Here is a 57,211-nt window from a genome sequence, read left to right as displayed (position 1 = left end):
TACACGCCGCCGGAGTCCTCGACCTGCCGGGCTAGCGACTCCGACTCCGAGGCGCCGGAGATGATGCCGAGCTGGTCGCGCAGCCACTGCACGGCCGAGCCCGTGACGGCGATCGAGCCCTCGAGCGCGTACACGGGCTTGGCGTCGCCCAGCTGGTAGCAGACCGTCGTCAGCAGGCCGGCCTTGGAGCGGACGAGCTCCTCGCCGGTGTTGAGCAGCATGAAGTTGCCCGTGCCGTACGTGTTCTTCGCCTCGCCGACGCCGAAGCACACCTGGCCGACGGTCGCCGCCTGCTGGTCGCCGAGGTCACCGGTGAGGCGCACCTCGCCGCCGAGCGGGCCGTTGGTGAGCGTGGTGCCGTAGCCCTCCGGGTCCGAGGACGGCCGGATCTCCGGCAGCATCGACCGGGGGATGTCGAAGAAGCCGAGCAGCTCGTCGTCCCAGTCGAGGGTCTCGAGGTTCATGAGCATCGTGCGGCTCGCGTTCGTCACGTCGGTGACGTGCCGGCCGCCGTCGGTGCCGCCCGTGAGGTTCCACGTGAGCCACGTGTCGGTGTTGCCGAAGACCGCGTCGCCGCGCTCCGCGGCCTCGCGGACGCCGTCGACGTTCTCGAGGATCCACTGCACCTTGCCGGCGGAGAAGTACGTGGCCGGCGGCAGACCGGCCTTCTGGCGGATGACGTCGCCCTTGCCCTCGCGCTCGAGCTTCGAGGCGATGCGGTCGGTGCGGGTGTCCTGCCAGACGATGGCGTTGTAGTACGGGCGACCCGTCTTGCGGTCCCACACGACCGCGGTCTCGCGCTGGTTCGTGATGCCCATCGCGGCGAGGTCCGACGGCTGCAGCCCCGCCTTGTTGAGCGCGGTCCGGATGACCGAGGAGGTGCGCTCCCAGATCTCCACCGGGTTGTGCTCGACCCAGCCCGCCTGCGGGAGGATCTGCTCGTGCTCGAGCTGGTACTTGCCACGCTCGTTGCCGCCGTGGTCGAAGATCATGAAACGGGTGCTGGTCGTGCCCTGGTCAACTGCTCCGACGAAGTCGGCCATGAGATGTCCTTCCGTTCGAGAGGTCGTTCGGTTGGTCGTTCGGTGGGTGGGCGGTACCCGCAGGTCGGCCCGGGCGCCGGGTCAGACGCCCATCGGCATGAAGTAGAGGTTCGCGGCGACGCCGGCGAGCGCCCCGCCGATCAGGGGCCCGACGACGGGGACCCACGCGTAGCCCCAGTTGCTCGAGCCCTTGCCCTTCATGGGCAGCACCGCGTGGGCGATGCGCGGCCCGAGGTCGCGGGCCGGGTTGATGGCATAGCCCGTCGGGCCACCGAGGGAGGCACCGATGCCGACGACGAGGAGCGCGACGGCCAGCGGGCCGAGCTCGGCGGGTGTCTGGCCGAACATGAGGATGATGAAGACGAGCACGAAGGTGCCGATCACCTCGGTGACGACGTTCCACACCGGGGTGCGCAGCTCCGGGCCGGTGGAGAAGACGCCGAGCTGGGCGGCCGGGTCCTCCGTGGCGTCGAACTGCTTGCGGTAGGCGAGCCAGCACAGCACCGCGCCGAGGAAGGCGCCGACCATCTGCCCGAGGAAGTACAGGATGGTCGTCCCCACGTCGACGGGGATGCCGGGGGCGTACTCCTCGGCCCGGTTAAACAGCAGGCCGACCGTCACGGCGGGGTTGATGTGGGCGCCCGAGGCGAAAGCGGCGTAGACGCCCGCGAAGACGGCGAGGCCCCACCCGAAGTTGACGAGGAGGAAGCCGCCGCCGTTGCCCTTGGTGCGGGCGAGGGCGACGTTGGCGACGACGCCGCAGCCGAGCAGCAGCAGGAAGGCGGTGCCGACCACCTCAGAGAGGAACAACGCCCCGTACGAGATCTCCATGCAGAGCTCCTTCGCTCCAGTCCCGACCGCGACGTCGGGAGGCCGTGCCGACGGCTCTTCTCGCCGTCTGCGTGGCCGTGACGCTAGGGAGCCCCGCGAGCAGTGCCAAGGACCCCCGTTCGACATTGTCGAACGTTGCCCTTCCCCTCCGCCTGACGGCGCTCCTACGGTGGCGACGTGCCGGGGGCCATCCAGTCGGTCGAGCGGGCGGCCGCGCTGCTGCGGCTGCTCGCGACCGGGGCGCGCCCGTTGTCGCTGCACGAGGTCTCGGGGTCCTTGGGGCTGCCTAAGGGCACGGCGCACGGGCTGCTCCGCACCCTCGTCGACGTCGGTTTCGTCGAGCAGGACCGGCACACCGGGCACTACTCCGTGGACGGCGGGCTCGAGCGGCTCAGCTCGCACCGCACCGACGGCAACGTGCTCCGCTCGCTGGCGATGAACTGGGCGGACAGTCTCGCCGCGCACGCCGGGGAGGCCGTCCGGGTCGGCATGCTGGTGGGCGGCGCGGTCGAGGTCGTGCACCACGTCTTCCGGCCCGACGACTCGCCGCAGGAGCTGCAGACGGGTCGCCGGCTGCCCGTGCACGCGACGGCGATCGGCAAGGTGCTGCTCGCCGCGCACCCCGTGCTCGTCGGCGTCGTGGGGACCCAGGAGGCCGCGGCGTTCACCTCGCGCACGGTGACGGAGCCGGGCGCGCTGCTGCGGGTGGTGCAGGCCGTGCGAGCGGCCGGGTGGGCGTGCGAGGTCGGCGAGCACGAGCCGGGTCGGGCGGAGGTGGCCGCCCCGGTCCGCGACCCCGGCGGTCTCGTCATCGGGGCGGTGTCCGTCGTGGGGGACGTCGAGCGGCTGTGCGACGGGCGGCTGCAGGTGCGTCGCGGCTTCGTGGACCAGGTCGTCGACTGCGCGCACAACGTCTCCGCCGAGATGCGGCACTGAGCGGGTGCGCACGTGAGTCGACGAGCGACGTGAGCGACCCCCTCGTCGCGGCCATCGACCAGGGCACGACGTCGACGCGCTGCATCCTCTTCGACCAGGCGGGCCGGCTCGTGTCGGTCGCGCAGCGCGAGCACCACCAGCACCACCCGCGTCCCGGGTGGGCGGAGCACGACGCCCGCGAGATCTGGCGCAACGTGCAGCGCGTCGTGCCCGAGGCGCTGCACCGTGCCGGAGCGGGCGCGCGCGACGTCGTGGCGCTCGGCATCGCCAACCAGCGGGAGACGGTCGTGCTGTGGGACCCGCGGACCGGTGAGCCGCACGGGCACGCCGTCACGTGGCAGGACCTGCGGACCGCGGAGCTCGTCGAGTCGCTGGCCGCCGCCGGGGGGCGCGATCGGGTGCGGGAGCTGTGCGGGCTGCCGCTGGCGACGTACTTCTCGGCGCCGCGCGTGCGGTGGCTGCTCGACGCCGAGCCCGGGCTGCGGGAGCGTGCCGCGGCGGGCGAGCTGCTGCTCGGCACGATGGAGAGCTGGCTGGTGTGGAACCTCACCGGCGGACCGGACGGCGGCGTCCACGTCACCGACGTGACGAACGCGAGCCGCACCATGTTCATGGACATCCGCACGCTGCAGTGGTCGGAGGAGCTGTGCGAGTTCTTCGGCGTGCCGGCGGCGATGCTGCCCGAGATCCGGTCCAACTCCGAGGTGTACGGCGAGATGCGGACGGTACTGCCGGGCGTCCGCATCGCCGGTGCGCTCGGTGACCAGCAGGCGGCGCTGTTCGGGCAGACGTGCTTCTCCCCCGGCGAGGCCAAGTGCACGTACGGGACGGGCAGCTTCGTGCTGCTCAACACCGGGCACGCCCCGGTCGCGTCGACGCACGGGCTGCTGCCGACGGTCGCGTACCGCATCGGCGACGAGCCGGCGGTCTACGCCCTCGAGGGCGCGATCGCGGTGACGGGCTCTCTCGTGCAGTGGTTCCGCGACAACCTCGGTCTCATCGCCAGCGCGCCGGAGATCGAGACGCTCGCGCAGACCGTGGACGACAACGGCGGCTGCTACATCGTCCCCGCGTTCTCGGGGCTCTTCGCCCCGTGGTGGCGCGCGGAGGCCCGCGGGGTCGTGGTGGGGCTGACGTCGTACGTGACGCGCGGGCACCTGGCACGCGCGGTGCTCGAGGCGACCGCCTGGCAGACGCGGGACGTCGTGGACGCGATGGACGCCGACTCCGGCGTCGCGCTGCGGGCCATGAAGGTGGACGGCGGCATGACGAGCAACAACCTCCTCATGCAGACCGTGGCGGACGTGCTCGCGGTGCCGGTCGTGCGGCCGATGGTGAGCGAGACGGTGTCCCTGGGTGCCGCGTACGCCGCTGGTCTCGCCGTGGGCTACTGGCCCGACCTCGAGGGGCTGCGCCGCAACTGGCACCGGGCGGCGGAGTGGCAGCCGACCATGGCGGAGTCACGGCGCCGGCGGGAGCACGAGGACTGGAAGCGAGCGGTAGAGCACTCCTTCGGCTGGGCGCGGTCCGGCGAGGGCTGACCCGGTCGGCGTGGTGTCGCCGGGCGCCGTCACGGGCGGGCGTGGGGAGGACGGGATTCGGACGGTCCGGCGTGGCCAGCGCGGCCAACCTGGCCGACCTGGCCGACCTGGCCGACCTGGCCGACCTGGCCGACCTGGCCGACCTGGCCGGCGTCACGGTCCTGCGTGGCGGGCCCACGGCGGCTCGTCGGCAGCGTCGGGTCCGGTGTCCAGCTCCACGTCGCGGAGACCTCGCCCGACCAGTGGGTTGTCCGACGGCCGCTGGTCCGACGGCCGCTGGTCCGACGGCCGCTGGTCCGACGGCCGCTGGTCCGACGGCCGCAGGTCCGACGGCCGCAGGTCCGACGGCCGCTGGTCCGACGGCCGCTGGTCCGACGGCCGCTGGAGGGACCGAGGCTGTGCGGACGGTGGCGACCCCGCGGCCCCCTCCTGGGACGGCGGCCGGGTCGTCGCGGTGGCGCCCGACGGGCTCGTCCACCGCATGACCCCACCGGGCAGCTGCTCGACGCGCCAGCCGCCGCGGTGCTTGAGCCGGTGGTGGAAGCGGCACAGGCACGCGTTGTTGCACAGGGCCGACGGCCCGCGCGGGTGCGGGATCGTGTGGTCGGCGTCGCAGCGGCGCGCGGCGCGGGCACACCCGGGGAAACGGCACGTGACGTCACGCGAGCGGACGGCGCGTGCCAGCCGTGCCGGCAGCTCGTACGGTCCGGGGCCCTCCTCCTGGTGCGTGCGGCACGGACCTGGTGCCTCTGGGTCGGCCCCGGCGCCGGCGTCGTCGCGTGTGCCGGGCGGGACGGGCACGAGCAGGCGCCAACGGGCGTCGGCGAGCAGGTCGCGCGCCTCGTCGACGGAGATCGGTCCGACGCCGACCACCTCGGCCGGCTCGTGGCACCCCCACGGCACGGCATCGCCACCTCGGCCTCCTCCACCCGCCTCGCCCGCACCCTGCGCGGGTTCAGCGGCGAGGCTCGAGAGCGGCAGCGTGAGGTCGACGTGCACCTGGACGCGGGGCGAGGGCCGCTCGCGCAGGTCGTGCGTGCCCGCGAGCCACTCGAGCACGGTGTCGGCGCGCAGGTTGTCGAGCGTGGGCAGCAGCTGTTCCGGGCTCGCTTGCCCCGGCTGACCCGGCGGCGCCGCCTGCTCGCCGCCCTCACGGAGCTCCAGCTCGCGGAGCGCGGCGCGGGCGAGGTCGTGTCGTTCCCTGGCGACGGCGTCGACGCGGGCCCACGCGGCCGCGATGGTCGCGGCGGGACCCGTCACCTGCAGCACCCCCATGGCGTCCTCCACGGCCCAGCTCCGGACGCCACGACGCGCCCGCGCCGCCTCGGCGCGGCGCCTCACGGCGGCCCGGTCGACCCGCATGACGGCGCGTCGCGCGCGACCGGCGACCTGCGGCCGGGTGAAGCTGCACACCACCGCGCCGTCGCGCGCCGGTCCGCCCATCACGACGAGCGGCCGGCCGTGCTCGTCGAGGACATCCGGCAGCTCCACCGGTCCCTCGCCGGCGTCCGGCACGACCCGCGGCAGCAGGTCGGCCTCGAGGACCGCGCAGCCCCCGGCGTCGAGCCCGACGGCCGCCTCGGACACCGCCTCGGCGTGCGAGCGGTCGAGCCGTCCGGCGACGAGGGCGTCGAGCGTGCGCGGGAACCGCGAGGACAGGTCGACCGCGAGCGTTTGCGTGGCCATGGCGCTGCCCTGCGACAGCCCGAGGGCCACGGCGACGTCCGCCGCGGCGAACCGGTCGACCTCCTCCGCTCCGGCCGGCGCGCTGCCGCGCTCGGCCCGGGTGAGCCGCCGACCGCGGCGGGCGGCGACCAGGTCGGCGTGCGCCTCCTGGGCGCGCTGCCGCAGCTCCGCGACGGCGACGAGCAGGAGCCCGTGCGAGGAGGCGATGACCGCCCGGGCGGCGCGGAGCGCCTCGAGGAGGTCGGCGTCCTCCATGTGCTCCGCGCCGACCAGCGCCAGCTCGTCGAGCACGCGGGTCGGGTCGGCGGAGTCGAACACATGTACGACACTAGGTCGAGGGTCCGACACAACGGTCCGACGAATGGGACCGACACGGCCGACCGACACGACGGCCCGCACGACGGCCCACCGGAACGGCGCGAGCGGCACCTGCGGTCAGACCTCCGACGGCACCGGCGGCCCCGGCGGCCCCGGTACCTCCGGCGGCACCGGCGGCCACCGCGGCGCCCCCAGCTCCCTCGACAGCGAGCGGGCCGTCTCCCGGAGCGCCTCGTCGACCTCCGGCGGCGTCGGCCAGCGCGAGCTCGGCACCACCACCGACAGCGCCGCCACGACCGTCCCGGAGCGGTCGGCGACCGGCGCCGCGAGCCCCGCCTCGCCGATCACCGCCTCGTCGAGCTCGCTCGCGACGCCCGCCGCCGCCACCGTCGCGAGCTCCGCCCGCAGCGCGCCCGCGTCCACCACGGTGTCCCCCGTCATGGGCCGGAGCCCCGCGGCCAGCACGCGCTCGGCCTGCGCGGGGTCGTTGGCGAGCAGCACCTTGCCGAGCGCGCACGCGTGCGCCGGCACCGCCATGCCGGTCTCGGGCAGCTGCTGCGACCCGCCCGACGCCGTCACGCGGTGGATGATCATCACCTCGTCGAAGAGCTCGACGCCCAGCCGGACCGCGAGGCCGGTCCGGCGTGCGAGCTCCTCCGCCCACCGCAGCGCCCGCACCCGCACCTCGTGGGTGTCGAGGTAGACGCTCGACAGCTTCACGAGCGCCGGCCCGAGCATGTACCGCACACCGTTCGGCTCGCGCGCGACGAGGCCGTGCGCCGCGAGGCTCGACACGATCCCGTGCACCGTGGAGGGCGGCAGGCCGAGCTCGCCGGCGATCTCGCTGAGGCCGAGGTGCCGCGCGCCCTGCAGGCACAGGAGGACCCGCGCGGCCCGGTCGATGGACTGGATCACCCTTGACCTCCCCGGGCTGCGCCGCCTCGTCACGCCCCTTGGCGGGGCGAGCGTACTTTGATAATGTCGAAAGCACTTCGAGCGCGACCCGGCCCGTCGACGACGACACGGAGGTCCCCCATGAAGAAGCTCATCAACTCCCCCGAGCGGGTGGTGACCGACGCCCTGGCCGGCATGGCCGCCGCGCACCCGGAGCTCACGGTCGACCACGAGAACCGTGTGGTGCTGCGGGCGTCCGGCGCGGTGCAGGGCAAGGTCGGCCTCGTCTCCGGCGGCGGCTCGGGCCACGAGCCGATGCACGGCGGCTTCGTCGGCCTCGGCATGCTCGACGCCGCGTGCGCGGGAGAGGTCTTCACCTCCCCCACGCCCGACCAGATGCAGGCGGCGACGCTCGCGGTCGACGGCGGCGCCGGCGTCCTCCACATCGTGAAGAACTACACCGGCGACGTCATGAACTTCGAGATGGCCGCCGAGCTCGCGGCCGCCGAGGGCGACGTCGAGGTGCGCTCCGTCGTCGTCGACGACGACGTCGCCGTCCAGGACAGCCTGTACACCGCCGGGCGACGCGGCGTCGGCGCGACCGTCCTGCTGGAGAAGGTCGTGGGCGCGGCCGCCGAGGAGCGTCGCGACCTCGCCGCGTGCGAGGAGCTGGCGAAGAAGGTCAACGGCAACGCACGCAGCATGGGCATGGCACTCACCAGCTGCGTGGTGCCCGCGGCGGGGACGCCGACCTTCGAGCTCGCCGACGACGAGTTCGAGCTCGGCATCGGCATCCACGGCGAGCCCGGCCGCGATCGCAGGAAGCTCGGGCCGCTCTCCGAGGTCGCCCAGCTGCTCGTCGAGCCCGTCCTGCACGACCTGCCCGACGCCGACGGCGCGCCCGTCATCGCGTTCGTCAACAGCATGGGAGGCACGCCGCTCATCGAGCTGTACGGCCTGTACGCGGAGGTCGCCGCGATCTGCGAGAAGGCCGGCGTGCAGATCGCACGGAGCCTCGTGGGGCCGTACATCACGTCGCTGGAGATGGCGGGTGCCTCCGTCACCCTCCTGCGGGCCGACGACGACGTGCTGCGGCTGTGGGACGCGCCCGTCAGCACGCCCGGCCTGCGCTGGGGGGTGTGATGTCGGACGCCACGCTCGCGGGGCTGCTCGACTGGCTGCGCCGCTTCGCCGCCGCCGTCGCCGAGGAGGAGACGCACCTCACCGAGCTCGACCAGAAGATCGGTGACGGGGACCACGGCAGCAACATGCGCCGCGGGACCGCCGCCGTGGTCGCCGCGCTCGACGCGGACGCACCCGAGGACGTGAAGGCGGCGTTCACGCAGGCGGGCATGACGCTGGTGAAGACGGTCGGCGGGGCGAGCGGACCGCTGTACGGCACGTTCATGCTGCGTCTCGGCACGACGGCGGGGGCAGTCGACGCGCTCGACGCCGCCGGCCTCGCGGCCGCCCTGCGCGCGGGTCTCGACGGTGTCGTGCAGCGCGGGAGGGCCGAGCGCGGGGACAAGACGATGGTCGACGTCCTCGCCCCGGGCCTGGACGCGCTCGACGAGGCGGTGGCCGCCGGCGCGGACGCCGCTGCCGCGGCCCGCGCCGCCGCCGACGGAGCCCCCGGGCTCCGTGACGCGACGGCGCCGCTCGTCGCCCGGAAGGGACGGGCGAGCTACCTCGGCGAGCGCTCGGCCGGCCACGTGGACCCGGGCTCGGCGTCGACGACACTCCTGCTGCAGACGCTCGCGGACGCGCTCGGGGAGCCGTGAGCGGCGGGGCCCGCGTCGGCCTCGTCGTGGTCTCGCACAGCCTGGCGCTCGCGGACGCGGCGGTGGCGCTCGCCCTGGAGATGGTCTCCGCGGACCCGCCCCCCGTGGCGGTGGCCGCGGGAACACCCGACGGCGGCACGGGAACCGACGCGACGGCGGTGCTCGACGCGGTCGAGCGGGTGGGCGGCCCGGCCGGCGTCCTCGTCGTCATGGACCTCGGCAGCGCCGTGCTGAGCGCGGAGCTCGCCCTCGAGCTCGCCGGCGACCTGCCGTACGAGGTGCGACTGAGCGCGGCGCCCTTCGTCGAGGGGGTCGTCGCCGCCGTCGTGCAGGCGGCCGCCGGGGCGGGCCTCGACGAGGTCGCCGCCGAGGCCGGTGCGGCCGGTGGCGCCAAGGCAGCGCACCTCGGTCCCCAGGAGGCCCCGGACGGTCCGCCCGCCGGCGCGTCACGAGCGGACGACGCCCCGGCCGCCGACGCCTCGGTCGCCCACGAGCGCGACGTGACGGTCGTGAACCCGCACGGCCTGCACGCGCGCCCGGCGGCGGAGCTCGCCCTGCTCGGCCGCGGCTACGACGCCGAGGTGCGGCTCACGAGCCGCACCTCCGGGCGCGGCCCGGTGTCGGCACGGAGCCTCGTCGGTGTGCAGTCGCTCGGCGCCGTGCGCGGGCACGTCGTCACGATCGCCGCGACAGGTCCGGACGCGGCCGCGGCGCTCGACGCCGTCGTGGCGGCGGTCGAGGGCGGCTTCGGCGAGAGCACGGACGGCGCGGTCACGGGCGAGGGCGCGGCGACCACCGACCAGGACACGGCGGTGCCGGACCGTGGCACGGCCGTGGCGGAACGAGGCGCTCGAGGCAGCGACCAGGGCACGGCCGTCCCCCGACCACCGGAGCCCGCGGACGGCGCCGTGCACGGCGCGCTGCACGGCACGCCCGCCGCGCCCGGGCGCGGCTGGGGTCCCGCCTGGCACCTCGACGACGCCCTGCCGGCCCTGCCGGGGCGACCCGACGGCGACCCGGCCGCCGAGCGCCAGCGGCTCGAGGCCGCCGTGGGAGCGGCGGCCGACGACCTGCGGGCCTCGCTGCCGCCGGAGGTCGGCACGCGGGGCGGCGGCGCGGGCCCCGCCCGGGCGGACCGTCACGACGACGACCCCTACGTCGCCGTCGTCCGGGCGCACCTGCTCCTCCTCGAGGACGACGCCCTGCTCGTACCCGCCCGTGAGGCGATCTTGGCGGGCGCCCCCGCGGCCACCGCCTGGCAGCAGGCCGTCGACGCGGCCGCCGACGGCCTCGCCGCGCTCGACGACGACTACCTCGCCGCCCGCGCGGCCGACGTCCGCGCGGTCGGCCGGGCGGTCCGGCGCCGGCTCCAGGGGGTGGCGCACCGGCTCGAGGCACGATCCGGCGTGCTCCTCGCCCGCGACCTGTCCCCCGACGAGGTGCGCTCGCTCGACCCCGCCGTCACCACCGCGGTCGTGACCGCGGCCGGCAGCCCGACCTCGCACGCCACGCTGCTCGCCCGCGCCGCCGGGCTCCCCCTCGTCGTCGCCACCGGCGAGGCGGTCCTCGCCGTGGCCGCCGGCACGACGGTCGCGGTCGACGGCGGCACCGGGCAGGTGCTCGTCGCCCCCGACGACTCCGTGGCGGCCGCCTGGCGCGCCGAGCAGGACGCGGCCGAGCGGCGCGCGGAGGCAGCCCGCGAACGCGCCCGCGGCCCCGCCCGCACGCGCGACGGCGTCCACGTCGAGGTGGCGGGCAACGCCGCCGGCCCGCAGGACGCGGCGGTCGCGGCTGCGCACGGCGCCGACGGAATCGGCCTGCTGCGCACCGAGCTGCTGTTCGGCGGACGAGCGGAGCCCCCCGACGAGGACGAGCAGCTCGCCGCCTACCTGGCCGTCGCGGAGGCGGTGGCGGGGCAGCGCGTCGTCGTCCGCACGCTCGACGTCGGCGGCGACAAGCCCGTCGCGTACGCCGACCAGCCGGTGGAGGCCAACCCGTTCCTCGGGCTGCGCGGGCTCCGGCTGCAGCTGGAGCGCCCGGACCTGCTCCGCCCACAGCTGCGTGCGGTGGTGCGCGCGGCGCAGCGCACACCGCTCGGCGTCATGTTCCCCATGGTCACCACGGTCGCCGAGCTGCGGCGGGCGCGCGCCGCCCTCGCCGACGCCGCGACCGACCTCGGCCTCCCGGGCCTGCCGCCCGGGCTCGAGGTCGGCGTCATGGTCGAGGTGCCGGCGCTCGCGCTGCGCACCCGGCACCTGCGCGGGCTCGTCGACTTCGTGTCGCTCGGCACGAACGACCTCACGCAGTACGCGCTGGCGGCCGAGCGGGGGAACCCGCACGTCGCCGGGCTGTCCGACGCGCTCGACCCGGCCGTCCTCGCCCTCGTCGCCGCGACGTGCGACGGCGCGGGACCGGACGTGCGGGTCGCCGTGTGCGGGGAGCTCGCCGCCGACCCCGCCGCGGTGCCGGTGCTCGTCGGGCTCGGCGTGCGGGAGCTGAGCGTCGGGCCGCGCTCGGTCCCGGCCGTCAAGGAGCGCGTGCGAGGGCTCGACGTGACCGCGGCCGCCGACCTCGCGGGGCGCTGCCTCGCCCTGCCCGACGCGGCCGCGGTCCGCGACCTGCTCGAGCGGGAGGTCCCCGGCGGGTGAGCGCGTCGGGCGGGGTCAGCCCGGCCGGTACGGCGACACGACGACCTCTACCCGCTGGAACTCCTTGAGGTCGAGGTAGCCCGTCGTCGCCATCGCCCGACGCAGGGCGCCGAAGAGGTTGCTCGTGCCGTCCGCGCTGCGACCCGGGCCGAGCAGGATCTCCGCCAGCGGCGCGACCGTCCCGACGTGCACCCGCTCCCCGCGCGGCAGCACGGGGTGGTGCGCCTCCGGCCCCCAGTGCCAGCCCCGGCCCGGGGCCTCCTCCGCGCGGGCGAGGGCGGTGCCGAGCATGACGGCGTCCGCGCCGCACGCCACGGCGTTGACGACCGCGCCGCTGCGGCCGAGGCCGCCGTCGGCGATGACGTGCACGTAGCGCCCGCCGGACTCGTCGAGGTAGTCGCGGCGCGCGGCCGCCACGTCGGCGACGGCGCTCGCCATGGGTGCGTGGATGCCGAGCGTCTGCCGCGTCGTGTGGGCGGCGCCGCCGCCGAAGCCGACGAGGACGCCCGCCGCGCCGGTGCGCATGAGGTGCAGGGCCGCGGTGTAGGTCGCGGCGCCCCCCACGATGACGGGCACGTCGAGCTCGTAGATGAAGCGCTTGAGGTTGAGCGGCTCGCTGTTGGCCGACACGTGCTCGGCGGACACCGTCGTGCCGCGGATGACGAACAGGTCGACGCCCGCGGCCACGACCGTCTGCCACAGCTCCTGCGTGCGCTGCGGGGTGAGGGAGCCCGCGACCGTGACCCCGGCGGCGCGGACCTCGGCGAGGCGCTGCGTGATGAGGTCGGGCCGGACGGGGGCGGCGTAGATCTCCTGCATGCGCGCCGTGGCGGCGGCGGGGTCGAGCGTCGCGATCTCGGCGAGAAGCGGCTCGGGGTCCTCGTACCGGGTCCACACGCCCTCGAGGTCGAGCACCCCGAGACCACCGTGGCGGCCCACGGCCACGGCCGTCGCCGGGCTCATGACGGAGTCCATCGGCGCGGCGAGCAGCGGGAGCTCGAAGCGGTAGGCGTCGATCTGCCAGGCCGTCGACACGTCCTCGGGGTCGCGGGTGCGGCGGGACGGCACGATCGCGACGTCGTCGAGGGAGTAGGCGCGGCGGCCCCGCTTGGCACGGCCGATCTCGAGCTCGTTCACGCCGGAACCCTAACGGGACGGGCGGTCCCGGCCCGACGGGCCTGCCGTGTCTCAGCGGACGGTGTAGTTGGGCGCCTCGTTCGTCATGCGGATGTCGTGCGGGTGGCTCTCCTTCAGCCCAGCGGACGTGATGCGCACGAACCGGCCGCGCTGCTTGAGTTGCTCGACGGTCTCCGCGCCGACGTAGAACATCGACTGGCGCAGGCCACCGACGAGCTGGTGGGCCACCGCCCCCAGCGGGCCGCGGTAGGGCACCTGGCCCTCGACGCCCTCGGGCACGAACTCGTCGTCGGCCGCGACGTCGTTCTGGAAGTAGCGGTCCTTGCTGAACGAGCGCGCGCCCGCGCGCGTCTGCTGGGCGCCGAGGCTGCCCATGCCGCGGTAGGACTTGTACTGCTTGCCGTTGACGAAGACGAGCTCGCCGGGGCTCTCCTCGCAGCCGGCGAGCAGCGAGCCGAGCATGACGGTGTCCGCGCCGGCGACGAGCGCCTTGGCGATGTCGCCGGAGTACTGCAGGCCGCCGTCGCCGATGACGGGCACGCCCGCGGGCGCGCACGCCTGGGCCGCCTCGTGGATGGCGCTGACCTGGGGCACGCCCACGCCCGCGACGACGCGCGTCGTGCAGATCGAGCCGGGCCCGACGCCGACCTTGACCCCGTCGACACCCGCGTCCACGAGCGCCTGCGCGGCGGCCCGGGTCGCGACGTTCCCGCCGACCACGTCGACACCCGCGACGGCCGGGTCGGCCTTGAGCCGGCGGATCATGTCGAGGACCGCGCGGGAGTGCCCGTGCGCCATGTCGACGACGAGCAGGTCGACACCGGCCTCGACGAGGAGCATCGCGCGCTTCCACGCGTCCTCGAAGATGCCGATGGCCGCCGCCACGCGCAGCCGGCCGTCGTCGTCCTTCGTCGCGAGCGGGTACTGCTCGCGCTTGGTGAAGTCCTTGACCGTGATGAGCCCGCGCAGCCGGCCGTCGCCGTCGACCAGCGGCAGCTTCTCGACCTTGTGGCGCCCGAGCAGCGCCATGGCGTCCTCCGGCGACGTGCCGACGGGCGCGGTGACCAGCGGCATCCGGGTCATGACGTCCTCGACCCGGCGGGAGTGGTCGGCCTCGAAGCGCAGGTCGCGGTTGGTGACGATGCCGACGAGCACCCCGGCGGCGTCGACCACGGGCAGGCCGCTCACGCGGTAGCGCCCGCACAGCTCGTCGACCTCGGCGAGGGTGGCCGACGGGCTGGTGGTGACCGGGTGGGTCACCATGCCCGCCTCCGACCGCTTGACGAGGTCGACCTGCTGGGCCTGGTCCTCCGCCGACAGGTTGCGGTGAAGGACGCCGAGCCCGCCCTGCCGCGCCATGGCGATGGCCATCCGGGACTCGGTGACCGTGTCCATCGCGCTCGACAGCAGCGGCACCTCGACGCTGATGCGCTTCGACACCCGCGAGCGCGTCGACGTGGCGCTCGGGACGACGTCGCTCTCCCCCGGCAGCAGCAGCACGTCGTCGTACGTCAGACCGACCGTGGCGAACGGGTCGGGGACGGGGTGGACGGGGCCGGCGGGGGGCTGGGTCACCACGGAGCCGATGGTAGGCGGTCCCGGGCACGCCCCGGCGCGGCGGCCGGGGGCGGGGCTCAGGGCCGGCGGGACCGCTCGGCGGCCTCGGACGCCGCCGGGACGGCGGTCGCGGGACGACGTGCCGTCACCGCTCCGGACCGCTGCGGGGACGGGCCCGTCGTCGGGTCAGGTCGCCGGCCCGTCGACGCCGCGCCACGGCGCGGCTCGGACGCAACGCGACCGGGCTCCGGCTCCGCCCGCCCGGTCCCGGGGGTGCCCGCCCGGTCCGACGCCGCCGCAGGGGTCGCCCGTTCCGCGGAGCCGCTCCGCGCACCCTCGACCGGCTGCGCCGCCGCGTCCGCGCGGTCCGCGCGGTCCGCGCGGTCCGCGGCGGGCCCCGTGGCGGACGGCCTGCCCGTGGCCCGCGGCGGGGTCGGCCGGGTCGTGGTCCGGGTGGTCGCTCGGGAGGTGGGACGCGCGGTGGGGCCCGGCGGGTCGACGGCGGGCCCGCGATCGCGCGCGGTCGCCGTGGCCCCCGGCGTCGTCGAGGCCGTGGGCCGGCGGGTGGGCTCCTTGGTGGGTCGCGACGTCGGCGAGCTCGTGGGCCGGGAGGTGGGCGTGGCCCCCGGCGTCGTGGTCCGTGTCGTCGTCGGCTTGGTCGTCGGCTTGGTCGTCGGCTTGGTCGTCGGCTTCGTCGTCGGCTTCGTCGTCGGCTTCGTCGTCGGCTTCGTCGTCGGCTTCGTCGTCGGCGTGGTCGGTCCCGTGGTCGGTCGCGTGGTCGGTCGCGTGGTCGGTCGCGTGGTCGGCTCCGTCGTGGGCCCCGTCGTGGGCCCCGCGGTCGGCGCGCCCTGACCGGTCCCCCGGCCGGGGTCGGACGGCGTGCCGGACGGCGCCTGCCCGCCGGGGACGTCGACCTGCGGACCCTCGCCGGGGCCGCCCACCGGTCCGTCGCCCCCACGGTCGCCGACGCCGCCCGCCGCGCCCGGCGCGCGCTCGAGGCCGACCGGCCACTGCCCTGGGACGGGCTCCGGCGCCACGTCGCCGACGCGTTCCGCGGCGACGACGTCCACCCGCGCCGTCGCCTCGGCCAGGGCGCGCTCGAGGCCGTCCCGCTCGGCCGCGGGAACGTCGTCGAGCAGGTCCCGGACCTGCTCGAGCAGCACCCGGGCCCCGGCGACGTCGCCCTGCTCGGCGGCCAGCAGCGCCGCGGCGAGCGTCACCTCGACGGACTCGGTGGCCTCGACGCCCGCGAGGGTGTCCGGCGCGCGCAGGTCCCACGCCGCGGACCCGGCGCCGAGCACGAGGAGGAGCGCGGCGGCCGCCGCCGCGAGGCCGCGCCACGGGCCCGGACCCCGGTCGGCACGCTCCCCCGCGCCGGCGCGGCGGACCGGCACGACCGGCACCACCGGCACGGCCGGCAGGACGGCGCCGCGGGCCGCAGCACGGCCCCTGCGGCCCCTCCCCCGGTACCGGGCGGTGCCCTCGGCGACCTCGCCGTCGATGGTGCGGGTCCAGCCCGCCAGCAGCCGGGTGAGCTCGTCGTCCGGGTCTACCCCGGCCGGCACGCCCTCCACCGCGGTGAGGTCGACCCGGGCGGCCAGCGCGTCGAGGAGGACGTCGGTCCCGCGCACCGCGGCGAGGGACCCGCCCTGCTCGGGCGGCCGGCCGGTCACCTGCGGCCTCCCGCGGCTCCCCGGGCACCGGCACCGGCACGTGCCTCCTCGGTGTCCTCGACCAAGACCCGCAGCCGCGCGAGGGCGCGGTGCTGCGTGACGCGCACGGCGCCCGGCGACATCCCGAGCGCGGCGGCGGTCTCGTCGGTCGACATGCCGACGGCCACGCGCAGCACGAGGACCTCCCGCTGCTGACCGGGCAGCCGCTCCATGAGCCGTGTCACCCGGTCGGCCTCGCTCGCCACCACGGCGCTGCGCTCCGGGCTGTCGGCCAGCGCGTCGCTCTCGGAGTCGGGCAGGTCCCCGACGGGCTGCTCGCGCCCGAGGGCCTGGCGCTGCGCGTCCGCGACCTTGAACCCGGCCACCCGGAACACGAACGCCTCGAAGGGGCGCCCCGTGTCCTCGTAGTGCGGCAGGGCCGTCAGCACGGCGACGCACACCTCCTGGGCCACGTCGTCCGCGGCCTGCTCGGCGCCGGGGTAGCCCCGCAACCGCGCCCGGCAGTAGCGGTGGACGCGCTGCCGGACACCCGCGACCAGGGTCTCGACTGCATCGGGCTCCCCCGCCACCGCACGGGCCACGAGGCGCGACCAGAGGCTGCGCCCGTCGTCCGGGGCGGTGAGGGTGGTGTCCTGCTGCGACATCGCGCGACGAGACCTCGTCGTTACAGCCGGTGGTCGCGGCGGCCCGCGCACGGGACGGTCGCGCGGCGCGCCGCGCCGTCGCGCCCGGGCCTCGTGCGAGGCCGCGCGGCTCGTCCGTCCATACCAGTCCCCGTCCCGGTGCCGCCCGACCGCGTCGACCGCGCCGGGCAGGGTGCAGCCTAACGCCCGGGCTCAGCGCACCAGGCCGAGCCGGAAGCCGGTGGCGACCGCCTGCGCGCGGTCGGCGGCGTCGAGCTTGCGGAACAGCCGGCGGGCGTGGGTCTTGATGGTGTCCTCGGACAGGAACAGCTCGCGGCCGATGGCGGCGTTGCTGCAGCCGCGGCTCATGCCGTCGAGCACCTGCACCTCGCGCTCGGTCAGCTGCACGGCGCTGCCCCCGGCGCGGCCGCGCGACTGCGCGGGGACCTGGCGACGCGTCGCCTCGCTGAGGGCGGCGGCGAGGGCGAGCGACAGCTCCTCGGGGCTGGCGTCCTTCACGACGTAGCCACGAGCACCCGCCGCGATGGCACGGGCGAGGCCGTCGGCGTCCTCGGCCATCGTCGTCATGAGCACGTTGGCCTCGGGGTGGCGGGTGAGGAGCCGCTTGGCGGTCTCCACACCACCGATGCCGGGCATGCGGACGTCGAGGAGCACGACGCTGGGGCGCTCCACGGGCCACCGCGACAGGGCCTCCTCGCCCGAGGCGGCACCGACGACGCGCGTGATGCCGGGCAGCCCGCCGACGGCACGGCGCAGCTGCTCACGCACGATGGGCGTGTCGTCGACGACGAGGACCGTGGCCACGAGGGCTCCCTTCTCGGGCGCCCCGGTTGGGCGCTCCCGAACCCCTATCGGCAGGTGGGAGCGGCGGGTTGAGGGGCCTCGGGTCGCGGACGCGCGGGGCTCAGGCGCCGACGGCGGTGACGATCCGCTCGGCCGCGCCCTCGAGGTCCGCGACGTGCTCCGCCCCCGGGGGCGTGTCCGCGCCCGCCCAGCCGGGACCGCCGAGCAGGAGCAGCGGGCTCGGTCGCAGCCGGGGCAGCTCACGGAGCTGCTCCGGGTCGCGCACCCGCAGCTGCGCGTACACGAGCACGACGGCCGGGCCGCTCCGCCGCACCGCGGCGGCCAGCGCCGCCCGCGGCACCCTGACGCCGAGCAGGCGGCAGGCGACGCCGCGCTCGGCCAGCGCCGCCGTGAGGACGTGCAGCGGCAGACCGTGCTGCTCCTCCTCCGCCGCGGCGAGCAGGACGGGCCGGGAGTTGCGCGGGTGCCGCAGACCGGCGGCCACGCCGCGCAGGCACTGCAGGACGCTCTCGGTCAGCACGTGCTCGACCTCGATGCCGGCGCCCGTGTCGTGCCAGCGCCGGCCGAGCGCGACGAGGACCGGGGCCACGAGGTGCTCCCACGTCCGCACCGTCCCGTGGCGCTCGATGTGCTGACGCACGAGCCGCACGCACTCGTGCGAGTCGAGGGTCGCGGCCGCCCGGGTGAGGCCGCGCACGGCCGGGGAGCCGTCGGGGAGCGACACGACCTGCGCCACGGCGGGTCCGTCGCCCAGCGGCGCGCGACCGCGCGGCGCCGTGCTGCTGCCCGCGGCGCGCCCGAGGGGTGCGTCGGAGCCGTCGAGCTCGTCGAGCTCGTCGAGGCCGTCAAGGAGGACGGTGTCGTCGAGCGGGCCGCCGGCCGGTTCGTCGAGGTCGCGCAGGAGCCCGCTCAGGCCGTGCGGGTCCGACGACGCCCCGCTGCGGTCGCCCCCGTCGGGACGCGCGGCGCCCGCCCCGGTGGGGTGGTCGTCACCGGGGGCGCGGCGCGGCGCGGCGACCGCCGCCCGGGACACGGGCCAGACGTCCTCCCCCACGGGAGGCGACGTCGAGGCGCTCGGCCCGCCCACGGGGACGGGTCGCCCGGCGATGGCGGTGACGCTGGCCAGTCCCAGGTCGTCGGGCACCTCGCTGGTGCGCGCGATGCCGGCGGCCTCGGCCGGCGGGACACCCTCGAGGGTGAGCCGTCGCATGACCATGAGCCGCCCCACGTCGGTCGCGGAGTAGCGGCGGTGCGAGCCGGCGGTGTGCTCGGAGGGGCCCAGGCCGTAGCGGCGGTCCCAGGTGCGCAGCGTCGCCGGGGCCACCCCGAGACGTCGGGCCACCGCCGCGACGGTGAGCATGGGTCGGGGGACGACGTCGCCGCCCTGCCGACCCGCAGGAGCCTCGGCCATGGCGCGATTGTGGCGACCCCCCGGCTTGATCGCACACGCAGGAGCGGTTTCGGCGCGATTCGTGGGCTTCAGGAGGGTTGGGTCTCACCCGGACGGGGCATGAGGTGAGTGGGACCAGGTCGCGAAGCGCTGCGGAACAACCCCTGCACCGAGCCGTCTGCTCTCGAACCACCTACGAACAACTCGGGAACGGCCCTTGAACAACCTCTGGCGCGGTTGCTAGGTTCACACCAGCAGCCGGGACCCCGAGGACGGGGCACCGCACCGCAGACGAACCGCAGACGCAGGAGGAACCCATGGCCGAGATCTCGCGACTGCCCGGCCCCGTGGCCGAGCTCTGGGACTGGCAGCTCGAGGGCGCGTGCCGAGGCGCCGAGACCTCGCTGTTCTTCCACCCCGAGGGCGAGCGCGGGCCCGCGCGGCGCAACCGCGACGCCGCCGCCGTCGCCATCTGCCAGGCGTGCCCGGTGGTGCAGCAGTGCCGTGAGCACGCGCTGGCCGTCCGCGAGCCGTACGGGGTGTGGGGTGGCATGACCGAGGACGAGCGCGAGGCCGTCTACTCCCGTTCGCGCCGTCTGGCCGCCGCCGGCTGAACGAGCCCCTCCGCCCGGGTCGCACTGACCCGGACCTCCTGCCGCCGAGGCCCCGCCGGCTACGACGCCGGCGCGGGCGGGTCGTAGGGGGTGAGGAGCTGGTCGACCGGGGCGTGGTCGTCGCGCAGCACCGGCGCAGCGCCCACCCAGCGCCAGAACGGTTCGCCCGTCACCAGGCGCTCACCGCCGCCGCCCGTCCGCTCGCTCCCCGGACCGGCCTCGTCGAGGCGTGACAGCGCCGCCTCGACCGCGGTCGTGTCCAGCGGTGACTGCGAGGCCACCAGCACCGTGTTGCCCCCCTCCTCGCGCGCGAGCCGGGCCTCACCCGCCAGCACGCCGACGTGGTCGAAGACGCCGGCGAGCGTCGCGGCCTCGGCGCGCGCGAGCCGCTGCTCGCCGTGGTCGATGACGTTGAGCACGTAGACCCCGTCCGGCCGGAGCACGTCGCGCACGCCGGTGGCGAACTCGGCCGTCGCGAGGTGCCACGGCACCGCGAGGTCACCGAAGGCGTCGCCGACGACGACGTCGGCGGAGTCGTCGGGCAGCGCCTCCAGCGTGAGCCGCGCGTCGCCCGTCACCACCCTGGTAGACGCCGGCGCGTCCCAGCCGAGCCGTTCGCGCGCGACGTCCTCCAGCGCCGGGTCGATCTCCAGCACGGTCGAGCGGCTGCCGGGCCTGGTCGCCTCGAGCCAGCGCGGCAGGGTGAACCCGCCCGCACCCACGTGGACGACGTCGAGGGGCCCCTCCGGCCGCGACGCGAGCACGGCCCCCACGAGCCGCGTGTAGCGGAAGTGCAGGTGCTCGGGGTCGTCGGGGTCGACGGCGGAGTGGCGCAGGGAGTCGAGCACGAGCACCTGCACCTCCCGCCCGTCCGCGGTCGTCTCCGACGTGACGGACACGCAGTAGTACGGCGTCTCCCGCTCGCACGGCGACCCGACCGCGAGCCCCGCCCCCGCGAGGCCCGAGGCGGCGACCGCGACCACGGCCACGACGGCCGCGCCGCCGCGGTCCCGGGCCACGGCCGTCGCACCGGAGCGGTCCCGCAGCGCGAGGGCGAGCGCGAGCCCGAGCACCACCATGGCGCTGCCGGTCAGCACGACGACGACGCGCGTGGGCAGTGCGGCGACGAGGACGAAGCCGGTGGCGAAGGTGCCCGTGAGCGCGCCCGCGGTGCCCACGGCCGACAGGTGCCCGACGACCCGGCCGGTCTCGTCGAGGTCCGCGAGGCGCAGCTTGACGACGAGCGGCGTGGCCGCGGTCAGCAGCAGGGCCGGCGCGAGGAACGCCAGCGCCGTCACGAGGACGGTGCCGGCGGCGCCGGTGCCGCGCAGCGCCTCCCCCGCCCACGCGACGAGCGGGACCACGGCGAGGCCGAGCAGGCCGCCCCCGGTCACCACCGGACCGAGCAGCCGGCGCGGGTCGTGGGTGTCCGCCCAGCGCCCGCCCCACCAGGAGCCCGCGGCGATGCCCGCGAGCACGACGCCGATGATCGCGGTGTAGGTGCGCAGCGAGTCCCCGACGTAGGGGGCGAGCAGCCGGGCCGCGAGGATCTCGAGGACGAGCACGGCCGCGGACGTCGTGAACACGACGAGCGCGGCCACCCACTGCGGCAGGCCGCGCCGGTCGCCGACGGCGGGCTCGGTCGTCCCCGCGGCGGCGCTCACCGTCACGACGCTACCTGCCCGCCGAGGGACGCCTGCGCGCCCCCGACGACGGAGGGCCCGCCCGACCGGTCAGGTCGGACGGGCCCTCGTCCCCGCGCCGCGGCGCGGGTCGTGCGGGGCTCGCAGGTCAGTGCGAGTGGCCGTGGCCGTGGCCGTGCCCGTGCTCCTCGGCCTTCGGCTCGGGCTTGTCGACCACGAGCGCGTCGGTCGTGAGGACCATGGAGGCGATGCTCGCCGCGTTGCGCAGGGCCGCCTTCGTCACCTTGACCGGGTCGACGATCCCCCGGGCGACGAGGTCGGTGTGCTCGCCGGTGGCGGCGTCCAGGCCCTGGCCGGGCGGCAGCGCCGCGACGGCCTCGACCTGCACGGCGCCCTCGAGGCCGGCGTTGCTCGCGATCCACCACAGCGGGCGGGTGACGGCGCGGCGGACGATGTCGACGCCGACCGCCTCGTCGCCCTCGCGGTCGAGGGAGTCCAGCGCGGAGCGGGCGTGGACGAGGGCGGAGCCGCCGCCGGCGACGATGCCCTCCTCGATCGCGGCCCGGGTCGCGGACACCGCGTCCTCGACGCGGTGCTTGCGCTCCTTGACCTCGACCTCGGTGTGCCCGCCGACCTCGATGACGACGACGCCGCCGGACAGCTTCGCGAGCCGCTCCTGCAGCTTCTCGCGGTCCCAGTCGGAGTCGGTGCGCTCGATCTCGGCCTTGATCTGTCGGACGCGGTCGCCGACCGCACCGCTCTCGCCGCCGCCGTCGACGAGGGTGGTGTCGTCCTTCGTGACGACGACGCGGCGGGCGGCGCCGAGCACCTCCAGGCCGACGGTGTCGAGGCTGAGGCCGACGTCCTCGGACACGACCTGCGCGCCCGTGAGGACGGCCATGTCCTGCAGCATCGCCTTGCGGCGGTCACCGAAGCCGGGCGCCTTGACGGCGACCGCCGTGAACGTGCCGCGCATCTTGTTGACGACGAGCGTGGACAGCGCCTCGCCCTCGACGTCCTCAGCCACGAGGAACAGCGGCTTGCCGGTCTCGAGGACCTTCTCCATGAGCGGCAGCAGCTGCGCGACGGTGCTCACCTTGCCGGCCACGAGGAGCACGTGGGCGTCGGTGAGGACGGCCTCCATGCGCTCGGGGTCGGTCACCATGTACGGCGACAGGTAGCCCTTGTCGAACTGCATGCCCTCGGTGAACTGCAGGCTCACACCGGTGGTGGAGCCCTCCTCGACGGTGATGACGCCGTCGCGGCCCACCTTGTCGAAGGCGTCGGCGAGCGTCGCGCCGATCTCGGGGTCCTGCGCGGACACCGTCGCGACGTGCGCGACGGAGCCGGAGTCGGTGACCTCGACGGCGATGTCGTCGAGGCGGGCCTCGATCGCGGCGACGGCCGCGTCGATGCCGCGCTTGAGCGCGGCGGGGCCGGCGCCCGCGGCGATGTTGCGCAGGCCCTCGCGGACCATGGCCTGCGCGAGGACGGTCGCGGTGGTCGTGCCGTCGCCGGCGACGTCGTTGGTCTTGGTGGCGGCCTCCTTGGCCAGCTGCGCACCGAGGTTCTCGAAGGGGTCGTCGAGCTCGATCTCGCGGGCGATCGTCACGCCGTCGTTGGTGATGACGGGCGGGCCGAACGACTTGTGGAGCACGACGTTGCGGCCGCGCGGGCCGAGGGTCACGCGGACGGCGTCGGCGAGGGTGTCGACGCCGCGCTCGAGGGACTTCCGGGCGGACTCGTCGAAGGACAGGCTCTTGGGCATCTCGCTCCAGGGTGGCGGGTGGGGTGAGTGATCAGGCGACGACGCCGCCCGCGGCCGGGGGCCGGGGCGGCGTCGGGTGCCTCGCGTCCCGGGGGACGCTCAGCTCACTTCTCGATGACGGCGAGGACGTCGCGCGCGGAGAGGATGAGGTACTCCTCGCCGCCGTACTTGACCTCGGTGCCGCCGTACTTGCTGTACAGCACCGTGTCGCCGACCTGGACGTCGAGCGGGATGCGCTTCTCGCCGTCCTCGTCGAAGCGACCGGGACCCACCGCGAGGACCTTGCCCTCCTGGGGCTTCTCCTTGGCGGTGTCGGGGATGACGAGGCCGGAAGCCGTCGTCTGCTCGGCCTCGAGCGTCTGGACCACGATGCGGTCCTCGAGCGGCTTGATGGAGACAGCCACGTGTGACCTCTCTTTCGCGACAGGGGCGGCCGGCCGGGCGGCCGACCGGAACGGTTGTGGTCCGCCGGCCACGGGACGTCGTCGCGGGTGCCGACCCGTCGTCCGGCGAGTTGGCACCCGATGCCGTCGAGTGCCAGGTCGACAGTAGCCAGCGGGTTAGCACTCGGTCAACCTGAGTGCCAGCGTCCTGCTCCGGCCGGGCGGCTGGCAGGATCGGCGCGTGACGGCGGCGGACGAGGGGACCGGCGCGGCCGGGCTCGCCGCCCTGCTGCGCCCGGACGGCTGGGCGCTGCTGGGCGCGCTGCCACCGTACGACCCGGACCGCGCGCTCGCGCTCGGCGAGCGCCTGCGCGCCGACGGCGTGCCGGCGGAGACGGTCGCCGCCGCCCTCACCCAGTCGCGGTTGCGGGCGGCGGCGCGGGCCAAGCTCGGCGGGTTCGCGGACGGGATGCTCTTCACCGCCGACGGGCTCGAGCAGGCCACGCGCCTGCCGGTGGCCGCCCGGCACGCGGACCGGCTGCGCGCCGCGGGCGCGACCCGGGTCGCGGACCTCGGCTGCGGCATCGGCGTCGACGCGCTCGCCGTCGCCGGCATGGACCTGGCGGTGGACGCCGTCGAGCGCGACGAGGCGACCGCGGCGGTCGCGACGGTCAACCTGCGCCACTTCCCCCGCGCGCGTGTCCACCTCGGCGACGCGACGGGCTTCCCGGACGCGCTGCCGCTCGCACGGCCCGGGACGACCGACGGGGTCGACGCGGTGTGGACCGACCCGGCGCGCCGGGCGGGCGGCCGGCGGGTCACCGACCCCGAGCGCTGGAGCCCGCCGCTGTCGTGGGCGCTCGGCCTGCCCGGGACGGGGGTCCGGGCCGTCGGCGCGAAGGTCGCCCCGGGGGTCGACCACGACCTCGTCGCCGCGGACGGTCCCGCCGCGGGCTGGACGGCGGCGTGGACGTCCGTCGACGGCGACGTCGTCGAGGCGGTCCTGTGGTGGGGCGCCGCGGCCGTGCCGGGGACCCGGCGGACCGCGACGGTGCTGCGCACCGTCGAGCGCGACGGCGCCACCCAGGTGCAGGAGGTCGGCACGCTGTCGGACGCCGGGCTGCCGCAGGCGCCGGTCGGCGACGTCGGCGAGGTGCTGCTCGAGCCGGACGGGGCGGTCATCCGCGCCGGGCTCGTGGGGCACGTCGCCGCGGAGGTCGGCGGCCGCCTCATCGACCCGTCCATCGCCTACGTGACGACCGACGAGGCCGTCTCCCACCCGCTCGCCCGCGCCTACGAGGTGCGCGCGGTGCTGCCGTGGGGGCTCAAGCGGCTGCGGGCGCACCTGCGCGAGCAGGGCGTCGGGCGGGTGACGGTGAAGCGGCGCGGCAGCCCGCTGGACCCCGAGGAGCTGCGGCGGGCGCTCCGGCTGTCCGGCGACGGCGAGGCGACGGTCGTGCTCACCCGCCGGGCGGGCGAGCGCGTCGTGCTCGTGTGCGACCCGCTGGGCTGAACGCGGCTCGCCCGGGCCCTCAGAGGACGGTGACGGCGCGGTGGCGGCCCACGCCCGCGGGCGCCCCGGCGGCGACGGGCGTCCCGGGCGCCGGCTCGTCGGGCGCGACGGGCCAGCCGTCGCGCGCGAGCAGCTGCTCGGCGGTCTCGGAGCGCCCGGCCACCGCGACGCCGACCTCGGCGCGCAGGCGGTGGCGGCGTCCGTCCACGTCGACCGGCGCGTCGAGGGTCCGGCGGACGCGCCCGACCACCGTCGGGACGTCGGCCTCGTCGGCCAGGCCCTCGCAGCAGACCGTCAGGCGGCGCCCGTCGACGGCCGCGACGAGGTCCCCGCTGCGCACGGTGCCCACGAGGCGCTGGGAGGCGCAGGCCAGCAGCCGGTCCTCGAGCTCGCTCGGGACGCCGTGGGCGGGTGCGGGCAGGTCGACGTGCACGAGCACGACCGTCCGGCCGGCCCGCCGGCTGCGCCCCAGCGCCCGGCCCGCGTGGGCGAGCAGGGTCTGCCGGCCCGGCAGCCCGGTGACGGGGTCGTCGCCGCCGTGGCCGCCGCGCCGGTCGGCGTCGTGCAGCTGGGTGAGGAAGCTGTCCGGGCGCCCGTCGGGGTCGCGCAGCAGCGTCGTCTGCACCCGGGCGGTGACGACGCGCCCGTCCGCGCCGACGTAGCGGCGGCGGGCGTCGACCGAGTCGACCCGGCCCTCGACGAGGTCGCGCGTGGCCCGCACGGCGGCGGCCCGGTCGTCGGGGTGGATGAGGTCGCGCGGGGTGAGCCGGAGCAGGGTCGCCGCGTCGGTCCGCAGCACCTCGCACAGCCGGTCGGTGACGGCGAGCCAGCCGCCGTCGACACCGACGAGCCCCATCGCCACGCCCGTGCTGCGGAACACCTGCTCGAGCCGCTGCGCCGTGGCCGAGGGTGCAGGGGCGCCCGGCCCCGGGCCGGCGTCCGGGCGGACGTCCGAGCCGACGTCCGGGGCGACGTCCGCGCCGCCGGCGCGTCCGTCGAGCGGTCCCGTGTGCACGTGCGCCTCCTCCTACCCGCCCGACGGCGGTGCCCCCGGGGCATCGGCACGGCCCGGCGCGGGCTTGACCCGCGCGGCGCTACGCGAGCACCCGGCCGACCGTCATGGCGGGGTCGGTGGGCAGGTCGAGCCCCGACGGCTCGCGGCCGGCCTGCACGAGCAGCGAGCCCAGGGCCGCGACCATCGCGCCGTTGTCCGTGCACAGCGCCGGGCGCGGGATGCGCACGGCGACGCCCCCGGCGGCGGCGCGCTCGGTGACGAGGGCCCGCAGCCGGCTGTTAGCCGCGACCCCGCCGCCGAGGACGAGGTGCGACACGCCCTCGCGGCGGCACGCCGCGACCGCCTTCGCGCTCAGGACGTCGACGACGGCCTCCTGGAACGAGGCGGCGACGTCGGCGACGGGCACGTCGCGGCCGGCGTCCCGCGCCCGCTCCACCCAGCGCGCGACGGCGGTCTTGAGACCCGAGAACGAGAAGTCGTCGGTGTGGTCCCGCCCGTGGCGGCCCGTCGCCTGGGCGCCGGTGAGCCCCCGCGGGAACCGGATCGCGGCGGGGTCGCCGTCGCGGGCGGCCCGGTCGACGTGCGGCCCGCCGGGGAACGGCAGGCCGAGCACCCGGGCCACCTTGTCGAAGGCCTCCCCCGCCGCGTCGTCGAGCGTCTGGCCCAGCACGTCGATGTCGGCGGTGACGTCGTCGACCCGCAGCAGGCTGGAGTGCCCGCCGCTCACGAGCAGCGCGAGGGCGACGTCCGGCAGCGGCCCGTTCTGCAGCGAGTCGACCGCGACGTGCGCCGCGAGGTGGTTGACCCCGTACAGCGGCACGCCGAGGCCGAGGGCGAGCGCCTTCGCGGCGGACACGCCGACGACGAGCGCGCCCGCGAGCCCGGGCCCGCTCGTGACGGCCACGGCGTCGACGTCGTCGAGGCGGACGCCCGCCTCGGCGCACGCCCGGTCCAGGGTCGGCAGGAACGCCTCCAGGTGCGCGCGGCTCGCGACCTCCGGCACGACGCCGCCGAAGCGCGCGTGCTCCTCGACGCTGCTCGCGAGCGCGTCCGCGAGCAGCGTGCCGCCGCGGACGAGGCCGACACCGGTCTCGTCGCACGAGGTCTCGATGCCGAGGACGAGCGGGCCGTCCGCACCGGGGGCCGCGGGGCTCACCCGCGCTCCGCCGTCACGAGGTCGAGCGTCATAAGGACGGCCGCCACGCGGGCCGCGTCGGGCGCCGCGGCGGCGTAGTAGCCGGGCCGCCGCCCGACCCGGCCGAAGCCGGCACGGGCGTACAGCGCGAGCGCGGCGTCGTTGTCCTCGCGCACCTCCAGGTGCAGCCGGCGCGCGCCGTCGGCGCGGGCGCGGGCGCACGCGCGCTGCAGCAGCGTCGCGCCCAGGCCCCGGCCGCGGGCGGCGGGCAGGACCGCGACCGTCTGCAGCTCGGCGTCGGGTCCGTGCGCGGCGGTGCCGGCGTAGCCGAGCAGGCGGCCGTCGGCGTCCTCGGCGCGCTCGTACACCCGTCCGTCGGCCGCGAGCTCCGACAGCAGCGCCTCACGGCTCCACGCGTCCGGACCGAACGCCTCCGGCTCCGCGGCCGCGACCTCGTCGACGTCCCACCACCGCAGCCGGCGCACCCGGACGCCGGTGGCGACGAGCCCCTCGGGCGCAGGGGGTGCGGCGGGCACGCTCACCCGCCCACCCGCTTCGGTGCGCCGGGCTCGCGGGCGTCGGGACGGCGCAGGTACATCGGGTCCGCCGGCAGCGGCTGGGGGCCGGTGCCGGCGAGCGAGGCGACGGCCAGCGCCGCGACGTGCACCGCGGACGGGTCGAGCGGCAGCCCCTCGGCGGGGGTGCCGAGGACGTCGGGGTACAGCAGCGCACCGCGGCCCACGACGGGGACGAGGTGGGTGCGGGCGGCGGCCGCGGCCGAGGCGGGTTCGCCGACCTCGGGGTCGGCGACCCGTCGCCCGTCGCGGTACGCCGCCCAGTACACCTCCCGGCGCCGCGCGTCGGTGGTGACGACCGCGTCGACGGGACCGCCGGCGGCCACGACGCCGGCGTGCAGGGCGTCCAGGCTGCACACGCCGTGGACGCGCACCCCCACCACGTGGGCGAGGGCGCGCGCGGTCACGAGGCCCGCGCGGAGCCCGGTGAACGGGCCGGGCCCGACGCCGGCGGCCACAGCCCCGAGGTCGCGCGGGCCGAGCCCCGCCTCGGCGAGGACCTGCTTGATCGTCGGGGCGAGCAGCTCCGCGGGACGGTTGCCCTCGTGGACGTGGGCCTCGGCGAGGACCTGCCACGTGGGCGCCGGCGCACCGGCGGCCGTCGGGCCGCCGCGCAGCAGGTCCGGGGCGTCGGGCGCGTCGGGCGCGTCGAGGACCGCGACCGTCACGGTCGTCGTCGAGGTGTCGAGGCCGAGGACCTTCACGGGGGCGGCTCCTGTGCGGCGGCGCGCGCGAGCGCGGCGAGGTCGAGGGGCCGTGTGCGGCCCTCGAGGCGGACGTGGACGGTACGGGGCGCGACCGGCTCGGACGGCTCGGACGGCTCGGACGGCTCGGACGGCTCGGACGGCTCGACCGGCTCGGACGGCTCGGACGGCTCGGACGGCTCGGACGCGGGGTCGCCGCCCTCGGGACGACGCAGCGTGACGCGCACCAGGCCCGGCGCGAGCCGCTCGGCGAGCCCGGCGCCCCACTCCACGACGACGACGGAGGCGTCGAGGTCGGAGTCGAGGTCGAGGTCGTCCCACTCCAGGCCGTCGCCGACCCGGTACGCGTCGACGTGCAGCAGCACGGGCCCGTCGGGGCGGGGACCGGCCGGGTCGGGCCGCTGGTGGCGCGCGAGCACGAACGTCGGCGACGTGACGGGCGAGGTGACCCCCAGGCCCCGGGCCAGGCCCTGCGTGAGGGTCGTCTTGCCCGCCCCCAGCGGGCCGTCGAGGACGACGACGTCGCCGCCGGCGAGCCGGGCGCCGAGCGCCTCCCCCAGGGCGCGGGTCGCCTCGGGCGTCGGGCACACGACGGTCACCTCGCGCGCGGGCCCGTCCGGCGCGGCGGTCCCCGGGTCCGCGGCCCGCGCCTCAGGCACCTCGGCCCTCGAGCGGGCGCACGAGGCGACCCACCGCGTCGGCCGCGTCGGCCAGCGGGCCCCGTCGCCGGCCCCGCGCGCCCCGCCGACGACCGTGGGCCGGCTCCGCGGGCGCAGCGGCCCGCGCGGCGCGCAGCGCGCGGGTGACGAGGTCGAGCAGGTGGCCGGTGACGACGTCGGGGTGCTCGAGCATGACGAGGTGCCCGGCCTGGCGGACCACGACGTGCTCGGCGCGCGGCAGCGCCCGGACGATCTCCTCGCTGTGCCGCGGCGGCGTCATGCGGTCGGAGTCGCCGACGAGCACGAGGGTCGGCAGGTCCGCGAGCGCCCCGAGGGCGTCCTTCTCGTCGACCTCGGAGAAGCCCGGCAGGTAGTCGGAGACGACCTCGATGCTCGTGCTCGCGATGATGCCCGCCACGAAGCGCGTGAGCTCCGACGGGACGGGCGAGGCGAACGACCAGCGCCGGACCACGAGCGTCTCGATGTCGGAGACCATCCGGCGCCCGCGCGTCACGAGCTCCGGGCGGCGCGCGAGCACCGCGAGCAGGTTCGGCGCGACGCGGCTCACGGCGCCCCCGCCGGGCAGCCCGAAGTCGAGCGTGGCGAGGTCGCCCGCGCTCGTGGCGACGAAGCCGACGCCGTGCACGCGCGTGCCGAACAGGTCGGGGCGGCGCTTGGCGAGGCTCATCACCGTCATGCCGCCCATCGAGTGCCCGACGAGCACGACCGGGCCCTCGGGTGCGTGCGCGTGCAGGACCTCCTCGAGGTCGCGCCCGAGCCGCGGGATGCGGGCGCTGCCGGGCGGACCGGGCTCGGAGCGGCCGTGGCCGCGCTGGTCGTAGGTGACGACGCGGTAGCGCCCGCGCAGCGCGAGACGCTGGAAGTGCCACGACTGGCTCGACAGGCCGTAGCCGTGGACGAGCACGACCGTCAGGCCCGGCTCCTCGTCCGCCGCGCGCGGGGACGGCTCGTCGACCTCGACGTGGAGCCGCACCCCGTCGTCGGTGTGCAGCTCGTACTCCTCGCCGCGCACGGACCCCAGCAGCGCGAGGCCCTCGCGGTCGAACAGGTCTCCGGCCCGGCGCCGCCGCGCGCGCACCCGGTCGCCGGCGACGCCGACGGCCACGCCGGCCCCCGCGACGGCGAGACCGGCGCCGAGGCCGACCCAGCGCCACGGCGCCTCGACGGGGCTCACGCGGGCTCCTCCGCGAGCAGCACCTGGCCGGTCCCGACGTGCCGGCGGGGCAGCCGCGAGCCCAGCCGGGCGACGACCTCGTAGGAGATGGTGCCCGCCCACTCCGCCCACTCCTGCGCCGTGGGCTCGCCGCGGTCGCCGGGACCGAGCAGGACGACGTCGTCGCCGACGGCCTCGTGCGCGCCGGGCCCGAGGTCGACGACGACCTGGTCCATGCAGACGCGCCCGACGACCGGGGCGCGCCGTCCTCCGACCCACACCTGCGCGCGGCCGGTGGCCGCGCGGGGCACGCCGTCGGCGTAGCCGAGCGGGACCAGCCCCACGACGGTGTCGTGCGGCGCGGTCCACACGTGCCCGTAGGAGACGCCCTCGCCGGCGCGCACGGCCTTGGTGAGGGCGAGCCGGGAGCGCAGGGTGAGCGCCGGTCGCAGGCCCCACTCCCCCGGGCCGGCGAGGTCGGGCACGGGGCTCAGCCCGTACACCGCGAGGCCGGGCCGGACGAGGTCGAGGTGCAGGTCGGCGCGGGTGAGCGTGGCCGCGGAGTTCGCGAGGTGGCGCCACGTCGGGCGCAGGCCCGCGGCCCGGAGCACCTCGACCGCCTCGGTGAAGGCCTCGGCCTGCGCGTCGATGGTGGGGTGGTCGGGGGCGTCGGCCCACGCGAGGTGGCTGAACACCCCGCTCACCGCCACGAGCCCGTCGCGCTCGGCGGCGGCGAGCGCCGCCGCGAGCGGCGGCAGGTCCTCCACCCGGACGCCGTTGCGGTTGAGGCCCGTGTCCACCTTGACGTGGACGTCGGCGACCTGGCCGGTGGCGCGGGCCGCCTCGAGCAGCGCCTCGACGTGGGAGGGGTCGGACACGCCGATCGTCACCTGGCGGCGCAGCGCCTCGGCCAGCAGCCGTGCGTCCGGCAGCAGCAGCCACGTGAGGAGGGGCTCGTCGACGCCCGCGTCGCGCAGCCGCAGGGCCTCGTCGAGCTGGGCGACACCGAGCCACGTCGCCCCGCCCGCCACGGCCGCCCGCGCCACCGGCACGAGGCCGTGGCCGTACGCGTCGGCCTTGACGACCGCGAGGACGGGGGTGCGCGTCCTCGCCGCGAGCGCGGCGACGTTCGACGCGACGGCGTCGAGGTCGACCTCGACGACGCCCGTGCCGACGTCGGTCGCCGGGACGCGGGCGGCCGTGCCCTGGTCCGCCTCGGGCGCCGGGGCCGCGGGAGCGGCGAGCTGGTCAGTCACGTCCACCATGGTCCCAGTCCCCGGGCGCGTCGCCCGCCGGCACCCCGGCGCGCAGCAGCGGTACCGCCGCGCCGGCGAGGCCGTCGGCCACCACCTGTCGCACCTGCTCGACGACGAGCGCGGCGTGCAGCGGACCGCCCGCCGAGGCCCGGTGCGCGGCGACGGCGTGGACGTGCGCGGCGAGCGTGGCCGCGCGCCCGGGGGCCGAGCCGGCCGCGAGCAGGGCCCCGGCGAGCCCGGCGAGCACGTCGCCCGCACCTGCGGTCGCGAGCCACGGCGGGCCGCCCGGCACGACCGTCGGGGTCCCGTCGGGCGCGAGCACGACGGTGTCGGCGCCCTTCAGCAGCAGCGTGACGCCGAGCCGGTCGGCGACGGCACGTGCGACGTCGACGAGGTCGAGCGGGCCGGCCGCGTCCTCCTGGGCCACGTCGAGGACCTGCGCGACGCGGGCGAGCTCGCCGCGGTGCGGGGTGAGCAGGAGCCGGTCCGGGCGGCGGAGCGTGCCGTCGAGCGAGGCCCGGGCGGCGGCCTCCAGCGCACCCGCGTCGACGACGGCGGGCTCGTCGGTGCCCGTCAGCACGTGGGCGACGCGGGGGTCGTCGTCGGCGGACACGCCGGGCCCGACCACCCACGCCTGCACCCGCCCGACGGCGTCGAGCGGCTGCACGAGCGCCTCCGGCACCGCCTGCAGCACGAGCGGCCCGACGGGGTCGGTGGCCGCGGCCCCGCCGTCCGCGGGCACGTAGCGCACCATGCCGACCCCGGCCGCGGCGGCGGCGCGGGAGCAGAGCACGGCCGCCCCGGGGTAGCGGTCGTCGCCGGCGACGACGCCGAGCACGCCGCGCGAGTACTTGTCGGCGTCGCGCCACGGCTCGGGCCAGCGCGCGGCGACGTGCGGGCCGGGTCGCGTCGGGTCGCCGCCGTCGAGCACGAGCCGGACGGCCGGGGGCGGCAGGTGCTCGCCGAGCCCGAGGTCGACGACGACGAGGCGCCCGACCGCGTGCCGGCCCGCGGGCAGCAGGAGGCCGGGCTTCGCGGCGCCGAAGGTGACGGTGAGGTCGGCGGGCAGCACGGGCCCGGCGAGCGCGCCCGTGTCGGGGTCGAGCCCGCTCGGCAGGTCGCACGCGACCACGGCCCCGCGGCGGAGGTGCACCCGCTCGAGCACGGCCCACGCGGCCCCGCGCACCGCGCCCGAGGCGCCGATGCCGAGGACGCCGTCGACCACGAGGTCCGCGTCGCGCACGAGGTCGGCCGCGGCCGTGACGGCGGCGTCGTCGGTGCCGGGGTCGGCGGGCACCGTCACGACGCGCCCGCCCGCCGCTCGCAGCGCCGCGGTGCCGCGCGCGTGGGCGCGCTCGGCGAGGAGCAGGGCGGTGACGCCGGCCCCCCGCGCGCGCAGCGCGGCCCCCGCCAGCAGCGCGTCGCCGCCGTTGTTGCCCGGCCCGACGAGCAGCACGACCCGGCGCCCGCTCACCCGTCCGGTCCGCTCGCGCAGCAGCGCGGCGCAGTGACCGGCGAGGGCGTGCGCGGCGGCCGCCATGAGGTCCGCCCCGGTCGCGAGCCGGGCGGCGTCGGCGGCCGCGACGTCCGCCGCCCGCCAGGCCTCGAGCAGCTCCCCCGGGGCGTCCGGGCTCCACCAGCCGTCGGTGCTCATGCGTCCGAGCCTGGGTGCCCGCCCTCCGCGACGCACGTCGCCGCCGCGATGCCCGCGTCGTGGGACAGGCTGAGGTGCAGCCGCTCGACCCCGAGCTCGGCCATCCGGCGGGCGACGGTCCCGCTCGCGTGGACGCGGGGGGCCGCGCCGGGCTCGCGCGTCACCGTGCAGTCGTGCCAGCGCAGCCCACCCGGCGCGCCGAGGGCCTTGGCGATGGCCTCCTTCGCGGCGAAGCGCGCCGCGAGCGACGCCGGCGGCAGGTCCCGCTCCGCCTCGGTGAACAGCCGCTCGCGCAGGGCCGGGCTCCGGTCGAGCTGCGCGAGGAAGCGGTCGACCGCCACGACGTCGGTGCCGACGCCGACGATCACCGGCCGTCCCCGGCGCTCACTCGACGGTCACGCTCTTGGCGAGGTTGCGCGGCTGGTCCACGTCGAGGCCCTTGGCGCCCGCGAGCTCGCACGCGAAGACCTGCAGGGGCACGACCGTGACGAGCGGCGCGAGCAGCGGCGGGGTCCGGGGCACGCGGACGACCTCCTCCGCGTACGGCACCACGTCGTCGTCGCCCTCCTCGGCGATGACGATCGTCCGCGCGCCGCGGGCCCGGATCTCCTGGATGTTGGAGATGACCTTGGCGTGGACGGAGTCGTCGCCCTCGGGGCTCGGCACGACGACGAACACGGGCTGGCCGGGCTCGATGAGGGCGATCGGGCCGTGCTTGAGCTCGCCGGCGGCGAAGCCCTCCGCGTGGATGTACGCGAGCTCCTTGAGCTTGAGCGCGCCCTCCAGCGCGACCGGGAAGCCGACGTGGCGCCCGAGGAACAGCACCGAGCGGGTGTCGGCCATCCACCGGGCGATGGTGCGGACGTGGTCGGAGGCGTCCAGCACCTTCTGCACCTTGTCCGGCACGGCGTGCAGCTCGTCGAGCACCCCGCGGATGCTCGCGGCGTCCAGGGTGCCCCGCAGCTGCGCGAGGTAGAGCCCGAGCAGGTACGTCGCGGTGATCTGCGCGACGAACGCCTTCGTGCTCGCGACGGCCACCTCCGGGCCCGCGTGGGTGTAGAGGACGCCGTCGGACTCCCGCGGGATGGTCGAGCCGTGCGTGTTGCACACCGCGACGGTCGTCGCGCCGAGCGCCTTGGCGTGGCGGACGGCCATGAGGGTGTCCATCGTCTCGCCGGACTGGCTGATGGAGACCACGAGCGTGCGCGGGCCGATGACGGGGTCGCGGTAGCGGAACTCGTGGGAGTACTCGACCTCGACCGGGAGCCGGGCCCACCGCTCGATCGCGTACTTCGCGACCATCCCGGCGTAGCTGCTCGTGCCGCACGAGACGATGACGACCTTCTCGACGCCCGCGAGGGCGGCCTCGTCGACGTGCATCTCGTCGAGCACGAGCCGGCCCTGCTCGTCGGAGCGGGCGAGGAGGGTGTCGGCGACCGCCTTCGGCTGCTCGTCGATCTCCTTCGCCATGAACGTGTCGTAGCCGCCCTTCTCCGCGGCGGCGGCGTCCCACGTGACGGTGTACGGGCGGCCGGCGACCGGCGCCCCGGCGAAGTCGGTGATGGTGAAGCCGTCGGGACGAACCTCGACGACCTGGTCCTCGCCGAGCTCGACGGCCTCCTTCGTGTGGTCGATGAAGGCCGCGACGTCGCTGCCGAGGTACGTCGCGTTGTCGCCCACGCCCACGACGAGCGGCGAGGAGCGCCGGGCGCCGACGACGACGTCGGGCTGGCCGCGCCACACCGCGAGCAGCGTGAAGGCGCCCTGCAGGCGCTGCACGACCTCGCGCATCGCCCCGGCGAGGTCGGTACCGCCCTCGGCGAGGCGGCGGGCCAGCAGGTGCGCGACGACCTCGGAGTCGGTCTCGCTGTGCAGCGTGACGCCCGCCGCGGTGAGCTCGGCGCGCAGCGGCGCGAAGTTCTCGATGATCCCGTTGTGGATGAGCGCCACCTGCTCGTCCCCCGACACGTGCGGGTGGGCGTTGGCGTCGGTCGGGGCCCCGTGCGTCGCCCAGCGCGTGTGGCCGATCCCGGTGCGGGAGGAGTACGCGGGGACCTCCGCGGTCGACTCGGCCGCCGTGACCGCGTCGACGAGGCGCGCGAGCTTGCCGGAGCGCTTGACGACGTGCAGGGAGTCGTCGGCGACGAGCGCCACGCCGGCGGAGTCGTAGCCGCGGTACTCCAGGCGGCGCAGGCCGCCGAGCACGACGTCGAGGGCACTCGGCGCGCCCGGCCCACCCGTCACTCCTACGATTCCGCACATGCCGGCGAGTCTAGGAGCCTCGTCCGCGTCCGCTCCGCAGGCGGCGACCGCCGCGTCGGGGACCGGGACGGGGACGTCGCACGGACCGGCGACGAGGCCCCCGGCCCCTGGGGCGCCGGCCCCGGACGGCGCCGTCTCCCCGTTCGTCGAGTTCGACCGGCAGGCGTGGAGCCGGCTGCGGGCGAGCACCCCCATGACGCTGGAGGAGGCCGACCTCGCCCGCCTGCAGGGCCTCGGCGACCGCGTCGACCTCGGCGAGGTCGAGGAGGTGTACCTGCCGCTCTCGCGCCTGCTGACGCTGTACGTCGAGGCCAACGACGGCCTGCGCGAGGCGACCGCGACCTTCCTCGGGGAGCGGCGTCCGGCGCGGACGCCGTACGTCATCGGGGTGGCCGGGTCGGTCGCGGTCGGCAAGTCGACGACCGCGCGCCTGCTGCGGGAGATGCTGTCGCGCTGGCCGGGCACGCCGCGGGTCGAGCTCGTCACCACCGACGGCTTCCTGTTCCCCAACGCGGTCCTCGAGCGGCGCGGCCTCATGGGGCGCAAGGGCTTCCCGGAGTCCTACGACCGTCGCGCGCTGCTCCGCTTCGTCCAGGCGGTCAAGAGCGGGCAGCAGCTGGTGAGCGCACCGGTGTACTCCCACCTCACCTACGACATCGTGCCCGGCGCCTCCGTCACCGTCCGGCGGCCCGACATCCTCGTGGTGGAGGGGCTCAACGTGCTGCAGCCCGCCCGCGTCCGCGGCGACGGCCGGCAGGGGGTCGCGGTCAGCGACTTCTTCGACTTCTCGATCTACGTCGACGCCCGGGTCGACGACGTCCGCGCGTGGTACGTCGACCGCTTCCTGCGGCTGCGCGAGACGGCGTTCGCGCGGCCGGAGTCGTACTTCCGCCGCTACGCGGACCTGTCCGACGCCGACGCCGTCAGCACCGCGGAGCGCATCTGGCACGACATCAACGAGCGCAACCTGCGGGAGAACATCCTGCCGACACGTGGTCGGGCGTCCCTCGTGCTCACCAAGGCGCCCGACCACTCCGTGCGCCGGGTGCGCCTGCGCAAGGTGTGAGCCCCGGCGCTACGTGAGCCGCAGCTGCCAGATGCTGTACAGCCCGACCGGCACGAAGCCCATCGCGCGGTTCACGCGCAGCATCGGCCCGTTCTCCAGCGCGTTCCACGTCTGCACGCGCGTCACCTCCGGCCACGCCGCCTCGACGGCCCGCAGGTTGGCGGCCTTCACCACGATGCCGAGCCGGCGGCCCCGGTGGGCGGGGTCGACGATGGTGTCGAACTGGTAGGCGATGCCGGGCGCCCGGCGGTCACGGCCCATCTCGCTGAACGCCACCATCCGGCCCGTCGCGGTCTCGACGGCCCCGGCCGCGACGACGTCGATGCCGCGCCGGTCCCAGTCGGCGTACGTGCGGCGGATGCGGTCGGCGTCCCACGTCTCCGGCCGCCAGTCGACCTCGCCGAGCGGCGGGTCGGTGCTCATCCGCGCGGCTAGCGCGGCGCGGTCGTCCAGCAGGTCCGCCGGCGCGAGCCCCGTCCACGCCCGGGTGGTGTACGCGTCGGCACGGTCCCCGACCTCCGCCTCCACGCCGGCGAGCACCGCCTCCTCGACCGGCAGCCGCACCTGGCTGCGCACCTCGGTCTGCACGAGCCGCGCCCCGCTCGCCCGCGCGAAGGAGGTGCCCAGGTGCTCCGGCGCCTCGCCGGTGCTTACCCGCGGGTCCGCGACGGCCCGCTCGTGGCGCTGCCACGCCTCGGCCGGGTCGGGCCGGTAGCCCGTGCCGCCGACCACCGTGTCGCGCCCCTCCTCGCGCGCGAGCCCCCGGACGGCCTCCAGCAGCCGGCGGCCGAGGCCGCGCCCGCGGTGGGCGGGCGCCACGGCGAGCTCGACCTCGACGAGGTGGGTGTTGTCGAGGTCCGGCGTGAACGCCTTGGCGACCCCGGCCGCCTCCTCGCCCCCAGGTCCCTCGACGAGCGCGAGCGACGCGTGGTGCCGGCCGTTGGCCGTGCGCCACGACGCGACGTGGTACTCCACGGGCTGCGGCTCGAAGGCGTCGCCGACCGTCTCGCGGTCGGCGTCCTCCAGCAGGCGCACCAGGTCGGCGAAGTGCTGCGAGCCCGGGTCGACCTCGACGAGGCGCACGGCGGCGGAGACGGGCGTGCTCACGCGGACCACGGTGCTCCTGCTCACCGCGGCGCGGCAACGGGTTTAGGGCCCGACGGCGGTGTCCCGGGCGGACCCCGGGCTCAGGCCGGCGCGAGGGAGAGTCGTTCGCGCACGACGGCCGCGATGCGGCCCGCGTGGCGCTCGGCGGTCTCGGTGTCGGGTGCCTCGACCATGACGCGCACGAGCGGCTCGGTGCCGGAGGCGCGCAGGAGCACGCGGCCGCGCTCGCCGAGCTCGGCCTCCACCTCGGCCACGCACGCGGTGACGGCCTCGTCCTCGGCCACGCGCGTCTTGTCGACGTCGGGCACGTTGAGCAGCACCTGGGGCAGGCGGGTGACGACCGAGGCGAGCTCGGCGAGCGAGGAGCCCGTGACGGCCATCCGCTGCAGCACGTGCAGCGCGGTGAGGAGACCGTCACCGGTCGTGTTGTGGTGCGCGAGGACGACGTGACCGGACTGCTCGCCGCCGAGCACGTAGCCGTGGCGGCGCATCTCCTCCAGCACGTAGCGGTCGCCGACGCCGGTCGTGACGAGCCGGATGCCGTGCTCGGCCAGCGCGAGGCGGAGACCGAGGTTGCTCATGACGGTCGCGACGACCGTGTCGCCCGTCAGGCGGCCCTGCTCGCGCAGCGCGAGGGCGAGCACGGCGAGGACCTGGTCGCCGTCGACCACGCGACCGGCGGCGTCCACGGCGAGGCAGCGGTCGGCGTCGCCGTCGAAGGCGATGCCCGCGTCGGCGCCCTGCGCGAGGACGGCCTCCTGCAGCCGCCCCAGGTGCGTGGAGCCGTAGCCGTCGTTGATGTTGAGCCCGTCCGGCTCGGCGCCGATGACGCTCACCTGCGCGCCCGCGGAGCGCAGGGCCATGGGACCGACCACCGAGGCGGCCCCGTGCGCGCAGTCGACGACGACCCGCAGGCCCGCGAGCGGCGCGGTGTCGTCGAGGGTGTTGACGCAGTGCGCGGCGTACAGCTGCGAGGCGCCGTGGTCGGGGCGCACGCGGCCGACGGCGGCACCGGTGGGCCGCTGCCACGGCTGGCCGGCCAGCTCGCTGATGGCGTCCTCGACGTCGTCGGCGAGCTTGTGACCGAAGCGGTCGAAGAACTTGATGCCGTTGTCCGGCATCGGGTTGTGCGACGCGGAGATCATGACGCCGAGGTCGACGTCGTCGCGGGTCGCCACGAGGTGCGCGAGACCCGGCGTCGGCAGCACGCCCGCGTCCAGCACGTCGACGCCCGCGCTCGCGAGCCCCGCGCACACCGCGGCGGACAGGAACTCCCCCGAGGCGCGCGGGTCGCGGGCGACGAGCGCCCGCGGGCGCCCCACCGTGGCGGGGCGCCCCTCGACGAGCACGTGCGCCGCCGCGACCGACAGGTCGAGCGCGAGCTCGGCCGTGACGTCGACGTTGGCGCGACCGCGCACGCCGTCGGTCCCGAAGATCCTGCCCATGCCGGTTCGGCTGGTCGGCGCGGCGCGCGTCAGCGCTTGCTGTACTGCGGGGCCTTGCGGGCCTTCTTGAGGCCGGCCTTCTTGCGCTCGATCGCGCGCGGGTCGCGCGTGAGGAAGCCGGCCTTCTTCAGCGTCGGGCGGTTGGCCTCGACGTCGATGCCGTTGAGGGCCCGGGCGATGCCGAGGCGCAGCGCACCGGCCTGGCCGGAGGGGCCGCCGCCGACGATGCGGGCGACGACGTCGAAGCGACCCTCGGTCTCGGTCACCGAGAAGGGGTCGTTGACCTCCTGCTGGTGGACCTTGTTGGGGAAGTAGTCGTCGAGCGCGCGGCCGTTGATCTGCCACTGCCCGGACCCGGGCACGAGGCGCACGCGGGCGATGGCGCGCTTGCGGCGGCCGACGGCCGCCCCGGGCGCGGTGATGCTCTGCCCGCCGCTTCGGGTCTCCACGACCGACTCGGTCGTGTAGCTGCCGCTGAACTCCTCGGCCTGCTCGTCGGTGCCGGGGGTACCGGGGGCGTCGGTGGTGACGTCGGCCACGTGTCTCCTACTTCCTCAGGTGCTCTGCAGTCGGGCTGCGGTCAGGGGGCGGTCGCGGCGGGCCGCGTCACTGGGCGATCTGGTCGTCGACGCTGAACGGCTGCGGCTTCTGCGCCGCGTGGGGGTGCTCGGGGCCCGCGTAGACCTTGAGCTTGCTCAGCATCTGCCGACCGAGGGCGTTCTTCGGGAGCATGCCGGCGACGGCCTTCTCGACCGCGCGGGTCGGCTTGGTCGCGAGCAGCTCGGTGTAGCCGACGGCCTTGAGGCCGCCCGGGTAGCCGGAGTGGCGGTAGGCGATCTTCTGGTCGCGCTTGGAGCCGGTCAGCGCGACCTTCTCGGCGTTGACGATGACGACGAAGTCGCCGGTGTCGACGTGCGGCGCAAAGACGGCCTTGTGCTTGCCGCGCAGCAGCTGCGCGGTGCGGCTCGCGAGGCGGCCGAGCACGACGTCGGACGCGTCGATGACGTGCCAGTGACGCTCGACGTCGCCGGGGCGTGGGGAAAACGTGCGCACAGCTCTACCTCGTCATGCCGGTCTGGACTCGAAGCGCCGCCTCGTGCCACGGCTTCTCGCCGGGTCCGGTGGGGCGCGGGCGCGCACACGGACGTGCACGCAACAGCGCCCAAAGATACGGGTCGGCGCCGTCCGGGGTCAAAACGCCTCAGCGGGCGCGCGCCACCCGGGCCTCGTCCCACACCGGCTCGGCCTCCTCCCGCACCCGTCCGTCGGCGCCGACGACGAGGAAGCGGTCGAAGCCGCGGGCGAACCACCGGTCGTGCGTGACGGCGAGGACCGTGCCCTCGAACTGCTCCAGAGCGGCCTCCAGCGCCTCCGCGGAGTGCAGGTCGAGGTTGTCGGTCGGCTCGTCGAGCAGCAGCAGCGTGCAGCCCGACAGCTCCAGCAGCAGGACCTGGAAGCGCGCCTGCTGCCCGCCGGACAGCAGCTCGTAGCGCTGCTCGGCCGCCCGGGCGAGGCCGTAGCGGTCGAGCACCCGGCTCGCGGGCTCCCGCGGCAGCCCGTCGCGGCTGCCGTCCCCCCGGTGCAGGACCTCCAGGAGCGTGCGCCCCGTCAGGTGCGGCGCCTCGCCGGTCTGGACGAACCAGCCGGGCCGCACGCGCGCACCGAGGCGCGCGGTGCCGTCGTGCGGCACCGGCCGCGGCACGGCCCCGACCGGGGTGTGCTCGGGGCCGGGGTCGCTGCCGCCCGCGGCGAGCAGGCGGAGCAGGTGGGACTTGCCGGAGCCGTTCGAGCCGAGCACCGCGACCCGGTCCCCGAACCACACCTCGAGGTCGAACGGGTCGACGAGCGCGTGGCCGCCCTCCGTGCGCAGCCGGAGCGCCTCGCACACGACGGCGCGCTTGCCGGTGCGGGCGCCGCGCAGGCGCATCGTGACCTGCTGCTGCTGCGGCACCGCGAGCGGCGGGCCGGCCTCGTCGAAGCGGCGCAGCCGGGTCTGCGCGGCCTGGTACTGGCTCGCCATGCCGTCGTTGTACGTCGCCTTGACCTTGAGGCGGTGCACGAGCTGCACGAGGCGGGCGCGGTCCTCGTCCCAGCGCCGTCGCAGCTCCTCCAGGCGGGCGTTCCGCTCCTCGCGCGCGGCGTGCCACGTCGAGAAGCCGCCGCCGTGCACCCACGCCGTCGCCCCCGCGGCCCCGGGCTCGAGCGTGACCACCCGGTCCGCGGCGCGGGCGAGCAGCTCGCGGTCGTGGCTCACGAGCAGGACGGCCTTCGGGGTCTCGCGCAGCCGGTCCTCCAGCCACCGCTTCGCGGGCACGTCGAGGAAGTTGTCGGGCTCGTCGAGCACGAGCACCTCGTCCGGCCCGCGCAGGAGCGCCTCCAGCACGAGCCGCTTCTGCTCCCCGCCCGACAGGGTCGTGACGTCGCGACCGCGGGCCGCCTCGTAGCCGACCCCGAGGGCCGCCTCGCAGCACACGTCCCACAGCGTCTCCGCCTCGTAGCCGCCGGTGTCGCCGTAGTCGGCGAGCGCGTGGGCGTAGCGCAGCTGCGCGGCCTCGCTGTCGTCGTCCATGAGCGCGAGCTCGCACGCGTCCACGGCGTCCGCGGCCGCGCGCAGGGCGGGCGCCGCCACCGAGCGCAGGAGGAGGGCGAGCGTCACGACGCCGTCGGCGTCGGGGGTGAGGTCGTCGGAGCCGCCACGGCCCACCCGTCCGACGTGCTGGTGCATGACCCCGACCCGGCCCGAGCGCGCGACGGCGCCCTCGTGGGGGTCCAGGTCGCCCGTCACCGTGCGCAGCAGCGTCGTCTTGCCGACGCCGTTGGGGCCGACGAGCGCGGTCGTGCGGCCGTCGCCCACCCGGAACGACACGTCGCGCAGCAGCGGCCGTCCGTCCGGCAGCACGTACCCCACCTGCACGACGTCGACGTGACCCACGGAGGGCGAGCATGCGGTGCCCCGGTGCCCGCGTGCAACGGCTTTGCCGCCGGACTAGCGTCGCAGCCGTGCAGCAACGGTTCCTGGGACGAAGCGGTCTGAAGGTCTCCGAGCTCTGCCTCGGCGCGATGACGTTCGGTCGCGAGACCGACGAGGCGACGAGCCACCGCATGTGCGACGCGTTCGTCGAGGCCGGCGGCACGTTCGTCGACACCGCGAACGTGTACGGGCAGGGCACGAGCGAGGAGATCCTCGGTCGCTGGCTCGCGAGGACGGACCGCGACGCGGTGACCGTCGCGACGAAGGTCCGCTTCCCGATGGGCGACGGGCCGAACGACCAGGGGCTGTCGCGGGGACACATCCGCCGCCAGGTGGAGGCGTCGCTGCGGCGGCTGCAGACCGACCACATCGACCTCTACCAGGTGCACGCGTGGGACGGTGCGACCGCGCTGGAGGAGACGCTGTCGACGCTCGACGCGCTCGTGCGGGAGGGCAAGGTCCGCTACCTCGGGGCGTCGAACTACGCCGGCTACCAGCTGCAGCGCGCGGTCGACCTCGCCGCCGCGCACGGCTGGGAGGGCTTCGTCAGCCTGCAGGCCCTGTACAACCTGCTCGACCGGGAGCTGGAGTGGGAGCTCGTGCCGGTGTCGCTCGACGAGGGCCTCGGCATCCTGCCGTGGAGCCCGCTGCGGGGCGGCTGGCTGACCGGCCGGTACCGGCGCGGCATGTCGGGCCCGCCCGCGGACACGCGCGTCGACGAGGCGGCGAAGCAGGGCTGGGGCGAGGCGTGGGACACGTACGCCAACGAGCGCACGTGGTCGCTCGTCGACACGCTCGACGCCGTCGCGGAGGAGACGGGGCGCACGGTCGCGCAGGTCGCGCTCGCGTGGGTCAAGGACCGCCCGGGCGTCACCTCGCCCATCATCGGCGTGCGGACCATGGAGCACCTCGAGGCGAACCTCGGCGCGGTCGGCTGGGAGCTGGGCGAGGACCAGCGCGCGCGGCTCGACGCCGCGAGCGACCGCCCGCTCCCCTACCCGTACGCGACCGTCACCGCGGACGCCGAGCGGGCCTGAGCCACGCGGCGACGGCGCGGACCGCGGCGTGCCGCGCCGCCGGCCGACGCCCCCCGGCGCACGAGGTCCGCCACCGCGCCGGGCTCCGCCACAACCGCACAGCCCGTGCGCCTGAGGACACCCCACGGCGCCGTTCCCGGCCACAACCGCACAGCCTGAGCGCCCGAGGACACCTCACCGCGCCGGTCCCGGCCACAACCGCACGGCCCGCGCGCCTGAGGACACCCATGGCGCCCGACCCGTCACGACGTCACAGTGCGCGACCGGTGCGACGGGCGCGTGCGGCTCATCGCCCCGGACCGCGCCCCGGGGCGTAGTGTCGGCCACTCGGACGCAGCTGCGGAGGGGCCGTCTCATGGGGACGCGGGGGGAGCGGCGCTTCGTCGCCGGGGTCGTCCTGGCGACGGCAGCCGTCGTCGGCTGGGTGCTGTGGGTCGGCCTCGTCGTCGACGTGCGCGAGGTCATCGGGGTCGAGCCGGGCGTGCTCCGGGCGGGACGGCCCGACGAGCCGGTCCTCGTGGCGCTCGGTGGCCTGCAGCTCCTCGTCACCTGGCTGCTCCCCGTGGCCGGGGTCACCGCGCTCGCGCTGCTGGCGGCCCACCTCGGACGTCGTCGGTGGCTCCGCCGGTCCCGCGGGGTCGCGGCGCTCGCACGCCTGGTCCCCGTGGTGGGGGTGCTCGGGCTCGTGACGGCGGTGTCCGCCGTCGTCTGGCCGGGGCTCGGCTTCGCGCTCGACGCCTACACCGCGGCGGAGCAGCTCGACGTCGCGCCGCCGACGGGCGGCATCGGCCCCACCCGGCTCGCGACAGGCGTGGCGGGCGTGGTCGCGGTGGCGGCAGCTCTCGTCGGGGGTGTCGTGCTGGGGACGGCCTCGGTGCTCGGACGGCGCCACCGCCGGCCCGCGACGGCACCCGCGCGAGGGCGGACGTGAGAGCCCCGGACGCCGGCGTCCGGCTCGACGCCGCGGTGCTCGTCGCGCTCTCCGGGGCCGTCACCTGGGTGCTGTGGGTCTGCCTCGTCGTCGACCCCCGCGAGACGCTCGGCGTGGCAGCGGAGGAGCTCGGCCCCGTGCTGCCACCCGGCCTCGCCCTCGGGCTGCTCGCGACGTACGTCCTCCCCGTCGCCGGCCTCGCGGTGCCGGCGCTGCTGCTCGCGCGACTCGGCTGGCGTGAGTGGCGCGAGCGCTCCCGCGCGGCCGCGTGTCTGTGGCGGCTCGTGCCGACGGTCGGGCTGGTCGGGCTCGTGCTGCTCGTGGCGCCCCTGTACCCCGGGTTCCCCCTCGGCCTGGCGGCGCTCAACCGGGCCGAGGCGCTCGGGGTCGCCCCCGAGAGCGGGAGCATGAGCGGCGTTCTGGTCGCGACCGGGGCGGTCGGCGCGGTCGTGGTCGTCGTCGCGGGGGCCGCGGGCCTCGTCCTCGTCGGGCTCGTGCACCGCTGGATGTCTCGCACCGCCCGCATGGCGTGACAGCCGCCACGGCCCCGCCCGAGCGCCGGCCGACCCGGCCCTCAGTCCCCGGCCAGCGCCTCGTCGACGAGCACGTCGAGCGCGGTGTCCAGCTCGGCGAACGACGTCGTGAGCGGGGACAGCCCGAGCCGCACGAGGTCGGGGTGACGGAGGTCGGCCAGCACCCCGCGCTCCCGGGCGCGCCGCTCCACCCCGCGTGCGCCCGGGCCCGCGAGGACGACGTGCGACCCGCGCCGCGCCGGGTCGGCGGGGCTCGCGACGGACCAGCCGCGTGCCCCGAGGTCGTGCTCGAGCCGGGCGGCAGCGCGCGCCGTGAGCGCGACCGACTTCTCCCGGATCGCGGGCAGCCCCGCCTCGCCCACGACGCGCACCCCCTCCTGCACCGCGACCAGCCCCGCCACGGGCGGCGTGCCGGACAGCATGCGCCGGACCCCGCGCGCCGGCACGTGCCCGGCCGCCATCGCGAACACGTCCTCGGCGCCGAACCAGCCCGGCACGGGGTTCTCGAGCCGCTCGTGGTGCCGCTCGGCGGCGTAGAGGAACGCCGGCGCGCCCGGCCCCGCGCACAGGTACTTGTACGTGCAGCCGACGGCCAGGTCGACGCCGGCGTCGTCGAGGGCCAGCGGCACGCTGCCCGCGGAGTGCGACAGGTCCCACACCACGACCGCGCCCGCCCCGTGCACGAGCGCCGTGACGGCCGCGAGGTCCGCGAGGGCGGCGGAGCGGTAGTCGACGTGGCTCAGCAGCACGAGCGCGGTCCGCTTCCCCAGCACGGCCGCGAGCGCCGCAGGGTCGAGCCCGTCGACCGGGTGGGGTTCGACCCACCGGACCGTCGCGCCGCGGGACCGCGCGACCGCCTCGACGAGGTAGCGGTCGGTCGGGAAGTCGCCGCTGCTCGCGACCAGCTCGTCGCGCCCGGGACGCAGCGCGGCGGCGGCGTGCAGCGCCTTGAACAGGCACACGCTCGTGGAGTCCGCGACCACCACCTGCCCGGCCGCGGCCCCCAGGACCCCGGCACCGAGCTGGTCGCCCACCTGCACGGGCAGGTGCTGCCAGCGCTCCCAGCCGCGGATGAGGTCGACGGCCCACTCGTGCTCGTGCAGGCGCCGCAGCCGGTCGAGGGTGGCGAGCGGCGGCCGACCGAGGGAGTTGCCGTCGAGGTAGGCCAGTGGCTCCGTCCCGACGGCGAAGCGCGCCCGGAAGCCGCCGAGCGGGTCGGCGGCGTCGAGCTGCTCGGCGGTGGCGACGACGGGGTCGAGGAGCACCGCCGCATCCTCCCAGCACGTCAGCCGCGGCGGGCGCGGGCCTCGCGCACGCGCGCGGCGAGGCCGGCGTCGTCGGGGTAGTCGACCCCGACGAGCGTGAGCCCGTGGGCGGGGACGACGGCGACTGCGGGGTCACGGTGCGCGGCGAGCAGCACGTCCCGCGGCCAGCCCGCAGGACGGCGCCCCTCCCCCACCGGCAGCAGCGCCCCCACGAGTGCCCGCACCATGGAGTGGCAGAACGCGTCGGCGCCGACGTGCGCGACGACCGTGCCGTCGGCCTCCCGCGACCAGTCGTAGCGCAGCAGCCTGCGCACGGTGGTCGCGCCCTCGCGCCGTCGGCAGAACGCGGCGAAGTCCTGCAGCCCGAGCAGCCCCTGGGCCGCCGCGGTCATCGCCTCGACGTCGAGGGGGCCGCGGCGCGCGTGGGCGAGCGTGTCGTGGCGGCGCAGCGGGTCCGGCCCGGCCGGGTCGTCGCAGACCCGGTAGCGGTAGTGGCGTCGCAGCGCGGCGAAGCGGGCGTCGAACCCGGCGGGCGCCGGGACGAGCGACGCGAGCCGGACGTCGTCGGGCAGCAGGCCCCGGACGCGCCGCACGAGGGCGTCGGCTCCGCCCGCTCCGTCCAGCGCGGCGTGGGGCACGTCGAGGTGGGCGACCTGCCCCGTCGCGTGGACGCCGGCGTCGGTGCGGCCGGCGACGACCAGCCGGGCGACGACCTGGTCGACCGGCAGGCGAAGCACGGTCGCGACGGCGCCGGCGAGCACGCCCGCGACCGTCCGGAGCCCCGGCTGCACGGCCCAGCCGTGGAAGCCGGTCCCGTCGTAGCCGAGGTCCGCCCGGACGCGCACGAGCCCCCCGTCGGTGTCGACGGCGGGCTCGTGCGTGACGTGCTCGGTGTGCACGGTGCGACTCAGGCCCTGGTGTCGTCGGCCTTCTCGTCGACGGCGTCCTCGGCCATCTCCTCCGCGACCTCGGCGTCCGCCTTCGCCTCGTCGGCGTCGGTGGCGCCGGTGGCCTCGGCCTCCTCGGCCGCCTCCTCCGCCTCGGCGGCGGCGTCGACCGCTGCCTGGTCGTCGCCCTCGGCGGCGGCCTCTACCGCGTCCGCGGCGGCGGCCTCGGCCTCGGCCGCGGGCTCCGACTGCGAGCCGGTCCCGGCGGCGCCACCGGCGGAGCGCCGGGTGGCGGCCTCCGCCTCCTTCACCGTGGCGACCTTTGGGCTGTACGGGTCGAGGACGAGCTCGATGACGGCCATGGGGGCGTTGTCGCCCTTGCGCGGCCCGACCTTCGTGATGCGCGTGTAGCCGCCGGGACGCTCCGCGACGAGCGGGGCGATCTCGGTGAAGAGGCTGTGGACGACGCTCTTGTCGCGGATGACCGTCATGACGCGGCGACGCGCGTGCAGGTCACCGCGCTTGGCGAAGGTCACCATGCGCTCGGCGAGCGGGCGCAGGCGCTTGGCCTTGGCCTCCGTCGTGGTGATGCGACGGTGCTCGAACAGCGACGTCGCCAGGTTGGCGAGCATGAGCCGCTCGTGCGCCGGTCCGCCGCCGAGACGCGGGCCCTTGGTGGGCGTGGGCATGTGGATCTCCTCGTGGTCTCGCGCCGGTGCTCAGACCGGCGCGGGGTCGGTGCGCCCCGGGCGCTGGGTCAGAGCTGCTCGTCCTCGACGGCAGAACGGTCGTCGTCGCCGTAGCCGGCGGTCGAGAACGGGTCGTCGCCCACGCCGTCCTCGCTGTAGCTCGCGAGCGCCGCGGCCGGGTCGAACCCGGGCGGGCTGTCCTTGAGCTGCAGGCCGAGGCCGGCGAGCTTCGCCTTGACCTCGTCGATCGACTTCGCACCGAAGTTGCGGATGTCGAGGAGGTCGGCCTCGCTGCGCCCGACGAGCTCGCCGACGGAGTGGATGCCCTCGCGCTTGAGGCAGTTGTACGAGCGGACCGTGAGGTCGAGCTCCTCGATCGGCAGGGCGAGGTCGGCGGCGAGGGCGGCGTCGTTGGGCGACGGGCCGATGTCGATGCCCTCGGCCTCGACGTTGAGCTCGCGCGCCAGGCCGAACAGCTCGGTGAGCGTGCGGCCGGCGCTCGCCATCGCGTCGCGCGGCGAGATCGACGACTTGGTCTCGACGTCGACCACGAGACGGTCGAAGTCCGTGCGCTGCTCGACACGGGTCGCCTCGACCTTGTAGGTCACGCGGCGCACCGGGGAGTAGATGGAGTCGACCGGGATGCGGCCGATCTCGGAGTCGCCGGACTTGTTCTGGCTCGCGGAGACGTAGCCGCGGCCGCGCTCGACCGTGAACTCGATCTCGAGCTTGCCCTTGTCGTTGAGCGTCGCGATGACGAGCTCGGGGTTGTGCACCTCGACGCCCGCGGGCGGGGCGATGTCGGCGGCCGTCACGAGGCCGGGGCCCTGCTTGCGCAGGTACATGACGACCGGCTCGTCGAACTCGCTGGAGACCACGAGCTCCTTGAGGTTCAGGATGATCTCGGTGACGTCCTCCTTGACGCCCGCGACCGTCGAGAACTCGTGGAGCACGCCGTCGATGCGGATGCTCGTGACGGCCGCGCCGGGGATCGACGACAGCAGGGTGCGGCGGAGGCTGTTGCCGAGGGTGTAGCCGAAGCCGGGCTCGAGCGGCTCGATGACGAACCGGGAGCGGGCCTCGCCCACGGCCTCCTCGGACAGGGTGGGGCGCTGTGCGATGAGCACGTCTGGTGTCCTTCCCGCGGGCGCCCGCTATTTGACGCCCCGCGACGGGCAGGTCGCCCCGGTATCGGTCCACCGGGTCGACGGGCGACGTGCCGCGGGATGCCCTGCCCGCGACGGCCCTGGTGCTGCGGTGCTGCTGAGTGGTGCTGCGTGGTGCTGGACGTGCACCGAGGTCGTGCCGCCCTCGCGGGCGGCACGACCTCGGGGTGTCACTTCGAGTACAGCTCGACGACCAGCTGCTCCTGGACGGCGGTGTCGATGACCTGCCGGGCCGGGAGGCCGTGGACGAGGATCTGCATCTTGTTCGGGATGGCCTCGAGCCACGCTGGCACGGTCTTCTCGCCGGCCTCCGCGCGCGCCACGACGAACGGGGTGGACTCCACCGAGGCCTTCTTGACCTCGATGATGTCGTTCTCGCTCACCTGGAACGACGGGATGTCGACCTTCTGGCCGTTCACCGTGAAGTGGCCGTGCTTGACCAGCTGGCGGGCCATGTCGCGCGACTTGGCGAAGCCGGCGCGGTACACGACGTTGTCGAGGCGGGCCTCGAGCAGGCGGAGGAGGTTGTCACCGGTCTTGCCGGACTGACGGTTCGCCTCCTCGAAGTAGTTGCGGAACTGCTTCTCGAGGACGCCGTAGATGCGGGCCATCTTCTGCTTCTCCCGCATCTGCAGGAGGTACTCCGACTCCTTAGTGCGGGCACGGCCGTGCTCGCCCGGGGGGTAGGGCCGGATCTCGATGGGGCACTTCGGCGAGTCGCACTTGGCGCCCTTGAGGTACAGCTTGGTCTTCTCGCGGCGGCAGCGCTTGCAGTCGGCGCCGGTGTAACGAGCCATGTGTCGTCTCTCCTTCTCGGCTCAGGCGCTCAGACGCGGCGGCGCTTGGGCGGGCGGCAGCCGTTGTGCGGCTGGGGGGTCACGTCCTGGATGGCGCCGATCTCGAGGCCGGCGGCGGTCAGGGAGCGGATCGCGGTCTCACGACCGGACCCCGGGCCCTTGACGAGGACGTCGACCTTCTTCATCCCGTGCTCCTGCGCACGGCGCGCGGCGGCCTCGGCGGCCATCTGCGCGGCGAAGGGCGTCGACTTGCGGGAGCCCTTGAAACCGACCTGGCCCGCGGACGCCCAGGCGATGACGGCGCCGCCCGGGTCCGTGATGGACACGATCGTGTTGTTGAAGGTGCTCTTGATGTGGGCGACGCCTGCGGCGACGTTCTTCCGCTCCTTGCGGCGCGGCTTGCGCGCCGCGGACGCGGCTCGGGTCTTGGGGGGCATGCGGCTGGTCTCTCCTGGTCAGGACGTGCGGGACGGCTGGACGGTCGGGCGAGCGGGGCTCACTTCTTGCCGACCTTCTTCTTGCCGGCGACCGTGCGCTTCGGGCCCTTGCGGGTGCGCGCGTTGGTCTTGGTGCGCTGGCCGCGCACGGGCAGGTGGCGACGGTGACGGAGGCCCTCGTAGCTGCCGATCTCCACCTTGCGGCGGATGTCGGCGGCCACCTCGCGCCGCAGGTCGCCCTCGACGCGGTAGCTGCCCTCGATGTGGTCGCGGAGCGCGACGAGCTGCTCCTCGGTGAGGTCCTTGACGCGGACGTCGGGGCTGATGCCCGTCGCCGCGAGCGTCTCGGTCGACCGGGTGCGGCCGACGCCGAAGACGTAGGTGAGGGCGATCTCGACCCGCTTCTCGCGGGGCAGGTCGACGCCGACAAGACGTGCCATGGGTGGAACCCTTCAGGTCGCTCGAGGGTCTGCGCGGTGCCGTTCCGGGGCGTCAGCCGCCGGTCCCCGGCCCTCGTCCGGGGGTGTCGTCCGGTCCGGGCGCTCGCACGCCGCGGCCCGGGGTCGGGCACCGCAGTGGGGTGGTGCTGTGGCGCAGGGGACGCCGCTGGTCGCTGCTGCTCAGCCCTGGCGCTGCTTGTGGCGCAGGTTGGTGCAGATGACCATGACCCGGCCGTGACGGCGGATCACCTTGCAGTTGTCGCAGATCTTCTTGACGCTGGGCTTGACCTTCATCGATGGACTCCCTGGCGGCCATGGCCCCTCAGGGGCCGGCCGTCACTTGTAGCGGTAGACGATGCGTCCGCGGGACAGGTCGTACGGGCTGAGCTCCACCACCACGCGGTCCTCCGGCAGGATCCGGATGTAGTGCTGCCGCATCTTGCCGGAGATGTGCGCGAGCACCTTGTGCCCGTTCTCCAGCTCGACCCGGAACATGGCGTTGGGGAGGGCCTCGACCACGCTGCCCTCGATCTCGATGACCCCGTCCTTCTTCGGCATGTCCTCCGCTATCCCTACGCGCTCCTGGCAGGAGCCTCCGACAGATGGCACGCACCGGCGGTGCGCACCGAGCCCACGCGTGACGAGTCCCGTCCACCCAGACCAGCCGCGGGGGCGAACGGGACGTTGAAGCCGTGTGCCAACGGTCAACAGTACGGCATGCGCCGGTGCACGTGAAATCCGTCGTGCCCTCACCAGCCGGCGCCGAAGCAGAGGAAGGGCGCGGGCGCCGCCTCGTGCGGGACGGCGGCGACGGCGAGCGCGAGCGCCTCGGCGGGCGGGCGGCCCGCCGCGAGGGCCGCGTGGTGCGCGACCGCGACGGCGGCGCTCACGTCGTCGGCCACCTTGGCCACCCCGGCCACGACGCTCCCGACCCCGCCGGCGAGCAGCGCGGCGGTCATGCCGAGGCGCTCGTCGCCGGGGCGCACCTCGGCGCAGCCGAGCTCGCACGCGGACAGGACGACGTGGGCGGGCGGGCTGGCCAGCGCCTGCACCTGGTGCCCGAAGAGCGCACCGCCGTGCAGCACGAGGTGGCTGAAGAGCGGGTTCGCGGGTCGGTGCACCCCGTGGGCGGCGACGTGGACGACCTCGTCGCGGCCCGTCGCGGCGAGGGCGTCGGCGGGCCCCGCTTCGGGCAGGACCGTCACCCGTCCCTGCCACGCCGAGGCGACCCCGCGCAGCTCCTCGGCCGCGTGGGGCAGGTCGGGGCCGGCGAGCGCGGCGACGCCGTCGCGTCCGGGACGCAGCGGTCCCTGCCGTCGGGCGAAGGTGCGGAGCGTGCTGCTGACGGACAGGGGGCGCCCGACGAGCCCGGGCAGCAGCGACCACGGCACGAGTGCGAGGGCGGCGGCGGGCGCCACGGCGACCGCACCGTCGCCCGTGCCCCCGAGGGGGCGCACGAGCCGCCCGGCGAGGGCGTCGAGGCCCGCCGCGAGCGAGTCCCGGACGACGGCTCGGACCGCGACCGGCACCGCGGAGCCCGCCAGCACGTCGAGGTCGGCGCGCACCCGCCGCGCGAGGCGCACGACCTCGGCCCGGTCCCCCAGCCACACGAGGCGCGCGCGGGCTCCCGTGACGACGACGCCGAGCAGGTCGCCGTCCACGTCCGCGACGCACACGGTCGTGGTCCCCTGCGCGGACAGCGCCGCGACGACGTCGTCGACCCGGACCGTCCCGGTGTCCGGCGCGACGCCGGCGCCGTGCCCGGGGGTGAGCCGCGGCAGCGTGCTGCTGAGGGCACGGGTCCGCTCCACCCACCGCAGCACCTGGCGCGGCCGCCCCGCCGCCACCGCCCGTCGGACGGCGTGCCGCGCCACGCGCTGCAGGTGCACCGAGGAGGCGACCCGCAGCTCGAGCGTCGGCAGTGCGGCGGCGTGGGCCTGCAGCTCCGCGACCGCCGCGGTGTGCTCGCGGGCGACGTCGCCCCCACGGCCCTCGGCCTCCGCCAGCCGGGCCCGCAGGTCCCGGGTCCACAGACGGTCCAGGGTGCTGTCGTCCCGGCGCAGCCGCAGCGCCGCCCGGACGGGAGGCGTCAGGGCTGCCGGCTTCTTCGGACGCAGCGCCGCCTCGACCGCGACCAGGCGCGCCCGGCGTGCCTCGACCGGGTCGGCGAGCCGTTCCAGCTCCTCCGCGAGCCGCGTGGCGTCGCGCCGGACGGCCGCAGCGGCCCTCGGTGTCGACGCCCCGGCGAGCCTGGCCTGCAGCGCGACCCGCCGGGCGCGCGCCGCCCCGGTGCGGACGCCCCTGGCGCGCAGGCGGCGGGTGGCGCGCCCTGCCGCCGCCGCAGCGGCCTCGGCGTCGCCCGCGGCGAAGAGGACGCGCGCGAGCGCAGCCTCCGTGTCGCCCTGCTCTCGCGGGTGCCGTTCGTCGCCGAGCATGTCCGCGGAGCGCTCGAGGTCGCGGACCGCGTCCTCGAACAGGCCGGCGACGACGAGGATCTCCGCCCGGTTCGCGAGGCACTTGGCGGCCATGGTCCCCGACAGCCGCGACAGGAACGGCTCGACCTGGGCCAGGGCGTCGAGCGCCTCGGTGACGGCCCCCTCGCGCAGGAGCAGCCGACTGAGGTTGGCCGAGGCCATCGCGGCGAGGTCGTCGTCGAGCGCGGTGCGCGCGAGGGCGAGGGCCAGCTCGTAGTCGGCTTTCGCCGCCCTCACCTCGCCGCGCTCGTCGTGCACCGAGCCGCGGTTGAGCAGCGCCGTGCCCCGCAGCGCGGGCTCGGCGTCGCCCAGCAGGTGCAGGGCCTCCCCCAGCGCGCCCAGCGCCCCGGGCCGGCCGAGCCGGTGCAGCACGAGACCCCGGTTGCCCTCGATGCGGGCCCTGGTCGTGCGGTCGAGCCCCGTCAGCGCCGCGGCCTCGTCGAGCTGCGCGAGACCGGCGTCGGCGGAGTCGGTCTCGGCGACGAGGAAGCCGCGCAGCAGCAGCGTGCGCGCCCGCAGGTCCGGCCCCCTCGCCGCACGCAGAGCCCGGTCGGTGAGCGCGAGGGCGGGCGCGACGCGCCCGACGCCCGCGAGCGCCGTGGCCCGGGCCAGCAGGGTCTCCGCGTCCACGTCGCGCATCGTCCCGTGAGGCGGCACGCGGCGGAAGGCCCCCGGGCGCAGCCCGGTGCCCCCGGCCGCGGCGCGGCCGGGGGCCGGTCCCGCTCCCCGCCCGGTCCTCAGGCGGTGCCGTCGTCCGTGGCCGTCGTCTCCGACACCGGGTCGGACATCGGGCGGATGAACGGCCCGGACGTGCGGTCCGGGCTCGACGTGCCGCCGCCCTTGACCTTGCCGTCTGTCGTCTCGTCGCTCTGCTTCGGCGCCATGGTTCCTCCTGTCACCCGCCCCCGGCTCCTCCGGAGGCTCCCGCGTGAGGAGTCCGCCGTCCAGACCCTGATACCTCCGAGGACGACGTCGTCCCCGCCGCGCGGTGCACGACGGGGACGACGAGGTGGGCGCAGGCGGTCAGACCGCGCGCAGGAACGCGCTGCCGGTCGACGCCGCGGACGCGGTCGAGGCCGACAGCCACGACGCGGCCACGCCCGGCTCGTAGGGCAGCCCGCCGGCGGCGGGGACGCCGGCGCCGTACGGCAGCCACGACTTCTCCGCGACACCGGCCTCGTACGGCAGCCACGACTTGTACGGCAGCCACGACTTCTCCGCGACACCCGCCTCGTACGGCAGCCAGCTCTTGTACGGCAGCCACGACTTCTCAGCGACACCCGCCTCGTACGGCAGCCAGCTCTTGTACGGCAGCCACGACTTCTCAGCGACACCCGCCTCGTACGGCAGCCAGCTCTTGTACGGCAGCCACGACTTCTCAGCGACACCCGCCTCGTACGGCAGCCAGCTCTTGTACGGCAGCCACGACTTCTCGGCGACACCCGCCTCGTACGGCAGCCACGACTTCTCCGCCACGCCGGCCTCGTACGGCAGCCACGACTTCTCCGCCACGCCGGCCTCGTACGGCAGCCAGCTCTTGTACGGCAGCCACGACTTCTCGGCGACACCAGCCTCGTACGGCAGCCACGACTTCTCCGCCACACCCGCCTCGTACGGCAGCCACGACTTGTACGGCAGCCAGCTCCTCTCGGCGACGGCAGCGGGCGCGCTCGTCGCGGCGGAGGCGGAGGCCGTCGACGCGAGGAGGCCGCCGACCAGCGCGGTCAGCAGCACGGCGGACAGGGCGAGGACTCGGGAGCGCAGGCGAAGCAGCACGGTCGGACCTTCCGGACGGGGGGTGGGGAGGGACGCGGTGACGTCGGGCACAGCGCACCAGCCGGGACACGCTGTGTCAATCGAGACGACCACGCTGTGACCGGTAGCGCTCACCTCTGCGACCTGCCCCGACAGCCCGGCGACTGCGCCGGGCGGGTGAACGGTCACACCCCCGGTAGTCACAGCCTCTCGTGCTGTCAGCGCGCACCGTCGGGAAGCGCCTCCGGCGTCACCGGCGCTCGACGCTGCGCGGTCGGTCGCTCACGCTGCGCTGCGGCTACGGCACTCGGGTGAATTCGCGCCCGGGCGCCTCAAGGCCCCCCTCCGGCGGAGCCCGGTGCGGGTCTCAGCCCTCGACGCGCGCGGAGACGGGCACGCCGAGCGACCCCAGGCGCGCGCGGCCGCCGTCCGGCGCCGTCAGCACGAACAGCCCGTCGTCGAGCACGGCGACGCTGTGCTCGGCGTGCGCCGCGCGCGAGCCGTCCTGCGTCACCACGGTCCAGCCGTCCTCGAGCACGCGCGTGGCGGCGTCGCCGACCGTGAGCATCGGCTCCACGGCAACGCACAGCCCGGCCCGTACCCGCGGCGAGCGGCCCCGGGTCCGGTGGTGGACGACGTCGGGCGGCTGGTGCATGGCCGTGCCGATGCCGTGGCCGGTGTACTCCTCCACGAGGCCGTAGCGGCCGTCGCACTCGTCGACGACGTAGTCGTCGACGGCCTCCCCCACGCGCGCGAGCGGGCGCCCGACGGCGAGGGCGGCGATCCCCCGCCACATCGCCTCGTCGGTGGCGGCGACGAGCGCGTGGTCCGCGTCCTCGCCCGCGCGCGAGCCGTCGGCGTGGGGCACGACGACGGAGAAGGCGGAGTCACCGTGCCAGCCCTCCACCACGGCGCCGCAGTCGATGCTCAGCACCTGGCCGGCGTCCAGCACGCGCGCCCCGGGGATGCCGTGGACGACCTCGTCGTCGACCGAGGCGCAGACGGTGCGGGGGAAGCCGTGGTAGCCGAGGAAGTTCGACGTCGCGCCGGCGTCGGCGATCACCCCTGCGGCGACGGCGTCCAGCTCGTCGGTCGTCACGCCCGGGCGGACCGCCGCGCGGACCGCGGCCAGCGCGTCCGCGACGACCAGGCCGGCGCGGCGCATGGTGCGGACCTGCTCGACGGTCTTGTACTCGATGCGCTCACGACCCAGCACGGGGCCCTCCCCCGGTGCCGGGCCGACGGCGCCGACGAAGCCGGCGGGTCGTGCTCAGGCCGGGACGCCGATCGCGTCGAGCAGGCGGGCGGTCACGTCGTCGACGGCGCCCATGCCGTCGACGCGCACGAGGAGGCCCCGCTGCTCGTACGTGGCCGACAGCGGCGCGGTCTGCTCGGTGTAGAGCTCGAGGCGACGCCGCACGACGTCCTCGGTGTCGTCGCTGCGGCCCTGCTCGGCGGAACGCTTGAGGATGCGGGTGACGACCTCGTCGGTGTCCGCGGTGATCTCGACGACCCGGTCCAGCGCGGCGTCCTGGGCGGCGAGGACGCGGTCGAGCTCCACGACCTGCTCCGCGGTCCGCGGGTAGCCGTCGAGCAGGAAGCCGCGCGCCGCGTCGGGCTGCGACAGCCGGTCGGCGACCATCGCGTTGGTCACCGAGTCGGGCACGTACTCCCCGGCGTCCATGTAGCGCTTCGCCGTGACCCCGAGCTCGGTGCCCTCCCTGACGTTCGCGCGGAAGATGTCGCCGGTGGAGATCGCGGGCACCTGCAGGGTCTCCGCGAGGCGCGCGGCCTGGGTCCCCTTGCCCGCCCCGGGCGGTCCGAGCAGGACGAGGCGCGTCATCGCAGGAACCCTTCGTAGTTGCGCTGCTGCAGCTGGGACTGGATCTGCTTCACCGTCTCCAGCCCGACGCCGACGATGATGAGGATCGACGCCCCGCCGAAGGGGAAGTTCTGGTTGGCGTTGACGAGCACGATCGCGATGAGCGGGATGAGCGCCACGACGCCGAGGTACAGCGAGCCCGGGAACGTGATCCTCGTGATGACGTAGTCGAGGTACTCCGCGGTGGGCCGGCCCGCGCGGATGCCGGGGATGAAGCCGCCGTACTTGCGCATGTTCTCCGCGACGTCGTCCGGGTTGAACGTGATGGCGACGTAGAAGAACGCGAAGAAGACGATGAGCCCGAAGAACGCCGCCATGTACAGCGGGTGGTCGCCGGTCACGAAGTACCGGTTGATCCAGCCGGCCCACGCCGACTCCGGCGAGAACTGCGCGACGAGCGCTGGCAGGTACAGCAGCGAGCTGGCGAAGATGACGGGGATGACGCCGGCCATGTTGACCTTGAGCGGGATGTACGTGCTCGTGCCGCCGTAGGCCCGCTGCCCGACCATGCGCTTGGCGTACTGCACGGGGATGCGGCGCTGGCTCTGCTCGACGAACACGACCGCGGCGATGATGACGAGGCCCACGGCGACGACGACGAGCATGGTCTCGATCGACTGCTGCGTGGCGATGGCCCACAGCGAGCTCGGGAAGGTCGCGGCGATGGAGGTGAAGATCAGCAGGGACATGCCGTTGCCGACGCCGCGCGCGGTGATGAGCTCCCCGAGCCACATGATGAGGCCGGTGCCGGCGGTCATCGTCGTGATCATGAGCAGCAGGTTCGGCAGCGACTGGTCCGGAACGGTCGGGTAGACGGCCGGGTCGCACGCTCCCCCGAAGATCGCGTTGGACCGCGCGAGGGTGATGAACGTCGTCGACTGCAGGATCGCGAGGCCGATGGTGAGGTAGCGCGTGTACTGCGTGAGCTTCGCGGTACCGGTCTGCCCCTCCTTCTTCAGCTCCTCGAAGCGCGGGATGACCACCGTCAGCAGCTGCACGATGATGCTCGCGGTGATGTACGGCAGGATGCCGAGCGCGAAGATCGACAGCTGGAGCAGCGCCCCGCCGCTGAAGAGGTTGATGAGGCCGAA

At 76.0% G+C, this 57,211-nt stretch carries 54 protein-coding genes (2 of these 54 only partly in view); 11 read left to right on the top strand and 43 right to left on the bottom strand.

Features of this window, described 5'->3' with window-relative positions; all coding sequences use genetic code 11:
* Nucleotides 1-1,043, bottom strand: partial view of a glycerol kinase GlpK gene (gene glpK, locus WAA21_RS00590; protein WP_336920783.1) — the 5' portion only. It extends 475 nt beyond the left edge of the window; the window shows 1,043 of its 1,518 coding nt (coding positions 1-1,043); the start codon lies at nt 1,041-1,043; its stop codon lies beyond the left edge, outside the window.
* Between the two features lie 81 nt (nt 1,044-1,124).
* Complete coding sequence (locus WAA21_RS00585; protein WP_336920782.1) at nt 1,125-1,874, bottom strand: MIP/aquaporin family protein; 750 nt, start codon at nt 1,872-1,874, stop codon at nt 1,125-1,127.
* 177 nt (nt 1,875-2,051) lie between these two features.
* Between WAA21_RS00585 and WAA21_RS00580 the strand changes: the two genes are divergently transcribed.
* Both WAA21_RS00580 and glpK (WAA21_RS00575) read left to right on the top strand, forming a co-directional pair.
* Complete coding sequence (locus WAA21_RS00580) at nt 2,052-2,810, top strand: IclR family transcriptional regulator (protein ID WP_336920781.1); 759 nt, start codon at nt 2,052-2,054, stop codon at nt 2,808-2,810.
* A 29-nt stretch (nt 2,811-2,839) separates the two neighbouring features.
* Nucleotides 2,840-4,351, top strand: a complete 1,512-nt coding sequence (gene glpK / locus WAA21_RS00575; RefSeq protein WP_336920780.1) for a glycerol kinase GlpK — start codon at nt 2,840-2,842, stop codon at nt 4,349-4,351.
* A 153-nt stretch (nt 4,352-4,504) separates the two neighbouring features.
* On the opposite strand, the gene WAA21_RS00570 is transcribed toward glpK (WAA21_RS00575), so the two are convergent.
* Together WAA21_RS00570 and WAA21_RS00565 are read right to left on the bottom strand one after the other, a co-directional pair.
* The gene (locus WAA21_RS00570; protein ID WP_336920779.1) at nt 4,505-6,355 is read right to left on the bottom strand and encodes an HNH endonuclease signature motif containing protein; all 1,851 of its coding nucleotides are present in this window, start codon (nt 6,353-6,355) and stop codon (nt 4,505-4,507) included.
* A 117-nt stretch (nt 6,356-6,472) separates the two neighbouring features.
* Complete coding sequence (locus WAA21_RS00565; RefSeq protein WP_336920778.1) at nt 6,473-7,270, bottom strand: IclR family transcriptional regulator; 798 nt, start codon at nt 7,268-7,270, stop codon at nt 6,473-6,475.
* Between the two features lie 120 nt (nt 7,271-7,390).
* Here WAA21_RS00565 and dhaK point away from each other — a divergent pair, with 120 nt between their 5' ends.
* From dhaK to ptsP, 3 genes are read left to right on the top strand one after another with little or no spacing between them, the layout of a single operon-like run.
* Nucleotides 7,391-8,392 carry a dihydroxyacetone kinase subunit DhaK gene (dhaK, locus tag WAA21_RS00560; protein WP_336920777.1) on the top strand — a complete coding sequence of 334 codons (1,002 nt, stop codon included), beginning with the start codon at nt 7,391-7,393 and terminating at the stop codon, nt 8,390-8,392.
* Entirely contained in the window at nt 8,392-9,030 is a 639-nt protein-coding gene (gene dhaL, locus WAA21_RS00555; RefSeq protein ID WP_336920776.1) for a dihydroxyacetone kinase subunit DhaL, read from the top strand. The genes dhaK and dhaL overlap by 1 nt, the downstream gene beginning before the upstream one ends.
* Entirely contained in the window at nt 9,027-11,678 is a 2,652-nt protein-coding gene (gene ptsP / locus WAA21_RS00550) for a phosphoenolpyruvate--protein phosphotransferase (protein WP_336920775.1), read from the top strand. Before dhaL ends, ptsP begins: the two co-directional genes overlap by 4 nt.
* Nucleotides 11,679-11,693: 15 nt before the next feature.
* Here ptsP and WAA21_RS00545 read toward each other — a convergent pair whose 3' ends face one another.
* The 6 genes from WAA21_RS00545 to WAA21_RS00520 form a co-directional block, all read right to left on the bottom strand.
* Nucleotides 11,694-12,815 (bottom strand): GuaB3 family IMP dehydrogenase-related protein, encoded by a 1,122-nt coding sequence (locus WAA21_RS00545; RefSeq protein WP_336920774.1) that lies wholly within the window; start codon nt 12,813-12,815, stop codon nt 11,694-11,696.
* A gap of 51 nt (nt 12,816-12,866) precedes the next feature.
* Entirely contained in the window at nt 12,867-14,393 is a 1,527-nt protein-coding gene (gene guaB / locus WAA21_RS00540) for an IMP dehydrogenase (protein ID WP_336920773.1), read from the bottom strand.
* Between the two features lie 56 nt (nt 14,394-14,449).
* Nucleotides 14,450-16,045 carry a hypothetical protein gene (locus tag WAA21_RS00535; RefSeq protein ID WP_336920772.1) on the bottom strand — a complete coding sequence of 532 codons (1,596 nt, stop codon included), beginning with the start codon at nt 16,043-16,045 and terminating at the stop codon, nt 14,450-14,452.
* A complete protein-coding gene (gene shbA, locus WAA21_RS00530) occupies nt 16,042-16,689 on the bottom strand; it encodes an RNA polymerase sigma factor ShbA (RefSeq protein WP_336920771.1) in 648 nt (215 codons plus the stop codon). The genes WAA21_RS00535 and shbA overlap by 4 nt, the downstream gene beginning before the upstream one ends.
* Nucleotides 16,690-16,881: 192 nt before the next feature.
* Nucleotides 16,882-17,493 (bottom strand): response regulator transcription factor, encoded by a 612-nt coding sequence (locus WAA21_RS00525; RefSeq protein ID WP_336920770.1) that lies wholly within the window; start codon nt 17,491-17,493, stop codon nt 16,882-16,884.
* A 100-nt stretch (nt 17,494-17,593) separates the two neighbouring features.
* The gene (locus tag WAA21_RS00520; RefSeq protein ID WP_336920769.1) at nt 17,594-18,904 is read right to left on the bottom strand and encodes a MerR family transcriptional regulator; all 1,311 of its coding nucleotides are present in this window, start codon (nt 18,902-18,904) and stop codon (nt 17,594-17,596) included.
* Nucleotides 18,905-19,200: 296 nt separating this feature from the next.
* On the opposite strand from WAA21_RS00520, the gene WAA21_RS00515 reads away from it, so the two are divergent.
* Complete coding sequence (locus WAA21_RS00515; protein ID WP_336920768.1) at nt 19,201-19,497, top strand: WhiB family transcriptional regulator; 297 nt, start codon at nt 19,201-19,203, stop codon at nt 19,495-19,497.
* A 59-nt stretch (nt 19,498-19,556) separates the two neighbouring features.
* Here WAA21_RS00515 and WAA21_RS00510 read toward each other — a convergent pair whose 3' ends face one another.
* From WAA21_RS00510 to groES, 3 genes are all read right to left on the bottom strand, one after another.
* On the bottom strand, nt 19,557-21,161 hold the full coding sequence (locus WAA21_RS00510; protein WP_336920767.1) for a fused MFS/spermidine synthase: 1,605 nt from the start codon (nt 21,159-21,161) through the stop codon (nt 19,557-19,559).
* 127 nt (nt 21,162-21,288) lie between these two features.
* The gene (groL, locus tag WAA21_RS00505) at nt 21,289-22,908 is read right to left on the bottom strand and encodes a chaperonin GroEL (RefSeq protein WP_336920766.1); all 1,620 of its coding nucleotides are present in this window, start codon (nt 22,906-22,908) and stop codon (nt 21,289-21,291) included.
* Nucleotides 22,909-23,012: 104 nt separating this feature from the next.
* Entirely contained in the window at nt 23,013-23,312 is a 300-nt protein-coding gene (gene groES, locus WAA21_RS00500; RefSeq protein WP_336920765.1) for a co-chaperone GroES, read from the bottom strand.
* 220 nt (nt 23,313-23,532) lie between these two features.
* Between groES and WAA21_RS00495 the strand changes: the two genes are divergently transcribed.
* Nucleotides 23,533-24,804, top strand: a complete 1,272-nt coding sequence (locus tag WAA21_RS00495) for a class I SAM-dependent methyltransferase (protein WP_336920764.1) — start codon at nt 23,533-23,535, stop codon at nt 24,802-24,804.
* A gap of 19 nt (nt 24,805-24,823) precedes the next feature.
* On the opposite strand, the gene WAA21_RS00490 is transcribed toward WAA21_RS00495, so the two are convergent.
* The 10 genes from WAA21_RS00490 to glmS all read right to left on the bottom strand — a co-directional run bounded on the left by WAA21_RS00490 (nt 24,824) and on the right by glmS (nt 35,238).
* On the bottom strand, nt 24,824-25,819 hold the full coding sequence (locus tag WAA21_RS00490; protein ID WP_336920763.1) for a PAS domain S-box protein: 996 nt from the start codon (nt 25,817-25,819) through the stop codon (nt 24,824-24,826).
* Nucleotides 25,820-25,898: 79 nt separating this feature from the next.
* Entirely contained in the window at nt 25,899-26,975 is a 1,077-nt protein-coding gene (gene tsaD, locus WAA21_RS00485) for a tRNA (adenosine(37)-N6)-threonylcarbamoyltransferase complex transferase subunit TsaD (RefSeq protein ID WP_336920762.1), read from the bottom strand.
* Nucleotides 26,972-27,496 carry a ribosomal protein S18-alanine N-acetyltransferase gene (gene rimI / locus WAA21_RS00480; RefSeq protein WP_336920761.1) on the bottom strand — a complete coding sequence of 175 codons (525 nt, stop codon included), beginning with the start codon at nt 27,494-27,496 and terminating at the stop codon, nt 26,972-26,974. The genes tsaD and rimI overlap by 4 nt, the downstream gene beginning before the upstream one ends.
* Nucleotides 27,493-28,233, bottom strand: coding sequence for a tRNA (adenosine(37)-N6)-threonylcarbamoyltransferase complex dimerization subunit type 1 TsaB (gene tsaB, locus WAA21_RS00475; protein ID WP_336920760.1), 741 nt, complete (start codon nt 28,231-28,233; stop codon nt 27,493-27,495). Before tsaB ends, rimI begins: the two co-directional genes overlap by 4 nt.
* Nucleotides 28,230-28,892, bottom strand: coding sequence for a tRNA (adenosine(37)-N6)-threonylcarbamoyltransferase complex ATPase subunit type 1 TsaE (tsaE, locus tag WAA21_RS00470; RefSeq protein WP_336920759.1), 663 nt, complete (start codon nt 28,890-28,892; stop codon nt 28,230-28,232). The genes tsaB and tsaE overlap by 4 nt, the downstream gene beginning before the upstream one ends.
* Nucleotides 28,885-30,087, bottom strand: coding sequence for an alpha/beta fold hydrolase (locus WAA21_RS00465; protein WP_336920758.1), 1,203 nt, complete (start codon nt 30,085-30,087; stop codon nt 28,885-28,887). The genes tsaE and WAA21_RS00465 overlap by 8 nt, the downstream gene beginning before the upstream one ends.
* Nucleotides 30,084-31,331 (bottom strand): alanine racemase, encoded by a 1,248-nt coding sequence (alr, locus tag WAA21_RS00460; protein WP_442893201.1) that lies wholly within the window; start codon nt 31,329-31,331, stop codon nt 30,084-30,086. The genes WAA21_RS00465 and alr overlap by 4 nt, the downstream gene beginning before the upstream one ends.
* Nucleotides 31,315-32,976 (bottom strand): NAD(P)H-hydrate epimerase, encoded by a 1,662-nt coding sequence (locus WAA21_RS00455; RefSeq protein ID WP_336920756.1) that lies wholly within the window; start codon nt 32,974-32,976, stop codon nt 31,315-31,317. The genes alr and WAA21_RS00455 overlap by 17 nt, the downstream gene beginning before the upstream one ends.
* Complete coding sequence (locus tag WAA21_RS00450; RefSeq protein WP_336920755.1) at nt 32,973-33,344, bottom strand: holo-ACP synthase; 372 nt, start codon at nt 33,342-33,344, stop codon at nt 32,973-32,975. The genes WAA21_RS00455 and WAA21_RS00450 overlap by 4 nt, the downstream gene beginning before the upstream one ends.
* 16 nt (nt 33,345-33,360) lie before the next feature.
* Complete coding sequence (gene glmS, locus WAA21_RS00445) at nt 33,361-35,238, bottom strand: glutamine--fructose-6-phosphate transaminase (isomerizing) (protein WP_336920754.1); 1,878 nt, start codon at nt 35,236-35,238, stop codon at nt 33,361-33,363.
* On the opposite strand from glmS, the gene coaA reads away from it, so the two are divergent.
* Nucleotides 35,237-36,304 (top strand): type I pantothenate kinase, encoded by a 1,068-nt coding sequence (gene coaA / locus WAA21_RS00440; RefSeq protein ID WP_442893200.1) that lies wholly within the window; start codon nt 35,237-35,239, stop codon nt 36,302-36,304. The genes glmS and coaA overlap by 2 nt on opposite strands.
* Before the next feature lie 9 nt (nt 36,305-36,313).
* On the opposite strand, the gene WAA21_RS00435 is transcribed toward coaA, so the two are convergent.
* The 5 genes from WAA21_RS00435 to WAA21_RS00415 form a co-directional block, all read right to left on the bottom strand.
* Nucleotides 36,314-37,411, bottom strand: a complete 1,098-nt coding sequence (locus tag WAA21_RS00435) for a GNAT family N-acetyltransferase (RefSeq protein WP_336920753.1) — start codon at nt 37,409-37,411, stop codon at nt 36,314-36,316.
* An 80-nt stretch (nt 37,412-37,491) separates the two neighbouring features.
* Complete coding sequence (glmM, locus tag WAA21_RS00430; protein ID WP_336920752.1) at nt 37,492-38,856, bottom strand: phosphoglucosamine mutase; 1,365 nt, start codon at nt 38,854-38,856, stop codon at nt 37,492-37,494.
* Nucleotides 38,857-38,885: 29 nt separating this feature from the next.
* Nucleotides 38,886-39,305 (bottom strand): 30S ribosomal protein S9, encoded by a 420-nt coding sequence (gene rpsI, locus WAA21_RS00425; RefSeq protein WP_336920906.1) that lies wholly within the window; start codon nt 39,303-39,305, stop codon nt 38,886-38,888.
* 157 nt (nt 39,306-39,462) lie between these two features.
* Nucleotides 39,463-39,909 (bottom strand): 50S ribosomal protein L13, encoded by a 447-nt coding sequence (rplM, locus tag WAA21_RS00420; RefSeq protein WP_336920751.1) that lies wholly within the window; start codon nt 39,907-39,909, stop codon nt 39,463-39,465.
* Nucleotides 39,910-40,057: 148 nt separating this feature from the next.
* Nucleotides 40,058-41,788, bottom strand: a complete 1,731-nt coding sequence (locus tag WAA21_RS00415; RefSeq protein WP_336920750.1) for an ABC-F family ATP-binding cassette domain-containing protein — start codon at nt 41,786-41,788, stop codon at nt 40,058-40,060.
* A 68-nt stretch (nt 41,789-41,856) separates the two neighbouring features.
* Between WAA21_RS00415 and WAA21_RS00410 the strand changes: the two genes are divergently transcribed.
* The 3 genes from WAA21_RS00410 to WAA21_RS00400 all read left to right on the top strand — a co-directional run bounded on the left by WAA21_RS00410 (nt 41,857) and on the right by WAA21_RS00400 (nt 44,328).
* Nucleotides 41,857-42,864 carry an aldo/keto reductase gene (locus WAA21_RS00410; RefSeq protein ID WP_336920749.1) on the top strand — a complete coding sequence of 336 codons (1,008 nt, stop codon included), beginning with the start codon at nt 41,857-41,859 and terminating at the stop codon, nt 42,862-42,864.
* Between the two features lie 355 nt (nt 42,865-43,219).
* Entirely contained in the window at nt 43,220-43,795 is a 576-nt protein-coding gene (locus tag WAA21_RS00405; RefSeq protein ID WP_336920748.1) for a hypothetical protein, read from the top strand.
* Complete coding sequence (locus tag WAA21_RS00400) at nt 43,792-44,328, top strand: hypothetical protein (protein WP_336920747.1); 537 nt, start codon at nt 43,792-43,794, stop codon at nt 44,326-44,328. Before WAA21_RS00405 ends, WAA21_RS00400 begins: the two co-directional genes overlap by 4 nt.
* 41 nt (nt 44,329-44,369) lie before the next feature.
* Here WAA21_RS00400 and WAA21_RS00395 read toward each other — a convergent pair whose 3' ends face one another.
* The 15 genes from WAA21_RS00395 to secY all read right to left on the bottom strand — a co-directional run.
* On the bottom strand, nt 44,370-45,593 hold the full coding sequence (locus WAA21_RS00395) for an aminotransferase class V-fold PLP-dependent enzyme (protein WP_336920746.1): 1,224 nt from the start codon (nt 45,591-45,593) through the stop codon (nt 44,370-44,372).
* A gap of 20 nt (nt 45,594-45,613) precedes the next feature.
* Nucleotides 45,614-46,492 (bottom strand): tRNA pseudouridine(38-40) synthase TruA, encoded by an 879-nt coding sequence (gene truA, locus WAA21_RS00390; protein WP_336920745.1) that lies wholly within the window; start codon nt 46,490-46,492, stop codon nt 45,614-45,616.
* Nucleotides 46,493-46,500: 8 nt separating this feature from the next.
* Nucleotides 46,501-47,169: a 50S ribosomal protein L17 gene (gene rplQ, locus WAA21_RS00385; RefSeq protein ID WP_336920744.1), complete on the bottom strand. Its 669-nt coding sequence runs from the start codon at nt 47,167-47,169 to the stop codon at nt 46,501-46,503.
* Between the two features lie 68 nt (nt 47,170-47,237).
* Nucleotides 47,238-48,296: a DNA-directed RNA polymerase subunit alpha gene (locus WAA21_RS00380; protein WP_336920743.1), complete on the bottom strand. Its 1,059-nt coding sequence runs from the start codon at nt 48,294-48,296 to the stop codon at nt 47,238-47,240.
* Between the two features lie 209 nt (nt 48,297-48,505).
* On the bottom strand, nt 48,506-49,132 hold the full coding sequence (gene rpsD / locus WAA21_RS00375) for a 30S ribosomal protein S4 (protein ID WP_336920742.1): 627 nt from the start codon (nt 49,130-49,132) through the stop codon (nt 48,506-48,508).
* A gap of 29 nt (nt 49,133-49,161) precedes the next feature.
* Nucleotides 49,162-49,569: a 30S ribosomal protein S11 gene (gene rpsK / locus WAA21_RS00370; protein WP_336920741.1), complete on the bottom strand. Its 408-nt coding sequence runs from the start codon at nt 49,567-49,569 to the stop codon at nt 49,162-49,164.
* Between the two features lie 59 nt (nt 49,570-49,628).
* Nucleotides 49,629-50,009, bottom strand: coding sequence for a 30S ribosomal protein S13 (gene rpsM, locus WAA21_RS00365; protein WP_336920740.1), 381 nt, complete (start codon nt 50,007-50,009; stop codon nt 49,629-49,631).
* Between the two features lie 180 nt (nt 50,010-50,189).
* The gene (gene rpmJ / locus WAA21_RS00360; RefSeq protein ID WP_110851912.1) at nt 50,190-50,303 is read right to left on the bottom strand and encodes a 50S ribosomal protein L36; all 114 of its coding nucleotides are present in this window, start codon (nt 50,301-50,303) and stop codon (nt 50,190-50,192) included.
* A 42-nt stretch (nt 50,304-50,345) separates the two neighbouring features.
* On the bottom strand, nt 50,346-50,567 hold the full coding sequence (gene infA, locus WAA21_RS00355; protein ID WP_336920739.1) for a translation initiation factor IF-1: 222 nt from the start codon (nt 50,565-50,567) through the stop codon (nt 50,346-50,348).
* Between the two features lie 191 nt (nt 50,568-50,758).
* Nucleotides 50,759-53,113: a CHAT domain-containing protein gene (locus tag WAA21_RS00350; RefSeq protein ID WP_336920738.1), complete on the bottom strand. Its 2,355-nt coding sequence runs from the start codon at nt 53,111-53,113 to the stop codon at nt 50,759-50,761.
* Between the two features lie 107 nt (nt 53,114-53,220).
* Complete coding sequence (locus tag WAA21_RS00345) at nt 53,221-53,367, bottom strand: hypothetical protein (RefSeq protein ID WP_336920737.1); 147 nt, start codon at nt 53,365-53,367, stop codon at nt 53,221-53,223.
* Nucleotides 53,368-53,506: 139 nt separating this feature from the next.
* Complete coding sequence (locus tag WAA21_RS00340) at nt 53,507-54,259, bottom strand: hypothetical protein (protein ID WP_336920736.1); 753 nt, start codon at nt 54,257-54,259, stop codon at nt 53,507-53,509.
* Nucleotides 54,260-54,605: 346 nt separating this feature from the next.
* On the bottom strand, nt 54,606-55,454 hold the full coding sequence (gene map, locus WAA21_RS00335) for a type I methionyl aminopeptidase (RefSeq protein WP_336920735.1): 849 nt from the start codon (nt 55,452-55,454) through the stop codon (nt 54,606-54,608).
* Between the two features lie 54 nt (nt 55,455-55,508).
* Nucleotides 55,509-56,081 (bottom strand): adenylate kinase, encoded by a 573-nt coding sequence (locus WAA21_RS00330; protein ID WP_336920734.1) that lies wholly within the window; start codon nt 56,079-56,081, stop codon nt 55,509-55,511.
* Nucleotides 56,078-57,211: the 3' portion of a preprotein translocase subunit SecY gene (gene secY, locus WAA21_RS00325; RefSeq protein WP_336920733.1), read on the bottom strand. The gene runs 177 nt beyond the window's last position; the window shows 1,134 of its 1,311 coding nt (coding positions 178-1,311); the start codon falls outside the window, past its right edge — the gene reads right to left on this strand; the stop codon is at nt 56,078-56,080. The genes WAA21_RS00330 and secY overlap by 4 nt, the downstream gene beginning before the upstream one ends.

The organism is Aquipuribacter sp. SD81 (assembly GCF_037153975.1).
In the GTDB taxonomy this organism is placed as follows: domain Bacteria; phylum Actinomycetota; class Actinomycetes; order Actinomycetales; family JBBAYJ01; genus Aquipuribacter.
Note: the sequence above shows the minus strand (reverse complement) of the source record. Positions and strands in the feature narration are given on the sequence as shown.

Bases quoted from the DNA above. Each gene is read 5' to 3' on its own strand.
- WAA21_RS00585 (WP_336920782.1), bottom strand. From the start codon at position 1,874: ATGGAGATCTCGTACGGGGCGTTGTTCCTCTCTGAGGTGGTCGGCACC.
- dhaK (WP_336920777.1), top strand. From the start codon at position 7,391: ATGAAGAAGCTCATCAACTCCCCCGAGCGGGTGGTGACCGACGCCCTG.
- dhaL (WP_336920776.1), top strand. From the start codon at position 8,392: ATGTCGGACGCCACGCTCGCGGGGCTGCTCGACTGGCTGCGCCGCTTC.
- shbA (WP_336920771.1), bottom strand. From the start codon at position 16,689: ATGTCGCAGCAGGACACCACCCTCACCGCCCCGGACGACGGGCGCAGC.
- WAA21_RS00520 (WP_336920769.1), bottom strand. From the start codon at position 18,904: ATGGCCGAGGCTCCTGCGGGTCGGCAGGGCGGCGACGTCGTCCCCCGA.
- WAA21_RS00515 (WP_336920768.1), top strand. From the start codon at position 19,201: ATGGCCGAGATCTCGCGACTGCCCGGCCCCGTGGCCGAGCTCTGGGAC.
- groL (WP_336920766.1), bottom strand. From the start codon at position 22,908: ATGCCCAAGAGCCTGTCCTTCGACGAGTCCGCCCGGAAGTCCCTCGAG.
- alr (WP_442893201.1), bottom strand. From the start codon at position 31,331: ATGGTGGACGTGACTGACCAGCTCGCCGCTCCCGCGGCCCCGGCGCCC.
- WAA21_RS00455 (WP_336920756.1), bottom strand. From the start codon at position 32,976: ATGAGCACCGACGGCTGGTGGAGCCCGGACGCCCCGGGGGAGCTGCTC.
- coaA (WP_442893200.1), top strand. From the start codon at position 35,237: ATGCCGGCGAGTCTAGGAGCCTCGTCCGCGTCCGCTCCGCAGGCGGCG.
- glmS (WP_336920754.1), bottom strand. From the start codon at position 35,238: ATGTGCGGAATCGTAGGAGTGACGGGTGGGCCGGGCGCGCCGAGTGCC.
- glmM (WP_336920752.1), bottom strand. From the start codon at position 38,856: ATGGGCAGGATCTTCGGGACCGACGGCGTGCGCGGTCGCGCCAACGTC.
- WAA21_RS00405 (WP_336920748.1), top strand. From the start codon at position 43,220: ATGGGGACGCGGGGGGAGCGGCGCTTCGTCGCCGGGGTCGTCCTGGCG.
- rplQ (WP_336920744.1), bottom strand. From the start codon at position 47,169: ATGCCCACGCCCACCAAGGGCCCGCGTCTCGGCGGCGGACCGGCGCAC.
- rpsD (WP_336920742.1), bottom strand. From the start codon at position 49,132: ATGGCTCGTTACACCGGCGCCGACTGCAAGCGCTGCCGCCGCGAGAAG.
- rpsK (WP_336920741.1), bottom strand. From the start codon at position 49,569: ATGCCCCCCAAGACCCGAGCCGCGTCCGCGGCGCGCAAGCCGCGCCGC.
- rpsM (WP_336920740.1), bottom strand. From the start codon at position 50,009: ATGGCACGTCTTGTCGGCGTCGACCTGCCCCGCGAGAAGCGGGTCGAG.
- rpmJ (WP_110851912.1), bottom strand. From the start codon at position 50,303: ATGAAGGTCAAGCCCAGCGTCAAGAAGATCTGCGACAACTGCAAGGTG.
- infA (WP_336920739.1), bottom strand. From the start codon at position 50,567: ATGCCGAAGAAGGACGGGGTCATCGAGATCGAGGGCAGCGTGGTCGAG.
- WAA21_RS00345 (WP_336920737.1), bottom strand. From the start codon at position 53,367: ATGGCGCCGAAGCAGAGCGACGAGACGACAGACGGCAAGGTCAAGGGC.
- WAA21_RS00330 (WP_336920734.1), bottom strand. From the start codon at position 56,081: ATGACGCGCCTCGTCCTGCTCGGACCGCCCGGGGCGGGCAAGGGGACC.